Source organism: Terriglobia bacterium (genome assembly GCA_020072845.1).
Lineage (GTDB): Bacteria > Acidobacteriota > Terriglobia > Terriglobales > Acidobacteriaceae > JAIQGF01.
Genome location: JAIQGF010000004.1, coordinates 47,957 through 105,315 on the forward strand (window position 1 = coordinate 47,957; position 57,359 = coordinate 105,315).

52 protein-coding genes (1 of these 52 cut by a window edge) are annotated in these 57,359 nt (G+C 63.9%); 13 read left to right on the top strand and 39 right to left on the bottom strand.

Going from position 1 to position 57,359, the window contains the following annotated elements:
- Positions 1-195: 195 nt before the first annotated feature.
- The gene (msrB, locus tag LAN70_03540) at positions 196-609 is read right to left on the bottom strand and encodes a peptide-methionine (R)-S-oxide reductase MsrB (protein ID MBZ5510220.1); all 414 of its coding nucleotides are present in this window, start codon (positions 607-609) and stop codon (positions 196-198) included.
- A gap of 10 nt (positions 610-619) precedes the next feature.
- Complete coding sequence (locus tag LAN70_03545; GenBank protein ID MBZ5510221.1) at positions 620-1,837, bottom strand: multicopper oxidase domain-containing protein; 1,218 nt, start codon at positions 1,835-1,837, stop codon at positions 620-622.
- 161 nt (positions 1,838-1,998) lie between these two features.
- Between LAN70_03545 and LAN70_03550 the strand changes: the two genes are divergently transcribed.
- The 3 genes from LAN70_03550 to LAN70_03560 all read left to right on the top strand — a co-directional run bounded on the left by LAN70_03550 (position 1,999) and on the right by LAN70_03560 (position 3,119).
- Positions 1,999-2,544 carry a hypothetical protein gene (locus LAN70_03550; GenBank protein MBZ5510222.1) on the top strand — a complete coding sequence of 182 codons (546 nt, stop codon included), beginning with the start codon at positions 1,999-2,001 and terminating at the stop codon, positions 2,542-2,544.
- A gap of 95 nt (positions 2,545-2,639) precedes the next feature.
- Positions 2,640-2,843, top strand: coding sequence for a hypothetical protein (locus LAN70_03555; protein ID MBZ5510223.1), 204 nt, complete (start codon positions 2,640-2,642; stop codon positions 2,841-2,843).
- Positions 2,844-3,119, top strand: coding sequence for an OsmC family protein (locus LAN70_03560; protein ID MBZ5510224.1), 276 nt, complete (start codon positions 2,844-2,846; stop codon positions 3,117-3,119). It begins immediately after the preceding gene.
- A gap of 37 nt (positions 3,120-3,156) precedes the next feature.
- On the opposite strand, the gene LAN70_03565 is transcribed toward LAN70_03560, so the two are convergent.
- The 12 genes from LAN70_03565 to LAN70_03620 form a co-directional block, all read right to left on the bottom strand.
- On the bottom strand, positions 3,157-4,599 hold the full coding sequence (locus LAN70_03565; protein ID MBZ5510225.1) for an APC family permease: 1,443 nt from the start codon (positions 4,597-4,599) through the stop codon (positions 3,157-3,159).
- Positions 4,589-7,300, bottom strand: a complete 2,712-nt coding sequence (locus LAN70_03570; GenBank protein MBZ5510226.1) for a PIG-L family deacetylase — start codon at positions 7,298-7,300, stop codon at positions 4,589-4,591. The genes LAN70_03565 and LAN70_03570 overlap by 11 nt, the downstream gene beginning before the upstream one ends.
- Before the next feature lie 99 nt (positions 7,301-7,399).
- A complete protein-coding gene (locus LAN70_03575) occupies positions 7,400-8,074 on the bottom strand; it encodes a 1-(5-phosphoribosyl)-5-[(5-phosphoribosylamino)methylideneamino] imidazole-4-carboxamide isomerase (protein MBZ5510227.1) in 675 nt (224 codons plus the stop codon).
- Positions 8,068-8,832, bottom strand: coding sequence for an imidazole glycerol phosphate synthase subunit HisF (hisF, locus tag LAN70_03580; GenBank protein MBZ5510228.1), 765 nt, complete (start codon positions 8,830-8,832; stop codon positions 8,068-8,070). Before hisF ends, LAN70_03575 begins: the two co-directional genes overlap by 7 nt.
- Positions 8,826-9,416 (bottom strand): imidazole glycerol phosphate synthase subunit HisH, encoded by a 591-nt coding sequence (gene hisH / locus LAN70_03585; protein ID MBZ5510229.1) that lies wholly within the window; start codon positions 9,414-9,416, stop codon positions 8,826-8,828. The genes hisF and hisH overlap by 7 nt, the downstream gene beginning before the upstream one ends.
- Positions 9,413-10,000 (bottom strand): imidazoleglycerol-phosphate dehydratase HisB, encoded by a 588-nt coding sequence (gene hisB / locus LAN70_03590; protein MBZ5510230.1) that lies wholly within the window; start codon positions 9,998-10,000, stop codon positions 9,413-9,415. The genes hisH and hisB overlap by 4 nt, the downstream gene beginning before the upstream one ends.
- Positions 9,997-11,073 carry a histidinol-phosphate transaminase gene (hisC, locus tag LAN70_03595; GenBank protein MBZ5510231.1) on the bottom strand — a complete coding sequence of 359 codons (1,077 nt, stop codon included), beginning with the start codon at positions 11,071-11,073 and terminating at the stop codon, positions 9,997-9,999. The genes hisB and hisC overlap by 4 nt, the downstream gene beginning before the upstream one ends.
- Positions 11,066-12,313 carry a histidinol dehydrogenase gene (gene hisD / locus LAN70_03600; protein ID MBZ5510232.1) on the bottom strand — a complete coding sequence of 416 codons (1,248 nt, stop codon included), beginning with the start codon at positions 12,311-12,313 and terminating at the stop codon, positions 11,066-11,068. Before hisD ends, hisC begins: the two co-directional genes overlap by 8 nt.
- The gene (hisG, locus tag LAN70_03605; protein ID MBZ5510233.1) at positions 12,313-13,182 is read right to left on the bottom strand and encodes an ATP phosphoribosyltransferase; all 870 of its coding nucleotides are present in this window, start codon (positions 13,180-13,182) and stop codon (positions 12,313-12,315) included. Before hisG ends, hisD begins: the two co-directional genes overlap by 1 nt.
- Positions 13,179-13,523, bottom strand: a complete 345-nt coding sequence (hisI, locus tag LAN70_03610) for a phosphoribosyl-AMP cyclohydrolase (GenBank protein MBZ5510234.1) — start codon at positions 13,521-13,523, stop codon at positions 13,179-13,181. The genes hisG and hisI overlap by 4 nt, the downstream gene beginning before the upstream one ends.
- Positions 13,524-13,762: 239 nt before the next feature.
- On the bottom strand, positions 13,763-15,091 hold the full coding sequence (locus tag LAN70_03615; GenBank protein MBZ5510235.1) for a zf-HC2 domain-containing protein: 1,329 nt from the start codon (positions 15,089-15,091) through the stop codon (positions 13,763-13,765).
- Positions 15,092-15,103: 12 nt separating this feature from the next.
- Positions 15,104-15,958, bottom strand: coding sequence for a sigma-70 family RNA polymerase sigma factor (locus LAN70_03620; protein MBZ5510236.1), 855 nt, complete (start codon positions 15,956-15,958; stop codon positions 15,104-15,106).
- A gap of 215 nt (positions 15,959-16,173) precedes the next feature.
- Here LAN70_03620 and LAN70_03625 point away from each other — a divergent pair, with 215 nt between their 5' ends.
- Together LAN70_03625 and LAN70_03630 are read left to right on the top strand one after the other, a co-directional pair.
- The gene (locus tag LAN70_03625) at positions 16,174-17,232 is read left to right on the top strand and encodes a hypothetical protein (protein ID MBZ5510237.1); all 1,059 of its coding nucleotides are present in this window, start codon (positions 16,174-16,176) and stop codon (positions 17,230-17,232) included.
- A gap of 197 nt (positions 17,233-17,429) precedes the next feature.
- Positions 17,430-17,756: a 4a-hydroxytetrahydrobiopterin dehydratase gene (locus LAN70_03630; GenBank protein MBZ5510238.1), complete on the top strand. Its 327-nt coding sequence runs from the start codon at positions 17,430-17,432 to the stop codon at positions 17,754-17,756.
- Positions 17,757-17,780: 24 nt separating this feature from the next.
- On the opposite strand, the gene LAN70_03635 is transcribed toward LAN70_03630, so the two are convergent.
- Positions 17,781-18,386 (bottom strand): LON peptidase substrate-binding domain-containing protein, encoded by a 606-nt coding sequence (locus tag LAN70_03635; protein ID MBZ5510239.1) that lies wholly within the window; start codon positions 18,384-18,386, stop codon positions 17,781-17,783.
- A gap of 93 nt (positions 18,387-18,479) precedes the next feature.
- On the opposite strand from LAN70_03635, the gene LAN70_03640 reads away from it, so the two are divergent.
- The 3 genes from LAN70_03640 (at position 18,480) to LAN70_03650 (ending at position 21,710) form a co-directional block, all read left to right on the top strand.
- Positions 18,480-19,868 carry a radical SAM protein gene (locus LAN70_03640; protein MBZ5510240.1) on the top strand — a complete coding sequence of 463 codons (1,389 nt, stop codon included), beginning with the start codon at positions 18,480-18,482 and terminating at the stop codon, positions 19,866-19,868.
- 189 nt (positions 19,869-20,057) lie between these two features.
- Positions 20,058-20,999, top strand: coding sequence for a protein-methionine-sulfoxide reductase catalytic subunit MsrP (gene msrP / locus LAN70_03645; GenBank protein ID MBZ5510241.1), 942 nt, complete (start codon positions 20,058-20,060; stop codon positions 20,997-20,999).
- Between the two features lie 159 nt (positions 21,000-21,158).
- Complete coding sequence (locus LAN70_03650; GenBank protein ID MBZ5510242.1) at positions 21,159-21,710, top strand: sulfoxide reductase heme-binding subunit YedZ; 552 nt, start codon at positions 21,159-21,161, stop codon at positions 21,708-21,710.
- A 31-nt stretch (positions 21,711-21,741) separates the two neighbouring features.
- Here the strand turns inward: LAN70_03650 and LAN70_03655 are convergent, their stop codons facing one another.
- The 4 genes from LAN70_03655 to LAN70_03670 form a co-directional block, all read right to left on the bottom strand.
- A complete protein-coding gene (locus tag LAN70_03655; protein ID MBZ5510243.1) occupies positions 21,742-22,233 on the bottom strand; it encodes a hypothetical protein in 492 nt (163 codons plus the stop codon).
- A 92-nt stretch (positions 22,234-22,325) separates the two neighbouring features.
- Complete coding sequence (locus LAN70_03660) at positions 22,326-23,696, bottom strand: ABC transporter permease (GenBank protein MBZ5510244.1); 1,371 nt, start codon at positions 23,694-23,696, stop codon at positions 22,326-22,328.
- A complete protein-coding gene (locus LAN70_03665) occupies positions 23,693-24,430 on the bottom strand; it encodes an ABC transporter ATP-binding protein (protein ID MBZ5510245.1) in 738 nt (245 codons plus the stop codon). Before LAN70_03665 ends, LAN70_03660 begins: the two co-directional genes overlap by 4 nt.
- 160 nt (positions 24,431-24,590) lie before the next feature.
- Positions 24,591-25,724, bottom strand: coding sequence for a potassium channel family protein (locus LAN70_03670; protein MBZ5510246.1), 1,134 nt, complete (start codon positions 25,722-25,724; stop codon positions 24,591-24,593).
- A gap of 130 nt (positions 25,725-25,854) precedes the next feature.
- On the opposite strand from LAN70_03670, the gene LAN70_03675 reads away from it, so the two are divergent.
- Positions 25,855-27,069: an MFS transporter gene (locus LAN70_03675; GenBank protein ID MBZ5510247.1), complete on the top strand. Its 1,215-nt coding sequence runs from the start codon at positions 25,855-25,857 to the stop codon at positions 27,067-27,069.
- Positions 27,070-27,192: 123 nt separating this feature from the next.
- Here LAN70_03675 and LAN70_03680 read toward each other — a convergent pair whose 3' ends face one another.
- The 9 genes from LAN70_03680 to LAN70_03720 all read right to left on the bottom strand — a co-directional run bounded on the left by LAN70_03680 (position 27,193) and on the right by LAN70_03720 (position 37,736).
- Complete coding sequence (locus tag LAN70_03680; protein ID MBZ5510248.1) at positions 27,193-28,758, bottom strand: benzoate-CoA ligase family protein; 1,566 nt, start codon at positions 28,756-28,758, stop codon at positions 27,193-27,195.
- Positions 28,758-29,222 carry a carbon monoxide dehydrogenase subunit G gene (locus LAN70_03685; GenBank protein ID MBZ5510249.1) on the bottom strand — a complete coding sequence of 155 codons (465 nt, stop codon included), beginning with the start codon at positions 29,220-29,222 and terminating at the stop codon, positions 28,758-28,760. The genes LAN70_03680 and LAN70_03685 overlap by 1 nt, the downstream gene beginning before the upstream one ends.
- Before the next feature lie 150 nt (positions 29,223-29,372).
- The gene (locus tag LAN70_03690) at positions 29,373-30,224 is read right to left on the bottom strand and encodes a xanthine dehydrogenase family protein subunit M (GenBank protein MBZ5510250.1); all 852 of its coding nucleotides are present in this window, start codon (positions 30,222-30,224) and stop codon (positions 29,373-29,375) included.
- A complete protein-coding gene (locus LAN70_03695; GenBank protein ID MBZ5510251.1) occupies positions 30,221-32,686 on the bottom strand; it encodes a molybdopterin-dependent oxidoreductase in 2,466 nt (821 codons plus the stop codon). Before LAN70_03695 ends, LAN70_03690 begins: the two co-directional genes overlap by 4 nt.
- Positions 32,687-32,703: 17 nt before the next feature.
- Positions 32,704-33,198: a (2Fe-2S)-binding protein gene (locus tag LAN70_03700; GenBank protein ID MBZ5510252.1), complete on the bottom strand. Its 495-nt coding sequence runs from the start codon at positions 33,196-33,198 to the stop codon at positions 32,704-32,706.
- 176 nt (positions 33,199-33,374) lie between these two features.
- Positions 33,375-33,989, bottom strand: a complete 615-nt coding sequence (gene leuD / locus LAN70_03705) for a 3-isopropylmalate dehydratase small subunit (protein ID MBZ5510253.1) — start codon at positions 33,987-33,989, stop codon at positions 33,375-33,377.
- A gap of 2 nt (positions 33,990-33,991) precedes the next feature.
- Positions 33,992-35,425, bottom strand: coding sequence for a 3-isopropylmalate dehydratase large subunit (gene leuC / locus LAN70_03710; protein ID MBZ5510254.1), 1,434 nt, complete (start codon positions 35,423-35,425; stop codon positions 33,992-33,994).
- A gap of 2 nt (positions 35,426-35,427) precedes the next feature.
- Positions 35,428-36,534, bottom strand: a complete 1,107-nt coding sequence (gene leuB / locus LAN70_03715) for a 3-isopropylmalate dehydrogenase (protein ID MBZ5510255.1) — start codon at positions 36,532-36,534, stop codon at positions 35,428-35,430.
- A complete protein-coding gene (locus LAN70_03720; GenBank protein ID MBZ5510256.1) occupies positions 36,534-37,736 on the bottom strand; it encodes a 2-isopropylmalate synthase in 1,203 nt (400 codons plus the stop codon). Before LAN70_03720 ends, leuB begins: the two co-directional genes overlap by 1 nt.
- Before the next feature lie 207 nt (positions 37,737-37,943).
- On the opposite strand from LAN70_03720, the gene LAN70_03725 reads away from it, so the two are divergent.
- Positions 37,944-38,855, top strand: coding sequence for a LysR family transcriptional regulator (locus LAN70_03725; GenBank protein ID MBZ5510257.1), 912 nt, complete (start codon positions 37,944-37,946; stop codon positions 38,853-38,855).
- A 1-nt stretch (position 38,856) separates the two neighbouring features.
- Here the strand turns inward: LAN70_03725 and LAN70_03730 are convergent, their stop codons facing one another.
- The 5 genes from LAN70_03730 to LAN70_03750 form a co-directional block, all read right to left on the bottom strand.
- Positions 38,857-41,910: a glycosyl hydrolase gene (locus tag LAN70_03730; GenBank protein ID MBZ5510258.1), complete on the bottom strand. Its 3,054-nt coding sequence runs from the start codon at positions 41,908-41,910 to the stop codon at positions 38,857-38,859.
- Positions 41,911-42,107: 197 nt separating this feature from the next.
- The gene (locus tag LAN70_03735; protein MBZ5510259.1) at positions 42,108-43,442 is read right to left on the bottom strand and encodes a cytochrome c3 family protein; all 1,335 of its coding nucleotides are present in this window, start codon (positions 43,440-43,442) and stop codon (positions 42,108-42,110) included.
- A gap of 20 nt (positions 43,443-43,462) precedes the next feature.
- Positions 43,463-44,548 carry a cytochrome bc complex cytochrome b subunit gene (locus LAN70_03740; protein MBZ5510260.1) on the bottom strand — a complete coding sequence of 362 codons (1,086 nt, stop codon included), beginning with the start codon at positions 44,546-44,548 and terminating at the stop codon, positions 43,463-43,465.
- A 1-nt stretch (position 44,549) separates the two neighbouring features.
- Positions 44,550-45,044 carry a Rieske 2Fe-2S domain-containing protein gene (locus tag LAN70_03745; GenBank protein ID MBZ5510261.1) on the bottom strand — a complete coding sequence of 165 codons (495 nt, stop codon included), beginning with the start codon at positions 45,042-45,044 and terminating at the stop codon, positions 44,550-44,552.
- Between the two features lie 31 nt (positions 45,045-45,075).
- Positions 45,076-45,684: a cytochrome c gene (locus tag LAN70_03750; GenBank protein ID MBZ5510262.1), complete on the bottom strand. Its 609-nt coding sequence runs from the start codon at positions 45,682-45,684 to the stop codon at positions 45,076-45,078.
- Positions 45,685-46,043: 359 nt separating this feature from the next.
- Here LAN70_03750 and LAN70_03755 point away from each other — a divergent pair, with 359 nt between their 5' ends.
- Positions 46,044-46,781, top strand: coding sequence for a hypothetical protein (locus LAN70_03755; protein MBZ5510263.1), 738 nt, complete (start codon positions 46,044-46,046; stop codon positions 46,779-46,781).
- Between the two features lies 1 nt (position 46,782).
- Here LAN70_03755 and LAN70_03760 read toward each other — a convergent pair whose 3' ends face one another.
- The 5 genes from LAN70_03760 to LAN70_03780 all read right to left on the bottom strand — a co-directional run bounded on the left by LAN70_03760 (position 46,783) and on the right by LAN70_03780 (position 55,670).
- A complete protein-coding gene (locus LAN70_03760; protein ID MBZ5510264.1) occupies positions 46,783-48,036 on the bottom strand; it encodes a cytochrome c in 1,254 nt (417 codons plus the stop codon).
- Positions 48,033-49,418 carry a sigma-54 dependent transcriptional regulator gene (locus LAN70_03765; GenBank protein MBZ5510265.1) on the bottom strand — a complete coding sequence of 462 codons (1,386 nt, stop codon included), beginning with the start codon at positions 49,416-49,418 and terminating at the stop codon, positions 48,033-48,035. Before LAN70_03765 ends, LAN70_03760 begins: the two co-directional genes overlap by 4 nt.
- Positions 49,415-50,746, bottom strand: a complete 1,332-nt coding sequence (locus tag LAN70_03770) for a PAS domain S-box protein (protein ID MBZ5510266.1) — start codon at positions 50,744-50,746, stop codon at positions 49,415-49,417. The genes LAN70_03765 and LAN70_03770 overlap by 4 nt, the downstream gene beginning before the upstream one ends.
- 178 nt (positions 50,747-50,924) lie before the next feature.
- Positions 50,925-54,374: a hypothetical protein gene (locus LAN70_03775; protein ID MBZ5510267.1), complete on the bottom strand. Its 3,450-nt coding sequence runs from the start codon at positions 54,372-54,374 to the stop codon at positions 50,925-50,927.
- A gap of 141 nt (positions 54,375-54,515) precedes the next feature.
- Entirely contained in the window at positions 54,516-55,670 is a 1,155-nt protein-coding gene (locus tag LAN70_03780; protein ID MBZ5510268.1) for a Fic family protein, read from the bottom strand.
- Positions 55,671-55,778: 108 nt separating this feature from the next.
- Here LAN70_03780 and LAN70_03785 point away from each other — a divergent pair, with 108 nt between their 5' ends.
- The gene (locus LAN70_03785) at positions 55,779-56,015 is read left to right on the top strand and encodes an HNH endonuclease (protein MBZ5510269.1); all 237 of its coding nucleotides are present in this window, start codon (positions 55,779-55,781) and stop codon (positions 56,013-56,015) included.
- Here LAN70_03785 and LAN70_03790 read toward each other — a convergent pair.
- Positions 56,012-56,356, bottom strand: a complete 345-nt coding sequence (locus tag LAN70_03790) for a hypothetical protein (protein ID MBZ5510270.1) — start codon at positions 56,354-56,356, stop codon at positions 56,012-56,014. The two genes, LAN70_03785 and LAN70_03790, sit on opposite strands and share 4 nt — an antisense overlap.
- A gap of 207 nt (positions 56,357-56,563) precedes the next feature.
- Between LAN70_03790 and LAN70_03795 the strand changes: the two genes are divergently transcribed.
- A protein-coding gene (locus LAN70_03795; protein ID MBZ5510271.1) for a M20/M25/M40 family metallo-hydrolase crosses the window boundary here: on the top strand, positions 56,564-57,359 show its 5' portion. It continues 647 nt past the right edge of the window; only the first 796 of its 1,443 coding nucleotides appear in the window; its start codon is at positions 56,564-56,566; the stop codon falls past the right edge of the window.

Genomic DNA, 57,359 nt, shown 5'->3' on the forward strand with positions numbered 1-57,359 from the left:
GCGGCGGCTGGGGTGGTTTTTTTTTATCGCACGCATCGAAAATTTGCGTTCACGGTGAGAGCGGCGCGCCCGCGAAGCGCCGCTGTTCGAGCACGCTGCGGCTGAAAGCAGGCCGGAGCTGTGACTGGATAAGTCCCTCGCTGCGCTCGGGATTTCGGCAGCGGGCTCCCGCTTCGCTCACGCCCGCTAAGCGCCTCAACTTATCTTCTTTTCCGGCGGGGGTATGAACTTCAGGGCGGCGGAGTTGATGCAGTGACGCATGCCGGTAGGCGCCGGCCCGTCCGGAAAAACATGACCCAGGTGGGCCTCGCAGCGGGCACAGCGCACTTCGGTCCGCGCCATGCCAAAACTGCGGTCGGTCACCGTCCCAATGCTCTCTTCCTTCACCGGCGCGTAGAAGCTCGGCCATCCCGTGCCCGAGTCGAACTTGGTCTCGGAGCTGTAGAGCGGCTCGCCGCAGCAGACGCAGGCGTACACCCCCGGGTCCTTGCGGTTCCAGTACTCGCCGGTAAAAGCCCGCTCGGTGCCATGTTCGCGGGTCACGTGGTACTGCTCGGGCGAAAGCTGCTTGCGCCATTCCGCGTCGGGTTTCTCTAGTTTGTCGGCCATGCTGCGGACCTCACGGCAATACCTGGTAATGCGTGGTCATGCCGCCGGTCATGTGGTCGGAGACGTGACAGTGAAACATCCAAATGCCGGGATTATCCGGCACCATGTCGGCGGTGACGAACGTAGCCGGCGATAGCGGCAGGATGTCGGTGCGCTGCCCGTTCACCGTGACCACGTTCCCGTGCCAGTGCGGCGTGTGGAAGTTGAAGCCATCACCCATCGCGAGCAGGTACCAGCGCACGTGTTCGCCGACTTTCATGGTCATCATCGGCCCGTTGCCGTACAAATACCCGTTGATCGTGAACTTGTGATTCACCAAGGCAAAGCCCTTGCCCAGCACCAGGTGCGCGTTGCCATCGGGGTCGGCGGGAACAAGCTCCAGCTTTTCGACTGACTTGGGATCGCCGGCGTACGTATCTATGTTGTGTTGCTCGTACTGCGACTGGTTCTCGTCAATGATCATGAATAGCACAGCAAACTCGCGGTCCACGTCCTTGGGGCTGCCGTCGGCGCGCGCCATGCCCTTGCGCGTAATCACTAACGCACCTATCAGCCCGGCATTCACGTCCTTGGGCTCGTAGTTGTGCGAGTGATACAACCACACGATCGAGCTGGGATCATTCGGGCCCGGACCGGCGCGCTCCGGCACCTCCCAGGTGTAGGTGTGGGTCTCGTGAGGCGGCACCAGACCGCTCTGCTGCATGGTCAACCCCGGATACGGCGCCCCCTCCGAGTCTTTCTTGTAGGACACGCCATGCGGGTGCATGCCGTAGGGGTTCGACGTGTTATTGCGGAAGAGAATTTTGATCGTGTCGCCAACCTCGGCGCGGATCAGCGGCCCCATCAGGCCCAGGTGTTCCCACTCCGGAGGACGTTTCTTCAGGGTTGCGAACGTGCCGTCGGTGTACTCGCGATACACGGCTTTGAGGTAGACCTTGCCGATGCGATTCTTGCCTTGTTCGACAAAGATCTTTCCGTAGGCGTCAAACTTTCCGCCGTCGTTCATGTGGTCTTGGTTGCTGGGCGCATAGTCCCACTCCACCTCGTCGGCGGCGATGTAGTAGGTGCGGACCTTGCCCGCTGCGGCGCGGTGCACGGTGCTCATCTTCTTGACTGGTACTGCCTTTGCAGGTTTCGGTGGGTCTTGCGCCGAGGCACTGAGAGCGGCGGCCCAGAGCAGCAGGCCACACCAGAGCAGCCACACGCGCGCGCGGGGATTCCTTGCCATTTTGCCATCCTCCTGACAAATGTGCGGGTGGTGAATTCTGCTCCGGGAAGCTCCCGGAAGGCAAGCAAGCTTTTCGGCCCAAGGCGGCGAGCCGGCGCTCATTTTTTGTGAGTTCCTCTGCGGGCATTTAGGTTCATAATGACGGCCCCGGAGGTAGAACCATGGCCACTGCCCTGTTCATCCTGGCGCTGCTGCTGCAGGCCCCGCCGGCGGCGCCCGGTCCGGTAACGATCTTGGCCGAATTGAAAAAGGAAATCACGTCCCGCCGCTCCCACGCCGGCCAGGATGTACGGCTGGTCGTGACTGAGGACATCCTCGCCGCCGACGGCTCGGTGTTGATTCCGTCCGGCGCCAAGCTTTCCGGCAAGATTGCCGTCGCACACAAGCGTAGCGGCAACGAGCCGGCGGCGCTCGGCTTCGTCGTGGACAAGGCTGAGTGGAAGGACGTCAGCATTCCCCTGAACGCCACCCTCGAGCGATTACAGGCGCTGGGCAGCACCGATTCGTCCGCCTGCGGGCCCAACCTCAACCGCGGCGGCCTATCCGCGTGCGGAGGCTCGTCAACCAATTTCGTGCCCGTGCCTTCGGATTGCAGCGTGGAGAAGGTGGACGACCCTGGGCAGATGGCGGTCGTCTGCAAGAAGCGCGAGGTCGAGTTGGGACGGGGCTCCATCTTTATGCTCAAGAACAGCCCGCCGAAGACATAATCGGCCGGTCCGCTCGCGTGCTGTGAGGCCCAACGCCGCACCGATGGCGTGTGCGGCCGAGTCACAGCGCGCGTTGATACGTTGCGAGGTGAACCATGGGCGAAGTGGTCTATGTATCGAATGTGAAGATTGAGCGGAAGTCGGGGCCCTTGCGCGTGGCGGAACTCCCGGGCGAATCGCAGCCGGTCAGCTTCAGCGTGCACGGCGCCATTGCCAAGCACTATGGACTCGACCCCGCCCGGCTGAAGGAATCGCATGCCGCGACCATCGACTACGTGGTCGCCGGGCTGGGCGGTTGAATGCTCGGCACATTTGCCGGTGCGCTGGATGCGCGCCAAATCGATGCCAAGCATGGCCGCCTGATTGCCGAAGTCAGGGGCGAAATCGAGGAGTCCGATGACAAAGTGCTGGTCATCCGCCGCGTGCACGTGCGCTTCCTGCTCAAGGCCGCCGAGGACGTGCGTGACACCGTGGAGCGCGTGCACTCGGTTTACAAAGACAAGTGCCCGGTGTACCGCAGCCTGCGTCCGGCATTCGAGATCACATCCGCTTACGAACTTGTGGCCGAAGCCTGAAATTAGGAAGTAGGCGTTGGGCGTTGGGCGTTGGGCTTTAGGTCCCCTGCTTGCCAAAGGGCCATTCCTTCCGCCGCAGCGAGCGCACCATGTACACCACGATACCGGCGATCAAGAGAACCACCGCGTACCGGATTTCCTTCAGGAAATTTTTTCTTTCCACCAGCACAAACAGGAATCCCATCGTCGCCAGCAGCGCGGGCACCGGATAGAGCCACATGCGGAACGGCCGCGGCAGGTCGGGACGCCGCACGCGCAGCACGATTACGCCCACGGTCTGGAACAAGAACTGGATCATGATGCGGATGACCACCAGGGCGGCAATGATGTCGGCCAACCGCAGAAAGCAGGCGGCAATCGCAACCGCCCCCAGCGCCAGCATCGAAATGTGGGGAAATTTTCCCTTGGGATGCAGGCGCGCGAACGCCCGGAAGTAGTTGCCGTCGAGCGCCGCCGCGTAAGGAACACGCGAGTAGCCAAGCAGCAGCGAAAACACCGACGCGAACGCCGTCCACATGATCAGCACCGTCACCAACCGCGCCGCCCACGGGCCGTAAATCCTCTCCATGAACGTGGACGCCACGTAGAAGCGCGTTCCCGAATGTGCCGCCGACTGCAATTCCTGCCAGGGCAGCACGCCCACAATGCTGATGTTCATCACCACGTAAAGGCAGGCGACCAGGGCGATGGAAAGCAGAAGCGCGCGCGGAATCGTGCGCCCCGGGTCCTTCACTTCCCCGCCGAGAAAGCAAATGTTGTAGTAGCCCCAATAGTCGTAGGTCGCGACCAGCATGGCGGAGCCGAGTCCCAGGAAAAATTCCGGCGACAGGTGGAACGCACCCGCCGGGAAGCTGAAGGCGCGCGCGGCGTCGAAGTGGGTCAGACCGGCGAAGATGATCCAAAGAACGGTGCCGATGACGCCAACCCAAAGCAGGCGCGAGATCCACCCGACAACGGTGATTTTGCGGTACAGCAACAGGACGGCGGCGATGACGCCGGCGATGGCGACCAACGTTCCGGCAGTGACCACCACGCGCGCCTCCAGCGGGCCCAGCAGCGGCAGTACCAGGCGGAAATCGTGGCCGGCAAGCGTGCGCTCCAGCGCCGGCCAGTAATAGCTGCCGTACTGCGCCAGGCCGATGCACCCCGACGCAATGGAGAGCGGCGCGCTGAACGAGAGCTGCCAGATAAACAGGAAGGAGAGCAGCCGCCCGAGACGTTGCGGCCCGTAGATTTCCTTCAGGTAGCGGTACGAACCGCCCGAGCCCGGCAGCGCGGCGCCGAGTTCGGCCCAGACCAGGCCGTCACACATGGCGAAGAAGGCGCCCAGAATCCAGCCCAGCATCGCCTGCGGGCCGCCCATCGCGCTGACGATCAGCGGCATGGTGATGAACGGCCCCACCCCGATCATGTCAATCATGTTCAGGGCCGTGGCGTTGACCAGGCCGACCCCGCGAATCAGCTCGCGGTCATTTTCCATGTCCGCTGGCGTCACCGCCGATGGTGCCGCCGCTCACTTTCTGCTGTGCGGCGCTCGCGCTCAGCAGGTTGACGAACAGTCGCACCGCCCCCGGCACTCCCGCCGGCAGTTGCCGGAAGAACGCGTAACCGGTGTAGATGTACAGTCCCTTGCCGTAGGGCGCGACCAGCAAGCCGCCCTCGCGCGGCGGCTCGCCGGGATCGTGCGAGGCCAGCAGCGGCTTGAATTGCGGGTCCCACGAGCTCATGAAATATAAGCCGCGCTCTTGTACCCACCCGGCGAAGTCGCTCGCCGCAATGGGGTTGGGAGAGTGGAAGATGGGGTTCGCGGTATCGAGAATCTGCACCGGCGCTTCCTCCACCGTCACGCGCTCGTTGCTCAGCGATGCGGGATAGGGCGTGAAGTGGCCGGAGTTAAACACGCCGATGGAGGCGTTGTACTGCACGATCAGCGTTCCCCCGTTGTGGACGTAATCGAGCAGGCGCCGGTTGTACTCGCGAACATCAGTGCGCACGTCGTAGGCGCGGATGCCGAGCACCACAGTGTGGAAGCGGCTGAGATTGCCCGCAGCCAGTTCGGCGGGCGTGATGATCTCGACGCGCACCCCCAGTTGCTGCAGCACGGTCGGGATTTCGTCGCCCGCGCCCATCACGTAGCCGACACGCAGGTCCGCAGGCACCACCACATTGACGGCGCTGATCTTCTGCACCGCTGGGCGGTAATAGTAGAAATCGCCGATGTCGTGCCGGCCGATGATCTCATAGCCTTCCTTGTACTGCTTGCCCTCGTGGTCGAGCACGGCCTGCAGTGTGACCACACCCTCGCGCAACTCGCCCGGCGTGACATCAAAAGCAAAATTCTTAGAGCCGCCCGCGGCCGTGAAATCCGCCGGCTGCGATTGCGGCGTGACGCGCCATCCCACCGGCGCCTGCAAGCGCACCGTGCCGCGCGCCGCGCCATTCACGTCGTTGCGCACGCCGACCGTCACCGAGATCGGACCGCTGCGGTGGGTGGATGTGACCTGCACCGGCGGATCCACTTCGACCGAAAGCGGTGGGCCCACTGCGAGCGGCCGCTGGGACTGGCCGTAGGTCGGATCAACGTACTTCACCAGCACCGGCGCAGCGATCTCGCTCTGTGCGCCGGCGATCTCGTACACCGCCCGCGCGCGCAGCGGCGGCGGCGGCAGCGGCAGGGTTGCGTCTGTGGGATCGTCGATCGTGTAGACCGCCTGCTGCGGGTTTTCGCGGTGCCAGTACGGCCGCGTGTAACGCGCATCACTCGGCACGGTGACGCGAAATTGCGCCCAAGCCTGATCGTTGGAAACCAGCGTGCGCAGGTCGGATTTCAGCTTCGCCGCCTGCCATCCCGCCGGCACCTCCAACTCGATGTCCTTCGCCGTCACCGTCTGCCGGCCTCGATTGTAGAGCCGCGCCGTGACCGTGAACGTCTGCCCCGGCACCGCCATCAGGAACGTCTCTTCCTGCTGCTCTTCCTTCTCTTCATGCCGGAAAAATCCCAGGAACGATTGCTGCCGCTCGGGGTCAACCGAGGCATCCAGTTCCATGCCGAGTGCGAAGTTGACCGCCTCCTGAAATTGATTTCGCTTGGTCCGCAGCTCGGTCAATACGCTGGCCTTGGTAGCGGGCGAAAGTTGCGCCCCGTTGACCTGCGGGATCAGTGTCTCAAGTTGCTGGAGCCCGTTCAGCAGCGGCGGCGCCGAGGTCGACGGATCGTTCACCTTGAACACCGCCACGGCGTCGTCCACCTTCTTAGCGATCGCTGCCAGTGCAGGACGCAGGAATGGCGCCTTCGCTTCCTCACTTCCCAGCCGCGAAGCAAGCCCGGGCAGCGTGGTGTCAACGCCGTCGAAGAAGCTGCTTTCGGTTCCGGTGGCCGCAGGAAGCACCGAATCCACCAGCTTGTAGGTGCGGAAAAGATTGCCCGGCGCATTGTAGAAACCGCCGACTCCCTGCGACATCTGGTGCCTCAATCCCTCGGTGGCAAACTGCGCGTACGACATGCCCAGGAGCGGGTCGTAGGTGCCGACGTTCAACCGCAGGTTCGGGTTGTCTTCCCCGCGCACGTTTCCGATGTACAGCTTCTTCGCCTGCCACGGCCGCAGGCCTTCCCGGATCTGCTCGGGAAACCGGTTGGGATCGGCGGCAGCGCGAAATGCTTCGCGCGACAGAATGCCCGCGGCCTGGTGATTACCGTGGCCGTCGCGCCCGCTGCCGTCAAATCGCGAGACGATTACGTCCGGCCTGAAGGTGCGGATCACGCGCACCACGTCGGCCAGCGCCGTGTCGTGCCCGCCCCATTTCTCGAAAGTCTCTTCCGATGACTTGGAAAAACCGAAATCCGCAACCCGCGTGAAGCGCTGCTCGACACCGTAGAACCGGTCGGCTTCGAGCAGCTCGAGCGTGCGCAGGATGCCGAGTTCGTCCAGCAGCGCGGCGCCGAACTTGTTCTGTCCGCCCTCGCCGCGGTTCAGGGTCAGCATCACCGTCTCGGTGCCCTGGCCGCGCGATTCGTATACCAGCATGCTGCCGTCGTCGTCGTCCGGATGTGCGGTGGTGTGCAGCAGGCGTGCGGTGCTGCGCAGGCGCGCGAACATCTGCGCCAGCGCGTCAGAACCGCGGTCCTGGGGAGGAATTTCTTGCGCAGCCGCCAAGCCGCAGGCGAGCGACAACAACAACACAAGACTAATCAGACTGGACCGCAAGCCGTGGACCATCCTCTCTCCTCGGAACACACGAGTATAAAGAAGATGAGCCCGCGGCTACGAGCGCTTCACAAATCAGGCCTTCATCCGGCCGGTGTAGATGGCCATGCCGACCACGGCATCCACCCGCATCGCGTCCAGCACATCCACTTCTTCCTGCGAACAAATGCCGCCGGCGACGATCAACTGGCGCGAGGTGGCGCGGCGCAATTCGCGTACCACGTCGAGCGGGATGCCCTGCATCAGCCCCTCGGTCTCGATGTGGGTGTACAGAAACCCGCCGCAGTAAGGTTCCACTTCACGCAACATCGTGACCGGTGTCATGGCCGCGAGTTCACGCCACCCGTGCACCGCGACTTTGCCGCCCCGGGAATCGAGCGCCGCGATAACCCGGTCGGCGCCGACGGCTTGCGCCAGTTCCGCGGCGAACGCGGTGTTCACGTCGTTGCCCCGCACCAGGGCCGAGCCGACGATGATCTTTCGCGCCCCGGCAGCCAGGGCCTCCTGCGCTGCTTCCACGCTGCGAATACCTCCGCCGACCTGGCATGGCAGGCGCGACGTGAACCGCGTCAGCAGATCGCGGTTGCTGCCGGTTCCGATTGCCGCGTCCAGGTCGATCAACTGCACCATCGGATAGCCGGCGAAGCGCTCGATCCAGGCATCGAAATCGGAGAACTCCAGCGCCTTCCGCTCTCCCTGGACCAACTGGACGATCTTCCCACCCATCAGGTCAATCGAAGGGATCAGCACGGAAACCTCACCGGGATCGAGGCGGCTTGCAACTCCTGCTTGAGCTGGCGAATGTCGTGGATGCCAAAGTGGAAAATCGAGGCGGCTAAAGCGGCGTCGGCGCGGCCCGCCTGGAACACTTCGACAAAATGCGCCACGCACCCCGCTCCGCCGGAGGCGATCACCGGAATCGACACCGCCGATTCGATGCCAGCCGTGAGTTCGCAATCGAACCCGGCGCGCGTGCCGTCGCGGTCCATGGACGTGAGCAGGATCTCGCCCGCCCCGCGCTGTTCCGCCTCGCGCGCCCAATCCACCGCCGTGCGGTTGACCGGCGTCCGTCCGCCAGAGACATGGACCTGGTGATGGCCGTCACCGTGCGCCTTGGCATCGATGGCGACGACCACGGCTTGCGACCCGAACCGGCCGGCAATTTCCGTGATCAGCTCCGGCCGGCGCACGGCGGCGGAGTTGATGGCGATCTTGTCGGCGCCGGAATCGAACACGGCCGAGGCTTCGTCCAGCGAACCGATACCGCCGCCAACCGTAAAAGGAACGAACAGTTCGCGCGCCGTCCGGCGGACGGTTTCCAGCAGCGTGCCCCGGCGCTGGTGCGTGGCGGTGATGTCGAGCAGAACAATTTCATCCGCGCCCCCGGCGGCATGCGCGGCCGCCAACTCGGCCGGATCGCCGGCATCGCGCAGATCGAGAAACTGCGTGCCCTTCACCACGCGGCCGGCGTCCACGTCGAGGCATGCGATGATTCTCTTGGTCAGCATTGCAGGAAGTTCCCCAGCAGCCGCAGTCCCGCTTCCGCCGATTTCTCCGGGTGGAACTGCACGCCGAAAATATTGTCCTGCTCGACGACCGCTGCAAACTCGCCGCCGTATTCGGTGCAGCCCACGGTGCCCTTGCCGGCTGGCGCGCGATACGAGTGCGTGTAGTAAACGAAGAATTCGGCATCACTGCCCCGCAGCAAGCGTGAATCGGCCGCGCAACGCACCGTATTCCAGCCCACATGCGGCGCCTTCACACCCGCCGGAAAGCGCGCGCATGCGCCCGGAAAAGCTCCGAGACCGCAGACTCCAGGCGCTTCCTCGCTGCCCGCAAACAGCCATTGCATGCCGACGCAGATGCCCAGGAACGGCACGCCGCGGGCAATCGCGTCCTCGATGGCCCGGCGAACTCCCGACTCCGCCAGGACCGACGTGGCCGAAAAATTCCCGACTCCGGGCAACACCAGCCGCGAGGCGCGCGCCACCACCTCCGGATCGCTGGTGATCTCGGTCACACACCCGAGGTAGGCGAACGCTTTCTGCACCGATGCCAGATTGCCGGCCTTGTAATCGATGATGGTTATCACAACAGTCCCTTGGTGCTGGGCAGCATGCGCCGCAGCCGCCGGTCGCGCGAACAGGCCACGCGCAGCGCCCGCGCGAACGCCTTGAATAGCGCCTCGATCTTGTGGTGGCTGGAGCGGCCATACATCACTTTCAGGTGGACATTGGCGCGTGCCCCGCGAGCGAATCCTTCAAAGAAGTCGTGGACCAGCTCCGCTTGCAGGTCGCCGACCAGCCGCGTCCGCACCTTCGTCTCCACCACCGCGTGCGAGCGCCCACCGAAGTCCACGGCAGCCAGCCCCAGCGTCTCGTCCATCGGCATCAGGAAATATCCGGCGCGCAAAATGCCGCGCTTGTCTCCCAGTGCGGTGTTGAAGGCCTCCCCCAGCGCGATCCCTGCGTCCTCAACGGTGTGGTGCTGGTCCACATCGAGGTCACCGACGGCGGTGAGCTCCAGGTCGAAACCGCCGTGCCGCGCGAACAGCTCCAGCATGTGATCGAGAAAGCGGATTCCTGTGGAAACGCGGTAGCGGCCGCCGCCGTCCAGCCGCAGGACCACGCGGATGTCGGTTTCGTTGGTCTTGCGATGCAGCCTCGCTATTCTCATGCCGGTACCTCCGCCGCCCGACTGCCCTGCCGGGCATAGTCGCGCAACGCTGCGATCAGTTCATCGGTGTGCGCATCCGTGCCGACGGTAATGCGCACGCATCCCGCACAGCCCGGATCGTGATGGCGGTCGCGCACGAGAATGCCGCGGCGCCGCATGGCGGAGACGAACTTCTCGTGCGCTGCGCCGAATTGCGCGAGCACGAAGTTGGCCTGGCTCGGCCAGAATGGGATCTCGAGCGCGCGCAGTTCAGCTTCCAGCCGCGCACGTCCCCGGCGGACGCTTTCCACGTACGCGCGCACATACACGTGATCCTCCAGCGCCGCCGGCAAACACGCCAGCGCGACGCCATTCACGTTGTACGGCGACGCAATTCGCCGCACCTCAGCCATCTGCGCCGCCGGCCCGGCCAGCACCCCGATCCGCAACCCTGCCATGCCATACGCCTTAGAAAACGTTCGCGCGACGAACAAATTCTTGCGCCTGCTCACTTCCGAAATCAGGCCCTGACCGTAGAAATCGAAGTACGCTTCATCGACCAGCACGGCGGCATCGGCGGCGCGTTCCACGATCGCGAGCAGATCCTCCGCCTGCGCGACGGCGCCCGTGGGGTTATTGGGATTGGCGATGGCGATCAGGCGCGTGCGCGGCGCAATGTGCGCCAGCACGCCGGCGGCAGGAAAGTTGAACGCTGCGCCTGCGGCCACCGTGGCGACCGTCGCTCCCGTCGCTGACGCGTACACTTCGTACATGCCGAACGTGGGCACGGCAACGATGGCTTCGTCGCCCGCTTGCAAATACGTCTCGCACAGCAGATGAATGGCTTCATCCACGCCGTTGGTCAGCAACACCTCGGCCGGCGGCAGCCCCAGCCAGTCGGCCACGACCTGCTCCACCGGCTCCCGCTCCGGATAACGCGTCAGTTGCTCAGCCGTGATGTTGTGGAGCCGCTCCATGACGCGCGGCGAGCAACCTGCGGTGTTCTCGTTGAAATCCAGGCGCAGGCCGGTGCGTCCGCCGAGCGGCGGATGGTACTGCTTGACGCGAGTAATGGAATCAGCCGGCTTAAGCATGGGCGCACCTCACGCGCACAGATTGCGCGTGCGCGACCAGGCCCTCGGCGGCCGCCAGCCTTTCAATGGCGGATGCGGCGCGCTCCAGTCCGGGCCGCGTCACCTCCTGCACGGTGATGAGCTTTACAAAATCCATGACGCTCAGCCCGCCGCGAAACCGGGCCGAGCCGCCGGTCGGCAGCACATGGTTCGGACCGCAGCCGTAATCCCCGAACGCCTGCGGCGAGTAATCGCCGACGAACACCGAACCGGCGTTGGTGATCGCGGCCACATCCTCGCGTGACACCGTGATGTGCTCGGGAGCGACCTGGTTGGCGATCGCCAGCGCTTCCGCATCCGATGCGGCAACCACAATCAGGCCATTCCGCCGCAACGATTCCTGGGCGGTGCGGTTGCCGCGCGCGGCGCGCCGAGTTTCCTTTTGCACCGCGCGCGCCAGCGTCGCGGATGGCGTAATGAAAATCGGGACCGCCTCCGCATCGTGCTCCGCCTGCGCCACCAGGTCAGCGGCGATGAATTCCGGATTGCCGTCGCCGCTGACGATGACGACTTCCGTCGGACCCGCGAGCATGTCGATGGCGCAATCGAATGCCACCTGCTTTTTCGCCTCGGTCACGAAACGGTTTCCCGGCCCGACAATCTTGCTGACGCGCGGCACGCTCTCGGTTCCGTACGCCAGCGCCGCAATCGCCTGCGCCCCTCCGATGCGAAAGAAATTTTCGACTCCCAGCAGAGCCGCCGCCGCCAAGGTTTCCTGGGCCGGCCGCGGCGATGCGACTACGATGCGCGGCACGCCCGCGACCTGCGCCGGGATCACCGTCATCAACAACGAGGACGGCAGCGGGTACCGCCCGCCCGGGACGTAGCATCCGACCGAATCCACCGGGCGGATCAGTTGCCCGACCGAGACTCCTGGCTGGATTTCGCGCATGAAATTCCGCGGCATCTGCCACCGGCAAAACCGGCGGATGTTGCGCGCCGCTGTCTCCAGAGCCGCGCGAAATTCCGGCGCTACCGAACGCAGCGCCTGCTTCATTTCTTCGCCTGTCACTTGCAGGTCCGCACCGTCGCTCAGACTGTCCCAGCGCTCGGCGTAGCCGCGCACGGCGACGTCACCGCGGCGGCGGACCTCGGTCACAATGCGCTGTACTTTCCTTGCGAGGGACCTATCCGCCGAAAGCGCGCGTCCGGCAAGCCGCTCCACTTGCGCCCTGACACCGCGTCCACGCACCATCCGCATCACACCACCACCTTGTTGAGCGGATACTCGACGATGCCCTGCGCGTTGGCCGCTTTGAGCTTTGGAATCACGTCGCGGACCACCGCTTCTTCGATGATGGTGTTCACCGCAACCCACTCGTCATCGGAGAGCGCGGAAATGGTAGGGCGCTTGAGCGCGGGCAGCACGGCCAGCACGCCGGCAAGATCCGCCTTCTGCACGTTGAGCATCAATCCGACGCGGCCCTGCGCTGCGATGGCGCCGCACAGCATCAGCGCGACGTTCTGGATCTTCTGCCGCTTGGCATCGTCCTGCCAGGCGCGCGTGTTGGCGATGAGCTGCGTATTCGATTCCAGCACCGTGTCCAGGATCCTCAAGCGGTTCGCCCGCAACGAGCTGCCGGTCTCGGTCACCTCGACGATCGCGTCGGCCAGCATCGGCGGCTTCACCTCCGTCGCGCCCCAGGAGAACTCGACCTTCACCGGAATGCCGCGCGCCTCAAAATAGCTGCGCGTCACATTCACCAATTCGGTGGCGATGATGCAGTTCGCCAGGTCCTCCGGGCGCCGGTACGGCGAGTCCTCCGGCGCGGCCAGCACCCAGCGCACTTTCCCGCGGCTCTGCTTGGCGTACACCAGGTCGGCGACGGTCATTACCTCCAGGCCGCTTTCGATCACCCAATCGCGGCCGGTCAGCCCGGCATCCAGCGCGCCATGCTCGACGTACCGCGCCATCTCTTGCGCGCGAATCAGCATGCATTCGATCTCCGGATCGTCGGTGCCGGCGCAATACGAGCGCCCGTTGGCGTAAATCTTGAAGCCGGCGCGGTCGAACAACTGGATGGTTGCCTCCTGCAGGCTGCCTTTGGGAATTCCCAGTTGGATTTTCATCGTGCGCCGCCTTCGCTCGCCAGCGGCAAGGGCCGCGTAAAGCACGACCGCGTGCCTTCGTGGCAGACGTTGCCCTCACCCTCCACCTGCACGCGCACCAGCACCGAGTCCTGGTCACAGTCGGTGGTGAGGGCGGTCACCTTCAGGCGGTTGCCGGAGGTTTCGCCCTTCCTCCACAGCTTGCCGCGGGTGCGGCTGAAAAAGGTCGCGTAACCGGAATCCAGCGTCATCCGCAGCGCCTCCCGGTTCATGAACCCGAGCATCAGGACCTCGCCGCTGGCCTCATCCTGCACGATCGCCGGCGCCAGGCCCTGCATTTTGTCGAAATCAATTTCCACCATGGTCTCCCTCGCAAAAACAAAAAGCCCGCGGGCTCTGTGCCAGCGGGCTTGATCTTCTTAGGATTGCTTACTGCTTAAGCGCAAACCTCCGCTGACACGTTGTCGCCGTGGTGATGGTGATGATGGCGATGGGTCAGCGAGGTCATATTCGTCACAATAATACGTGACATCGCGTGCTTGTCAAATGGAAAACCGCCGCTGCGGGCAGAGTTGCGTGATCGGCGTCACAATTCCTGGGGTCACCGCCTTACCGACCAGGTCAGGCCGGCGTCGCTGGTCATCCACGTCTCACCCGAGACCGTCATCAGCGCCCCGTGCTGCGCGTCGGTGAACTCGACGCGAACGATGTCGGAATCAAGTACCCTGTCGCCGGCTTTCACCGTCACCCGCGCCCATGTCCGGCCATAGTCGGCGGAACGATAGAGCGCGCCACCGCTGCCGCCTGCCCAGATGTCGCGGCCGAGTGAGGAGAAAGAGCGCAAGATTGTAGGTGTCGCGGCCACGCGCACCAACTGCCACGTCCGTCCGGCATCGGTGGAACGTTCGAGAGCCCCTTCCGAGGAGAGCCGCCAGTGCGGCGGAATGCTGATTGCGGCTTTCATCAACGGTCCGCCGGTCACCGTCGCGGTGGAGGGAGCAATGGCGTCCCGAGCCACTCCACTTGGCGCGCCCGCTTTTGTCCGTGCCTCGGCTGCTCGCGGCGCAGCCGAGCCGCTCACGCGGCCGAACTGGACTCGCTCATTGTCCTGTGATTTCGCTTTCTGTACTGCAGCCACATCCGCTTGCTGTACCGCCGCCGCATCCGGGACAACCTCGACCGTTTGGCTTGCGCTCGGCGCCGGTGCAGCCGCCTGCTGCTGCTGCTTCTGCTCCATCGCTACCGCACCGGCAGCCCCCGCACCAGCTACCGTAGAGCCACGTTGCTGCACTCTCGCCGGCTGCGCCGCGGCGTACGATCCCGTCGCCGCCTGCAACTGCACCGGCTCATTGATTTCCGCGAGCTTGTTTGCCAGCGCCGGAGCAGGAGCGGAGTTCGAATTCGCAAACTGGCCGGCAGCTGCATCCTTCTTCTTGTCTGTCCTGCTTTCTGCCTTCGCCCGCATGTCCCGCTCCGCGACGACCTCTTTTCTCGGCGTGCGGTCAGCCAAAACCGGCGCAACCTCATTGGCCACTGCGGGTTTTGCGGGCTCCTTCGCCTGCTCTGGTTTCGCTGCCGGTGCTGCCAGGCTCGGTCGCTGAACCTCCGCCGAGCGCCGCGAACTTTGGATTACTACCGCTGCCGCGACCACCACAACGGCAGCGCCGACTCCGGCCCAGCGCAACATCGGCCAGCGCAACCATCGCGTGCCCGACGGCGCCGCAGCCGGCTGCACAGCGCTAACCTCGGGGATCGCGACCGCCAGCGTTTCGCGACACGTGGCGCATTTTCCCAGGTGCGACAGCACCTGTTCACGCTCGCGCCCGGTCAGCCCGCCCTCGGCAAACGCTGCCAGCAGGTTTGCCTCCGGATGATCTCCGCCCACCGGCTGCACCATCCTCTGCCGCACGAATTTCGGTACGTCCTTCATCTCACTCCAATCCTATTCGTTTCTCCCGGCGCGCTCGTTCCCACCGGAGAACGCCGGCGGAGGCGATTCTTGCGCCAGCCGCGCGCGCACATCCACCCGGACATCGCGGACGTCCGCCTCCAGCGCCTCTTCCGCCTGTCGCTTGCTCATGCCGCGCGCCGTCAACCCGCTGCGGATCCGCTTGCGCAACGCCGCCGTGATTTTCTCCAGCTTTCGGCTGACCGTGGACTCATGCACGCCCAGCATGCGTCCGATCTCGGCCAGCGTCCGACCATCGAGAAAATATGCCGACAACACAAATCTCTCTTCCGCGCTCAACAGCGCCAGCGCCTCATCGGTCGCCGCCTCCACGCGCGCATCGACAGCAACCATCGCAGCCGGCTCCGCCGCCGCGAACTGCACGCCGGCTTCGTCCTTCTCCTCCAGGCTGACCAGGCGGCGCTGCCGGCGATACCGGTTCACGAATTCCTGTGCCAGCACGGTGCGCAGCCATCCTTCCAGGGAACCGCGCCCGGTGTACGACTCCAGCTTCGACACGCGCCGCCCATCGCGCGCCGTCGTGCCATAAAGGTCGGCATAGAGCGAGTCGGCCAGCTCGCGGCCGGTCGCGTCATCCTTGGTGATGGCCAGCGCCGCGTCATACAGCTTCTCGCGAAATTTCGTCAGGAAGTCCTGCCACGCGCGCTCGTCCCCCGCAGCACAGGCTCGCGCCAACGCCAGCTCTTCCACGCGCAGCGTGACCAACAATTCGCGCGTCTCTTCCAGCGCGGCTTCGGCCGGCAGGTACTTGGCGGCGATCGCGTTCAGCACGCGCTCGAATTCCGGCGGCGATATTCCGTAGCGCGCGGCGCCGCTTCGTTCAAACAATTCCGCGACCAGCGGCTCCAGGCCTGCAAGTCGCGCACGCGCCGGGGCGGATTGGGGACTCCCGCTCATCAGAATGGCTGATGGTAGCAAATCATTGCCTGCCGCGTTGTGCGCCCGCGTGCTCATTTTTTCTGCAAGGTCCGCGTACCCTGCCGTTCTTCGTTCGAGCAGGAGCGAAAAGCTCACCAGCTCCGCTCCAGCTAAGGAGAACGGTCATGGCTCGCAAACTTGCGATCTTTATTTTTGCCGTCGTGTCGCTGGCCACCACCTTTGCCGGCGAAGTTCGCTCCGGCTACCGGGTCCTGGCGCCGATCAGCCACGGTAACCTCACCATCTTTCCCGTCGTCGCCTCCTACACGCACGACACCTCGGAATTCCTCACCCTCGACGAAGGCCTCCGCTCCGGCGACGTCATCGTCACCGAAGCCGGCCGCATTCAGCCTCTCGTACGCCGCGGTGGGCGCCCGATTCCCGTCGGCGGTGGCGAAGTCAACCGCCTCGTGCTGGTCAACAACTCGAATCGGCCGCTGCTGTTGCTTGCCGGCGAGATCGTCACCGGCGGCAAGCAGGACCGCGTCATCGGGAAGGACCGCCTCGTGCCCGCGCACAGCGATCCCATCGATCTCAGCGTTTTTTGCGTCGAGCACGGCCGTTGGACCGAGGTGAGCAGCAATTTCAAGGGCATGTCGTCGCAGATGGCACAGCCCAGCGTGCGTCGTAAAGCGATGGCCGACAAGAACCAGCAGGCGGTATGGGATTCAGTACGTTCCGCACAGGAAACAGTCGCCGTGACCGGCGGAGCGCCAGTTGCTGCCGGGATCGCCGGTACCACCTCCTACGCCCGCGTGATGGACAATTCCGAGGTTAAGCGGCAAGTGGACGAGATCGCCGCGCCGGTGCAGCGCGATTACCAGGGGCTGATCCGCGAGCTGCGCGCGCGCAACGCGGTGGGCGTGGTGGCGGCGGTGAATGGACGCATCATCTGGGCCGACGTCTTCGCCAGCACTCACCTGCTGGAGAAATATTGGCCCAAGCTGGTGCGCTCCTACGCCGCCGAAGCGTACATCGTGCGCACCGCGTCATTCGCCAATCCCGACACGCGCGCCGCGCAGGACTTTCTCGATAACCTCGAAGGCCGCCGGCAGGTGTCGGAAGTCGAGCCCGGCGTCTTTCGCCAGACGGAAATAACCGGCGACGGCTTCAAGGTCTTCGAACTGACCTCGCTGCTGCCGAAAACCGGCTTTGACCTGCACCTCGCCAAGGCCGCGGAATAATCGAGCCAGCGCGTTGTTATGGTGACACCCTGGCGTTCGAAATCGTTCTCGGTTGTCGGTTCCCGGTTATCGGTGCCCGTCGCAAACGATTGCGAAAGGCTCGAACCGCAAACCGCCAACCGAAAACCGAAAACCGAGAACGGTTTTGCAACCTTTCGCTCGCCCGACCCTCTAAACCGGATGTCAGGAGGAGAGCCATGTCGGAACTCGCGAGCCTTACCTGCGTGCCCTGCCGCGGCGGCGTCCCCGCACTGAAGGGAAAAAATCTGGAAGCGATCAAGCGCAAGCTGCCCGGTTGGGAGGTGGTCAACGAGCACCACCTTCACAAGGCATTCACCTTTCCCGATTTCGTGCAAGCGCTCGCCTTGGTGAACCGCATCGGCGACCTCGCCGAGCAGCAAGGCCATCATCCCGACATCCTGCTCAAATGGGGCAAGGTCGAGATCACCATCTGGACGCACAAGATTGACGGCCTGACGGAGAGCGATTTCATCCTGGCCGCCAAGATCGACCAGCTGGTCTAGAAACTGGCAACTGGAAACTGTTATTCACACATGCCCGTTGCCCCCGGACTTCCGCCGCGCTTTCACCGCGCGACGCAGGCTGGGCAGGATGGTTTCGTAGTACTCCAGCACCGCCTCGACGCGCTTCGCTTCCGAGCGCATCGCCAGCAGCGTCTGCTTGAAATCCAGATCGAACGGCATGGCGCCTGCGATCATGAACGAAAGTTCTTTTGCGTCCGCCGGCGGCGCTTCGGCTGTCGCTCCCAGCAGGGTGAGGGCCTCAGCGTGAATCTCGATGAGCCGGGCATTCTTGTCCTGGGCCGGCGGCTCCGGCTCATCCACGAAGTACAGCACTTCCCCGCGATAGAAATTCCGCTCGGTGTTGATGTCCATCACCTCGAAGCGATCGCGCCCTTCGGTGACGATGTCCATGCGCCCGTCCTCATACTGCTTGGTGACGGCGACAATGTCCGCCGTGCAGCCCACACTGGCCACGCCCTGCTCGGTGGCGCGCACCACCCCGAACTTCTCTTTCGACTGCAGCAGCTCGCCGATCATTTCCTTGTAGCGCGGCTCGAAAATATGCAGCGGCATCGCCACGTTGGGGAACAACACCAGGTCGAGCGGGAACAATGGGAGCAGGCGGCTCACCGCTGCATTGTATCGAATCGCCCCACTGCCAGGCGGGTCGCTCCGGCCCAAAACGCGCGTTGCGTTACCATGGACACAGGCGTAGGGGTTCGCATGTCAGGCGTCAAAGTTCTCCTCATCTCGACCTACGAACTCGGCCGCCAGCCCTTCGGCCTCGCCTCCCCGGCCGCCTGGCTGCGCGCCGAAGGCGGCGAGGTCTTCTGCCTCGACCTCTCGCAACAGGACCTCAATGAGGAGCACGTCCGCGCTGCCGACCTGATCGCCTTCTATCTCCCGATGCACACCGCGACCCGCATCGCGCTCAGCGCGATCAGGAAAGTGCGCGCCTTCAACCCGTCAGCGCAGCTCTGCGCTTACGGCCTCTACGCGCCGCTCAATGCCGCGCACCTGCGCGCGGCGGGGGTCGGCGCGATTTTCGGCGGCGAATTTGAGCCCGGCCTCGCGGCTGCCGCGCGCGCCATCGCCGGCAATGGCCGCCGGCTGCCGCCGCAGGCGCAACCCGACGTCTCGCTCGATCGCCTGCAATTCCGCGTTCCCGACCGCACCGGCTTGCCCCCGCTCCAGGATTACGCCCGGCTGGTCATGCCCAACGGCGCCCTCCGCACTGTCGGCTACACCGAGGCGAGCCGCGGCTGCAAGCACCTGTGCCGCCACTGCCCCATCGTGCCCGTGTACGAAGGCAAATTTCGTATCGTGCAACGAGATATCGTTCTCGAGGACATCCGCCAGCAGATCGCCTCCGGCGCCGAACACATCACCTTCGGCGATCCCGACTTCTTCAACGGCGTCACCCACGGGCTGGAACTGGTGCGCGCGCTGCATCGTGAATTTCCGCGCGTTACCTACGACGTGACCATCAAGGTGGAGCACCTGCTCAAGCACGCCGAACATCTTCCCGTGTTGCGCGACACCGGCTGCGGCTTCGTGACCACCGCCGTCGAGTCGCTCGACGACCACGCGCTCGCCCTCCTCGACAAAGGGCACACGCGCGCCGACTTCGTCCGGCTCGTCTCGCTGTTCCGCGACATCGGCCTTGCCCTCGCCCCGACGTTTGTTGCCTTCACACCGTGGATCACGCTCGAGGGCTACAGCGATCTGCTCGTGACCATCGCGGACCTCGGCCTGGTTGAGAACGTCAGCCCGGTGCAACTCGCCATCCGCCTGCTGATTCCCGCCGGTTCGCGCTTGCTGGAACTGCCCGAGGTTCGCGGCATGGTGGGTCCATTCGACGCGGTCGCGCTCAGCTACCGCTGGGACCATCCTGATCCGCGGGTTGACGCGCTGCAGCGCGAGATCGAACGCCGCGTGCAGGCGCTCACTGCCGCCGGTCACGGCCGCCGCAGCATCTTCGAAAGCGTTCGCCACATGGTTGGAGCGCACTCGGCCTCGAGCGCGAACAGCGAGGCGTCGCGGCTTCCGAATCTCCCTCCCATCGCGTCACGCGCCACTGTGCCCTATCTCACCGAACCCTGGTACTGTTGAGCCGAGCCCACGACGGGGCAGTTGGCCCCGTTCTGAGCGTTCCGGAGCCATAGGGGTCGAGTTTTCAATCGACAATCGACAATCGGAAATGGTTGTGCTTTCGTACGAATCCGCTGCCTGTAACTTCCCTCTCCGCACTTCATCTCATAGCGTGAAGGTGCTAGGATTTATGAAAGGTGTGGGGCAGTCATGCTGATCAAGAAGGCGGAAGAGATCCGCTCCTCGGAAATCACCGGTCAGAAACTCTACCTCGATCGCCGCAAGTTCCTGGCAGGCGCTGCAACGCTGGCCGGCGCGGCTGCGATCGGGGCGGCCTTCCCTCTGCGCGCCGAAGCGGGTGAAAAGCTTCCCGGCGTCGTCAAGGGCCAGTTCAGCACCGACGAGAAGCAGACTCCCTACAAGGACATCACCAACTACAACAACTTCTACGAATTCTCCACCGATAAGTACGAGCCCGCGGGACTGGCCAAGAATTTCCGTACGCGCCCGTGGACGGTGAAGGTCGAAGGCATGGTGCAGAAGCCCAGGACCTTCGATATTGATTCCTTGCTCAAGCTGGCCACGCTGGAAGACCGCGTCTATCGCCATCGTTGCGTTGAAGGCTGGTCCATGGTGATTCCCTGGGTTGGCTATTCCTTCAGCAAGCTGGTCAGCCAGGTGCAGCCGCTGGGCAGCGCCAAGTACGTCGAGTTCACCACGCTCGACGATCCCGCACAAATGCCGGGCGTACGCCGCAGCGTGCTCGACTGGCCCTACACCGAAGGCCTGCGGCTCGACGAAGCCAATCACCCGCTGGCGCTGCTCACCTTCGGCCTCTACGGCGAGGTGCTGCCCAACCAAGACGGCGCGCCGGTGCGCATCGTGCTGCCGTGGAAGTACGGATTCAAGAGCTGCAAGTCCATCGTGCGCATCCGCTTCACCGACAAGCAGCCCGCGACCGCGTGGAACAAGGCCGCGTCCAACGAGTACGGCTTCTACTCGAATGTGAATCCGAACGTGGACCATCCGCGCTGGAGCCAGGCGAAAGAGCGCCGCATCGGCGAGTTCTTCAAGCGCTCGACGCTGATGTTCAACGGCTACGACCAGGTTGCATCGCTGTACGCGGGAATGGATCTAAAGAAGTATTACTGAAACGTTCCGCGTTTCGAAGTTTCACGTTTCACGTTGTCGTGCGTGGCGTGAAACGTGAAACGTGAAACCTGAAAAGTGAAACTGAAACTCTTCAAAGCCGCTGTATTCCTCGCCGCCCTTATCCCGCTGGCGCGCCTGGCGTGGAAAGGCTACCAGCAGATGCTGGGCGCCAATCCCATCGAGGTCATTACCCACTCGACCGGCGACTGGACCTTGATCTTCCTGATGCTGACGCTCAGCATCACGCCGCTGCGCAAGCTCACCGGCCAGCACTGGCTCATCCGCTTCCGCCGCATGCTCGGCCTGTTCGCCTTCTTCTACGCCGCGCTACACTTCACCACCTACATCTTCCTGGACAAATTTTTCGACGTGCACGAGATGGTGAAGGACATCGGCAAGCGGAAGTTCATCACCATCGGCTTCACTGCCTTCGTGTTGCTGATCCCGCTGGCTGCAACCTCCACCGCCGGCATGATCCGACGCCTGGGCAAGCGCTGGCAGATGCTGCACCGCCTGATCTATGTCAGCGCCATCGCCGGCGTGATCCACTACTGGTGGCTGGTGAAAGCCGACGTCCGCAAGCCGCAGTACTATGCCATCGCGCTGATCCTGCTGCTCGGCTACCGCCTGCTGGCCGCGCACCGGAAGAAGACCGCCACGCCCATGCGCGTTCCTGCACCCCCGCGCACCCAGACTGCAACCGGCGATTAACCGATTGCAACGTCAGTCTTGAGGATTGCCCTCACTCCGCCTTGACCTTGGGCGCGTCGCCCGTCTGGTGGTCCGCGATCTGGAATTTCAGAAACTCGTGGATGGCCGCAACCGCCGCCGCATCCTTGCTGCTGATGCGCAATCTGCCGCCGCGCTCGATCTCTTCGCACTTGTAGGTGATCGAGGATTTCAGCGTCTGCATCTGCGGCGTGCCCGGAAGAACGCGATCATGGGTCATTTCAGACAAGCTGAAATCGCCGGCGGCAAACCTCTTCGCCTGCTCCTGCAAGTGCATGCGGATGTGGTCGCGGTCCATAGCGTCATCGGCCGAGTTCGCCTGCACCTGGATGTAGCCGCCATCGGGCAGCAGCGTGAAATGGTGCGTGGTGGCGGTTTGCGAGAAGCCCATCGCCTTTTCGCCGCGGGCATTCACGGCGTCGTGATGGTGCATGTGTTCGCTTTCCTGGGCGAACGCGAGCAACGAGAAGACAACAATCGAAAGGGTCAGTTGTGAGAGTCGCATCACGCAATAAGATTGGCTGGTGAAGCGAGTGGACGCAGTTTTTTGTGCGACGTTGCGATCCGTGTGAATCGGTGGCGATCCGTGGCTAGGAATCATTCGTAGCGCAGCGCCTGCACCGGATCTAGTTTCGCGGCGCGCGATGCCGGATAAATTCCTGACCCGAGGCTCACGACCACGGCAAACGCCAGCGCGGCCGCGACCAGCCACCACGGCACCGACCAGAAGGTTTCCGGCGTCATGTCCAGGCGCTTGAGATAAATGTTGGTGCCGGCATTGATGGCGCGGCCGATGGCCCAGCCCAGACTGACGCCGACCAATCCGCCGAGAAAGCCCATCACGCCGGCCTCGGCGAAGAACAGCGCCTTGATATCGCCATCGCCCGCGCCAATCGCCTTCATGATGCCGATTTCGCGGCGGCGTTCCAGGATAGCCATGACCAGCGTGTTGACGATGCCGAGCAGCGCCACCGCCAGCGCCAGGCTGCCGAAGATGCCGAGGAACATGTCGAGGATGGTGAAGAAGCGGCGCAGGCTGCGGGTGGCGTCCAGCAGCGAGAAGGTGGAGAAGCCCATGTTCTTGATGGCGTTTTCGGCGGGCTCCACTTGCGACGGCTTGTCCACGCGCACGGCCAGCGCCATGTAAGCGCGCCCGCGATAGGAGGTGCGCACCATCTCGCGCAGGTCGCTGCCGAGCATGACGTTCAGCTTGTTGGCGAGCGCGGTGGGCACGAACACGCGCCCGCGCCCCATCGCTCCGAAACCCGCGCCGGGCTCGTGCTCGACGATGCCGACCACACGCAGCGCCTTCTCGCGGCGATTCACAGAAAATCCCGAGGCGATCAGCTCGCCGACCGTGTTCGATTCGTCGCCGCTATTGCTGGGCGGCGCGGCGCTTCCCTTCTGCTGCGGAGATCCGCCGCGCTCGGCGTATTGCAGGATGATTTCCTTGCCGACCAGCGATTTGGGATCGGGCGCAAGGTCCTTGGCGAAATCCGATTCGAGAATGACTTCTTCGGCGTCCGGCCCGGAGAAAAACTTCCCGGTCATTCCATCGAAGGCCTCGCGATCGCGCGCCGACGGCGGCAGCGCGGCCACCATGATGAACCGGGACTTGTCGGCGTAACGGGCTTCGGCCATGAATCGCATCTCGGGATTGACTTCGGCGACGTGGGCCACGCGGCCGATGTCGGCAACCGCGGCATCGTCGAGCGGGCGCGCGGGCGTATTGGGCTGGTTACGGCGCGAGGGCCCGCGGTCCACGTCGCGCGGCATGACGTAGATGGTGTTGAACAGCCCGGAGCGGGTGAGGCGGCGATTGGCGAGCTGCTGCAAGCCGATGCCGAGCGAAAGCATGGCTACCAGCGAAGCCACGCCGACGGCGATTCCGACGGTGGTGAGCGAATTGCGCAGCACCGATTCGCGCAGGTTGCGCGCCGCCAGTTCGACGACGTCGTGGGCTTTCATCGCTCACCTCGCTGGGCCTGCGCGGCTATGGTTTCGACGCGAGTGTCATCCACCAACCGTCCATCGGCGAGGGTGAGGACGCGCTGCGCGTAGCGGTCGGCGAGCGCGCGCTCGTGCGTGACCAGCAGGACCGTGAGCCGCTGCGAGTCGTGACATTCGCGCAGGTAATTCATGATCTCTTCGCCGGTGCGGCTGTCGAGGTTTCCCGTGGGCTCGTCGGCCAGCAGGAGCGTCGGGCGGTTGACCAGCGCGCGCGCGATGGAGGCGCGCTGTTGCTCGCCGCCGGAAAGCTCGACCGGCCGGTGCGTGACCCGGGCGGAAAGTCCGACCCGTTGCAAGGCTTCGCGGGCGCGCACGGCGCGCTCGGCGCGGTCTACTTCGGCGAAGCGCATGGGTAGTTCGACGTTTTCCAGCAGCGTCATGCTGGGAATCAGGTTGAATGCCTGGAAGACCATGCCGACGGTGAAGCGGCGATAACGCGCCAGTTCCTCGGCGGACATTTGCGCGACGTCGCGGCCGTTCACGGTCATGGAGCCGGAGGTCGGGCGGTCGAGGCCGGCAATCAGGTTGAGCAGCGTGGATTTTCCCGAGCCCGAGGCGCCGAGCAGCGCAACAAACTCGCCGCTCTCGATGTGCAGCGAGATGCCGTTGACGGCGCGGATGAGCGTCTCGCCCATGCGGTATTCGCGAGTGAGATCGCGGGCGGAAACGGCCGTGGAGTTGGACGAGGACATTGTTCTGATATTACTGGAAACCAAAACCGCACACATGACAGCCGGCGGAAACCTGAAAAGAAGAAACCCAGATTCCTCGCGGGCTGAAGCCCGCTCGGAATGACAAATATCCTGAAATGCCCTGCCGGCAGGGCTGAAGCCGCGCCCCTTCAAAACGGTCTCACACCGTAAATGCACCGCCCCAGCGGCTGGTGCGCCAATTGTCGCGCGCTTGCGGCGGGCGGAACCATGGCGGCAAAGGAACCAGCAAATACTCCGCCAGGGCCGTGACGTAGGGCTCATACATGCTACGCAGTTTGGCGAGCCGTTGTTCCGTCTCCGGGGTCAGCGACAACTGGACGCCGGCCTCGGCCAACTGGGAGCGCAACACCTCCAACGAATCGCGGGTCAAACGCGGCTCCGGCGGATCGTGCGGCGGGGTGTTGAACACCTGCGCCAGGTCCACGACGGCGTGGCGGGCCATGGCGAAGGTGAGCTGTGCCTGGCGGGCGGGAGCGCCGTCAATGCCGGCCTGGCAGAGCGCGGTGGCGTCGAGGATGGCGGTGAGCGCTGAGATCCAGGACTGGTTGTCGTGCTGCGAGCGGAAGTATCCGAGCACGGGATAGGAGATGTGGCTCTCCAGCATCTCGGCCGCCGAGTGTTCCCACTCGTGTAGGATTTCGCGGAGGTTCCCGTCCTGCGGATCGCTGTTGCGGCGGAGCAGTTCGGCCGCGGTGGGCGGCGTGCCCGCGCGCCCGTCGAGCAGCGACACGTTAAGCTCGCGGCGCGAGAACCCTTGATAGAGTACAGGCAGATAGCTGATGACCATGGCGAGAAAGCCGAAGCCCATGCCGGCCTCGACCACGGCGAGGAGGCGTGACACGGAAGCATGCGGCGTCACGTCGCCCATGCCGAGAGTGAAAAAGGTGCTGCCGCTGAAGTAGAGATCGGTGGTGAAGCTGCGGCCCAAGCCCGAGCCTTCCAGGGTGGAGCCCGCGGCCCACTGCAAGAGCGCGAAGCCGAAAACCATGCCGACGGCCCAGAGTGCAATCAGCAGCAGCAGCGACATGGGACCGTAGAGGGCGAGCAGGCCCTCGCGGCGTTTTACCTTCTGGATGCGGCGTGCGACGGCGGAAAATGGCGCCCACGTGTAACGATAGAACGCTCTGGTCAGGCGGAAGCGGCGGGTGACGCGGCGAGGCAGAACGACGGTTTCGAAGGCCTCAACCAGAACCCCGACCACGATCACCGTCCCCAAGATCGCGGCCAAAGCAACCATGCTGGCATGGTAATTGTTGCAGCCGTGGCGCGCCAAGGCAGATCAAAAGGAAAGTTTCAGTTTCGGTTGCCGGGGGTTCGCAAGCTGGGCAGGCGTTGCATGGAACCTGTAACAAGTTCGGTCGCGGGCAGCAAGGCAACGTGGGTGGCGCGCATTGGCCGCTGAGATGACAGACCGCCGCGACCTGTTGCTGATCTACGCCGCGGCATCCTTGCGCTCTGCCGGGGTCGGCGTGATGGGCGTTTTGCTAGGCGTTTATCTGGCGCGCGCGGGACTGTCGACCTCCAGCATCGGCGTCGTCATCGCGGCGGGATTGGTCGGGACCAGCGCGGCGACGGCGCTGATCGGCTGGAAGGGCGACCGCCTGGGACGGCGGATCATACTGATCATCTTTGCGCTGTTCACCGCCATGGGCGGCGTGGCGCTGGCGCTGACCACGCGAGCCGCGATCCTGCTGCCCCTGGCGGTGCTGGGGATGATCAACGGCACCGGCACGGACCGCAGCGCCGCGTTCGCGCTGGAGCAGGCGGTGATTCCCGGGTTGACGACGGCGAAGTCGCGGACGTGGTCGCTGTCCTGGTACAACGTTGTGCTCGACGGCAGCGGCGCGATGGGCGCGCTGGCGGCGGGCGCGCCGGCGATGTTTCATGCGCGGATGGGCATCGCGATCGGAGACGCTTACCGCCTGGCGTTCGCCGCCTTTGCCGTCGCCAACCTGGCCGCGGCGGTGCTGTATGCGTGCTTGTCGGAGCGAGTCGAAGCCGCGCGACCACGCGCGGAAACAGCGCCGGTTTCGGAGCGGACGCGGCGGATCGTGCGCAACCTGGCCGCATTATTCGCGATTGACGCTTTCGGCGGCGGCTTCCTGACCGACGCGCTGGTGGCGTACTGGTTTTTTCAGCGCTTCGGCGTGTCGGTGCAGGTGCTGGGCGTGGTGTTCGCGGTGGTGCACGTGCTGAACGCGCTGTCGCACCTGGGCGCGGCGTGGCTGGCGCAGAGAATCGGGCTGCTGAACACGATGGTTTTCACCCATCTGCCGTCAAGTGTATTCCTGATCCTGGTTCCGTTGGCGCCGAATTTCCACCTGGCGGCAGCGTTGTTTTTCCTGCGCGAGGCGCTGGTGGAGATGGATGTGCCGTCGCGGCAATCCTACGTCGCCGCAGTGGTGGAGCCGCAGGAGCGCACGTTTGCCAGCGGTGTCACCAATTTGACGCGGAACTTGATGTGGGCGGCGGGATCGTCGGTGGCCGGCGTGTTCATGCAGAGTGTCGCGTTCTCGGCGCCGCTGATCGCAGGAGGGTCGATCAAGATTATGTACGACGCGCTGCTGTATAGAGCGTTTCGCAAGGTCAAGCCGCCGGAAGAGCAGAAACATTTGTGATTTAGTGATTTGTGATTTAGTGATTTGCGGGCTCAGACGCCCGCTAAGCGCAAGATCCTTCGGCTCCGCCTCAGGATTTCCCTTCGACTTCGCTCAGGGCAGGCTCCGCAGGCTCCCGTTCCGCTACGCGTCGCTCACGCCTGCTATGCGCCTCAACTTGAAACGCTGAACTTTGCCGGTCGCGGTCTTCGGCAATGCGGGCAGGAATTCCACCCAGCGCGGGCGCTTGTAGGACGCCAGGCGAGTGGCGACAAATTCCTGGAGTTGCCCGGCGAGGTCAGGCGCGGGCACGTGCTCCTCGCGCAGGACGACAAAGGCAACGGGCTTGACGAGCGCGTCTTTGTCTTTGCGGCCGACCACCGCGGCTTCCAGCACTGCGGGATGATCCAGCAACGTGCATTCGATCTCGATGGGACTCACCCACACGCCGCTGACCTTCAGCATGTCGTCGCTGCGGCCGGCGTACCAGAAATAGCCCTCGGCATCCAGGCGATACTTGTCGCCAGTGCGCAGCCATTGGCCGTCAATCGTGTCTTTCGTCTTCTCGTGCTGGTTCCAGTAGCCGGCGCAGACGGCGTCGCTCCTTATATACAGGTTGCCGATGTCGCCCGTGGGGACGGGACGGCCATCGTCGTCAACGATGCGGGCGTCCATGCCGGGAACGATCTGGCCGCTGGAGCCGGGGCGGGCGAATCCCGGGCGGTTGGCGATGAACATGTGCAAGGCTTCGGTGGAGCCGATGGCGTCGAGGATTTCGATGCCGAAGCGCGACTTGAAGCGCTCGAAGATGGCGGCGGGGAGAGCCTCGCCGGCCGAGACGCCGTGGCGGATGCTGGAGAGATCGAAGTCGCCGCCGGGACGCGTGTGCGCCAAGAGCGCAGCGTAGTTGGAAGGGACGGAGAAGAACAGCGTGGGCCGGTGACGCTCGATGATGTCGAACACGTGCGCCGGATGCGGCGGTCCGGGCAACAGGATGCTGGTGCCGCCGACGGCGAGAGGAAAATAGAGACCGTTACCGAGGCCGTAGGCGAAGAACAGTTTCGCGACACTGAAGAAGCGGTCGCTCTCGGCGACGTGGAGAATTTGCCTGGCGTACAGCTCGGAGGTGACCACCATGTCGTGCTGCAAATGCACGCAGGCCTTGGGCGGGCCGGTGCTGCCGGAGGAGTAGAGCCAGAAGGCGGCATCGTCCTTGTGAGTGGGCGCGGGATCGAGCTCGGCCGGCGCGGCGTTGACCAGCTCGGAAAAGGAATGTGTTCCGTGGGCGGGATCGCCGACGACGACAACGTGCTCGAGGAACGGCAGGTTGTTACGCGGGATGGCTTCCACCTGCGGCAGAAGCGCCTGGCTGACGATCGCCACACGCGCGCGGCTGTCGTTGAGCAGGTACTGGTAGTCGTTCGGCCGCAGCAGGGTGTTGACGGGCACGGGGACGGCGCCGATTTTGATAGCGCCGAAAAAGCACGGGGCAAAATCGGGCGTGTCGAGCAGGAGCAGCAGGACGCGCTCTTCCATGCGGACACCGAGCGCGCCGCGCAAGGCATTGCCGACGCGATGGACGCGGGCGACGAGCTCGCCGTAGGTGACGCGCTCATCGCCACATTCGATGGCAACTCGGTCCGGGCGCAAGCGCGCGTGCGGATCTATGAAATGAGCGGCGGCGTTGAAGCGGTCGGGAATGGACAACATTATGCAAAACGCGCTGCGTCGGCGGCGGCATTCAACTCGCGCGCGAGGTTGGCAAAGGTGTCGCGGATGTTTTTCTGTGCGGCGGCCTCGACCAGGCGTCCACCAACAGAGGCGAGCATGCCGCCGACTTTCGCCTCGCAGCTGAAGCGAACGACGGTCGTCCCGTCGCCGTTTCCTTCGAGTTCGACGCGCCCGATACCCTCGACGAAACCGGCAGTGGAATTGGCGCGCGAGGTCAGGGTGTAGCTTTTCTCCGGCACGATGTCGGCAATGTTAATGTCGCCGTGAAACGTGCCCTTGACCGGGCCCACGCCCGCCTTGAGCACGGCGCGGTATTGATTGGGCGCTTTCTCTTCCAGCTTTTGGCAGCCCGGCATGGCACGTTGCAGCACGGCCGGATCCATCAGGTTGCGCCAGACGGCGTCGAGCGGAGCGGCGATGGTGTAAGTGCCTTCGAGTTTCATGGTTTCAGTTTCAGTTTCAGTTTCAGTTTCGGGTTGCGAGTACCGAGTACCTAGTACCGAGTACCGAGCAAAAGCAGATTCCTCGCTCCGCTCGGAATGACAAAACGGCTGGAACCGAGCCTCGCCGCGTCACCTTGGATGCTTCGGTTACTACTTTCGACTCGCAGCGCACTCCTGCACTGCCCGGCGGGTGTAAACGCGCGCCAGATGACTGCGATATTCAACGGACGCGAAGTAATCACCGAGCACTTCGACTCCGTCGGCGGCGAAGTCACAAGCGGCAGCAATCCCACTCGCTGACTTGCCGGCGAGGGCCTTCTCCACGGCGGTGGCGCGGTAGGCGAACTGCGCCACGCCGGTAATGCCGATGGCGGCGCTCCCGATGGTGGCGGCGCGCATCTTCACAACCACGGCAACGCCGACGACAGCCATGCCGGATGCGGGGTGGGCGAACTTCTTGTACGCGGTCGCCGCCGGCGCCGTGACCGGCACCCGCACCTCGGTGATGACCTCATCCGGCGCAAGCGCGGTGGTGAAGAGGCCGGTGAAGAAATCGCGAGCCGGAATGATACGCTCGCCGCGCGTGCTCATGGCGACCACGTCGGCATCGAGAGCGAGGGCGGCTGCCGGATAATCCGCCGAGGGATCGGCATGCGCCAAGCTGCCACCGATGGTGCCGCGGTTGCGCACCTGCACGTCGCCGATTTCTCGCGCTGCCTGCGACAGCAGCGGCGACGATTTGTACAGCAGCGAGGAAGCGGCAATCTCGGCGTGCGTGGTCATGGCGCCGATGCGCATGATGCCGCCGGCTTCGCGAATGTAGTTGAGACCGGCGACGCGCGAGAGGTCCACCAGCAAGGCGGGCGAGGCCAGGCGCAGTTTCATCGCGGGCAGCAGGCTGTGGCCGCCGGCGAGCAGCTTGGCGTCTTCGCGGGAGGCGAGCAGCGCCAGGATTTCGTTGAGTTCGCGAGGTGATTCGTATTCGAACTGGGCGGGAATCATGCGCGCCTTCCGTGTTTCCTGGCGCCTTTTGCGGCGGCGGCCTTGAGCACCGCGGTCGCTTTGGTCTCGTTGTGACTGGGCTTGATGTGGGCGTCGTGCACGGCCCGCCAGACGCGCTCCGGCTTCAGCGGCATGTCGATGTGGCGAATCCCGAGGGGCGTGAGCGCGTCGCACACGGCGTTGACCACGGCGGGCGTACAACCGATGGTGCCGGCTTCGCCAACGCCCTTCACGCCCATGGGGTTCACCGGCGAGGGCGTGCAGGTGCGCGCGAGGTGAAGCTCCGGAATATCGGGCGCGCGCGGCAGTGCGTAGTCCATCAGCGTGCCGGTCACGAGCTGGCCGTCGCTGTTGTAGATGACTTCCTCGTACAGCGCCTGCGCCATGCCCTGCACGATGCCGCCGTGCACCTGGCCTTCCACCAGCATCGGGTTGATGACGTTGCCGCAGTCGTCTACGGCGATGTACTTGTCGAACTTGATCTCGCCGGTTTCGATGTCCACCTCGCAGGAGATGAGGTGCGCGCCGAAGGGGAAGGTGAAATTCGAAGGCTCGAAGAAGTGCGTCGCCTCAAGGCCGGGCTCAACTCCCGCGGGAAGCGACCTGGCGGAGTAGGCGGCGCCGACGACTTCGCCGAAGGCAAGCGATTTCCGGCTGCCCTTCTGGCCGATGCGGCCGTCATAGAATTCCATCTGCTCGGGCTTGGCGCCCAGCAGGTGCGCCGCGATGGCCGCCATCTTGGTTGTCAGCTTGCCGGTCGCAATGTAGAGCGCACTGCCGCCGACAGCGGTGCCGCGGCTGCCAAAGGTGCCGATGCCGTAGGGAACCACCGCGGTGTCGCCATGAACGACGTTCACATCTTCGGGATTGATGCCGAGCAGGTCGGCGATCATCTGCGCGAACGTGGTCTCCTGGCCTTGACCGTGCGGCGACGCGCCGGTGAGCGCGGTCACCTTGCCGGTGGGCTCAATGCGGACCGTGCCGCTCTCCCAGCCGCCCGCCGGCATCGCGGCCGAAGGACCCATGGCGCAAATTTCGACATACGTGGAGAGCCCGATGCCGTAGTACTTGCCCTGCTTCCAGCCGGCTTTCTGGCGGGCGCGCAGCTTGTCGTAGCCGGCGAGATCGAGCGCGCGCTTGAGGCTGCGCTGGTAGTTGCCCGAGTCGTAGATCACGCCAGTGGCGGCGGTGTAGGGAAATTCCGTGGGCTTGGGGAAATTGCGGCGGCGGATTTCCGCGGTATCCAGATTCAGATCGCGGGCCGCAACGTCAATGATGCGCTCGATCAGGTAGGTGGCCTCGGGACGCCCGGCGCCGCGGTAGGCGTCGGTGGACATCTTGTTGGTGAAGACGCCGAGAACTTCAAATTCGATCGCCGGAATTTTGTAGCAGCCGGTACTCATGAGTCCGGTGAGGGTGGCGATGATCGGCGTCAGCAACTGGTGGTAGGCGCCGAGATCGGCGAAAACGCGGGTGCGCATGCCGAGGATGACGCCGTCTTTCCTGAGCGCAAGTTCGACGTCGTTGATCTGGTCGCGGCCGTGAATGGTGGCGGAGATATTTTCGCGGCGCGTTTCCACCCACTTCACCGGACGGCCGAGCTTCATGGCCAGCCAGGGCACGACGGCCTCTTCGCCGTACACGTTCAGCTTGCTGCCAAAGCCGCCGCCGACTTCGGGGGTGATGACGCGCACCGACGTTTCCGGCAACCCGAGCATGACGGAAATCTGGGTGCGCAGAAGGTGGGGAATCTGGGTGGAGGACCACACGGTGAGTTGCTTTTCGCCCGCGAGATACTGCGCCACCACGCCGCGCGTCTCCATGGCAATGGGCGCCAGCCGCTGGTTGACAAGCCGCTGCTTGACGACGCGGTCGGCGCGCTTGAAGGCGGCCGCGACATCGCCGTTCTTGATGACATGGGTGAAGGCCAGATTGGTTTTGAATTCTTCATGGACCAGCGCGCTGCTGAGGGCCACGGCCTTTTCCATGTCCACGACGGCGGGCAGAGGATCGTAATCGATCTCCACCAGGTCGGCGGCATCGCGGGCGGCGTAGGGATTGTCCGCGACAATGGCGACCACGGGCTCACCGACGTAGCGCACCTGGTCTTTGGCGAGCACATAGTGATGGGGGATTTTCAGTCCGGGCAGGCTGCCGGCGCAGGGAACGCAGCCGATGCCGGCGACCTCGGCATGCGTGACCACCATCACCACCCCGGGTGCGGTGCGCGCCGCTTCCACGTCCACCGAGAGGATCAGCGCATTGGCGTGCGGGGAACGCACAAAGACACAGTGCAGCAGGTCGGGCAGGCGCAGGTCGCCGACATAATGGCTGATGCCCTGGATGAGGCGCGGGTCTTCTTTGCGCTTGAGGCGTTGGCCGACCCAGCGGCGGTGGGGGACCGCAGTACCGCTTCCGCCACTCGCGCCTGATTTTCCCTTCGACCTGGATTTGCTTGCCATAAATGATCCTCGGCGGATTACTGCTTCCCCGCACCGGCAGCCGCCCGGCGCGTCAACTTGCGAGAGGCCGACTTCACTGCGCTCACGATGTTCTGGTAACCGGTGCAGCGGCACAGATTGCCGCTGATGCCATCGCGGATTTCGGCGTCACTGGGGGCGGCGTTGTGGGCGAGCAGGTCGGTGGCGCACATGATCATGCCGGGTGTGCAGAAGCCGCACTGCAGGGCATGTTCTTCCCAGAAACTTTCCTGCAAAGGATGCAGCTTTTCCGCAGCGGCGAGCGCTTCGATAGTGGTGACGGAATGGCCGTCCGCCTGCACGGCAAGCACGGTGCACGATTTCACCGCGCGGCCGTCGAGCATCACGGTGCAAGCGCCGCAGAGAGACGTCTCGCAGCCGATGTGGGTGCCGGTGAGCCCGGCCGTGTCGCGCAGGAAATGCACCAGCAACATGCGCGGCTCCACCTGGGCGCGGCGCTCCACGCCGTTGACAACGATTTCGACCGATTTCATGAGGCCCCCCACGGGCGGTTCGAGCGACCTCACCCCAGGACGCGCTCAAGCGGCGCTGTCCTTGGACCCTGCCGCAGTCTTCGCTCGATGGGCGGGAACGATAGCAAACTTTCGCGTTGCAGCACAAGGCGCGCGGGGACACAGGCCTGGCGAGAATACCGGTGTTGGCGAGGAGTCTATACCGCGGGCCGGGCCCAGGGCGGTTGGGAGTGGCGCGCTTCGTAGGCGGCGATTTCGGCTTCGCGCTGCAGCGTGAGGCCGATCTCATCCAGACCTTCCAGCAGACAGTGCCGGCGGAAATCGTCGATGGGAAACGCAGCCGAAAAACCATGCTCGTCGGAGACCGTGCGCGATTCCAGATCGATGGTGAGGCTGTAGGAAGCGTGCTTCTGCGCGCGCCGCAGGAGTTGGGCGACGGCGTTTTCCGGCAGAACGACCGTGAGCAGGCCGTTCTTAAAACAATTGGTGGTAAAGATGTCGGCGAACGACGGCGCGACGACGGCGCGAAAGCCATGGTCCATCAGCGCCCAGGGCGCGTGTTCGCGTGAGGAGCCACAGCCGAAATTGGCGCCCGCGATCAGAATGCTGGCGCGCTGGTAACGGGTGTCGTTGAGGACGAAGTCCGGATTGGGGCGGCCGTCGGGAAGAAGGCGCCAGTCATGAAACAGAAACTCGCCGAAGCCGGTGCGCTCGATACGCTTGAGGAATTGCTTGGGGATGATCTGGTCGGTGTCGACGTTAAGGCGATCGAGCGGCGCGGCGACTCCGGTATGTTTGCGGAACGGTTCCATGACTATTTGGCCTTGGCGCCTGAGTTGCGGAACTTCCATCCGCGGACGTCGACAAAATGCCCGGCGATGGCGGCCGCCGCCGCCATTTCGGGGCTGACCAGGTGGGTGCGCCCGCCGCGGCCCTGGCGCCCTTCAAAATTGCGATTGCTGGTGGAAGCGCAGCGCTGGCCGGGTTCAAGCACGTCGGGGTTCATGCCGAGGCACATGGAGCAGCCCGCTTCGCGCCACTCGAAGCCGGCGGCGCGGAAAACGGCGTCGAGTCCTTCGGCTTCGGCCGCCGCTTTCACGGCTTGCGAACCGGGCACGACCAGCGCCTGCACCTTGGGGTGAATGTGGTAGCCGCGGATGACGCGGGCTGCAGCGCGCAGATCCTCCAGGCGCGAATTGGTGCAGGAACCGATGAACACGCGATCGATGAGGATGTCCTGGATGAGCGTGCCGGGCTCAAGCGCCATGTACTCCAGCGCCCGCTCCCAAGCGCGGCGTTCGGCCTCATTCCTGGCGGCCGACAAAGCGGGCACCCGGTCGGTGACGGAGGTCACCATGCCGGGGTTGGTGCCCCAGGTGACGCAGGGCGGCAGCGCAGCGGCGTCAATGTCGGCGGTGGTGTCGAACTCCGCGCCGTCGTCGCTGGGCAGAGTGCGCCAGTAGTCAATGGCGCGGGCCAGGTCGGGTCCCGGCGGGGCAAAGCGGCGGCCGCGAATCCAGGCAAACGTGGTGTCGTCGGGGGCGACCATGCCGGCGCGCGCGCCGGACTCGATGCTCATGTTGCACAGCGTCATGCGCTCCGGCATGGAAAGCGCGGCGACGGCTTTACCGGCGTACTCGATGACGTGCCCGGTGGCGCCGCTGGTGCCGATCTGGCCAATGATGCCCAGCGCCAGGTCCTTGGCCGTGACGCCCGGCCCCAGCAGGCCGTGAACCCGGACCTGCATGGTGCGCGGCTTGCGCTGTGGCAAGGTTTGGGTGGCGAGCACGTGCTCGACTTCCGAAGTTCCGATGCCGAAGGCGAGCGCGCCGAAGGCGCCGTGCGTGCTGGTATGACTGTCGCCGCACACGATGGTCATGCCGGGCTGCGTGACGCCAAGCTCCGGGCCGATGACGTGCACGATGCCCTGCTCCGGCGAGTCGATGTCGAAGAGACGAATGCCGAATTCGCCGCAGTTCTTGCGCAGCGCTTCCACCTGCCGCGCCGCCACCGGATCCGAGATCACAGTCCGCGGCGATGTTGTGGGGACGTTGTGGTCCACGGTGGCAAGGGTGCGTTCGGGACAGCGGACGCGGCGTCCGGCAGCGCGCAGGCCGTCGAATGCCTGCGGCGTGGTGACCTCGTGTACCAGGTGGAGGTCAATGTAGAGCAGCGCGGGCTCGCCGGGCGGTTCGCAGACCAAGTGCCCAGTCCAGAGTTTGTCAAACATGGTCCGCGGTGTCGGCATCCTTACACCGCGTGGTAGGCGTGGCGGCGGTCGCCGATGCCGGCGAGCGCGTCCTCGACGGCAGCGCCCATCTGTTCGGTGGTCGCGGGCGGCGTGCGCCGGTCGCGAATCAGATCCGCGGTGCGATAACCGCGGTCCAGCACCTCGGCAATGGCAGCTTCTACGTCGCGCGCTTCCTGCTCCATTCCGCCGGCAAAGCGCAGCAGCAGCGCCGCGGTGGCAATCGCGCCGAGCGGATTGGCAATGCCGCGGCCCGCAATGTCAGGCGCGGAACCGTGGACGGGCTCGAACAAGCCGACTTTTCCGCCGATGCTTGCCGAAGCCAGCATGCCGAGCGAGCCGCTGATCACCGCCGATTCGTCGGAAAGAATGTCGCCAAACAAGTTTTCCGTGAGGATGACATCGAAGCGGCACGGGTTCGAGACCAGGTGCATGGCGCAGGCGTCCACGTACATGTGATCGAGCGCGACGTCGGGGAATTCGTGCGCCACACCGCTGACGACCTTGCGCCACAGTTGCGAGGTCTCCAGCACGTTCGCCTTGTCCACCGAGGTCACCTTGTGCCGGCGCGTCCGCGCCTGCTGGAAGGCAATGCGCGCGATGCGTTCGATTTCTTCGCTGGAATAACGCATGGTGTTGAACGCGGCGGAATCGGACCTGAAACCGCGCGGCTGGCCGAAGTAGAGCCCGCCGAGCAATTCGCGGACGACCAGAATATCGGCGCCGCGCACCACCTCGGAGCGGAGCGGCGAGCAGTCCTCGATGGCGCGGTGAGAGGACGCGGGGCGCAGGTTGGCAAACGCGCCGAGCCGGCTGCGCAGCGCCAGCAGCCCGGATTCCGGCTTGCGGTCGGAAGGCAGCGAATCGAATTCCGGCCCGCCGACCGCGCCCAGCAGCACCGCATCGCTGCCCAGGCACGCGTCCAGGGTTGAAGGGGGGAGGGGAAAGCCGGTTTCGCGAATCGCTGCTCCGCCGATCGGTTCGGAACGGAAGTGGAAGTCGTAGCCCTGGATTTCGGCGACGGCACGCAGCACGCGTACCGCTTCGCGCGTCACTTCGACGCCAATGCCGTCGCCAGGAAGAACGGTAATGCTCAGCCCGGTCCCCATCAGTCTCCGTAGGCCTGCGCGGCGCCCGCAATCGGCGGCGATGGAGGCACACCGCGTCGCGGCAGCAGCGCGATCAAATCCCGATCATAGATGTTTTTCTTGCGGTCCGCGAGTTCGGTGAAGCGCTGGTACACCGAATTGAGTTCGTCGCCGGCGAGCGGATGTCCGAGCTCGGCGTAGCGGCGCGCGAGCGCGTGGCGGCCGGAATGTTTGCCGAGGACGATGCGGTTGGACGACAGGCCGACGGATTCGGGCGTCATGATCTCGTAACACAGCGGATTGCTGAGCACGCCATGCTGGTGAATGCCGGCTTCATGCGCGAACGCGTTGCAGCCGACGATGGCCTTGTTAGGCTGCACCGGAAACCCGAGAATGGCAGAGAGCGCCTGGCTGGCGGGCGAGATGTGCTCGGTGCGAATGCCGGTGGTGAACGGGAGGCGGTCGGCGCGGACCCGCATCGCCATCACGATTTCCTCCAGCGCAGCGTTGCCGGCGCGTTCGCCGATGCCATTGACGGTGCACTCCACCTGCCGGGCGCCGGCTTCAATCGCGGCCAGGCTGTTGGCGACGGCGAGCCCGAGATCGTTGTGGCAGTGCACGGAGATGGTTGCCTTCTCGATGCCGCGCACGCGCTCGCGGATGTTCGCGATCAGGCGCGTGAACTCCGACGGGACGGTGTAGCCGACGGTGTCGGGAATGTTGAGCGTGGTGGCGCCGGCCTCGATCACACCCTCGAGGACCGAGTTAAGGAATTCCGGGTCGGAGCGGGTGGCGTCCTCGGGGGAGAACTCGACGTCGTCACACAGGGTACGGGCATAGGTCACAGCATCGCGTGACTGCGCCAGGGCGTCGTGGCGGGAGATCTTGAGTTTGTACTGGAGGTGGATGTCGGAGGTGGCGAGGAAGATGTGGATGCGGGGGCGCTCGGCGCCGCGAATGGCCTCCCAGGCGCGATCGATGTCCTTGCGGGTACAGCGCGCCAGGGCGGCGATCTTGGGCCGCCGAATGCAGGCGGCGACCGCTTGGACGCCACGGAAATCACCATCGGAGGCGATGGGGAACCCGGCCTCGATGACGTCTACCCCAAGCCGGTCGAGATGACCGGCTATCAGCACCTTTTCGTCCAGGTTCATGCTGCACCCGGGCGACTGCTCGCCGTCGCGCAGCGTGGTATCGAAGATCGTAATGCGATTGTCGCTCACTGCGCCTCCCGTCAAAGTGGATCACACGACTATGTGCGGAGGGCCCCAGGCAAATGTGAGGCGTCCCGGTATCCTCGGTAACTGCCATAATCGTAAGCCGCCGGAGGCCCGATACTCCAAGTTATAATTCTTTTGGTTATCATTAGGTTTTTTGATGGCATAATCGCGGGGCACCCCCGGGCAAACATCCTTGAATAGAGGGCACGGATGGACCTGTTCCAACTGGAAGTGTTCGTCATGGTGGCGCGCGAGGGCAGCTTCTCGCGGGCGGCGGAAAAACTGTACCGCACGCAGCCGGCGGTGAGCCAGGCGATCCGCAAGCTGGAAGACGAACTCAGCGAACCGCTGTTCGACCGCTCGTCGCGCGACGGCCATCTCACCGACGCCGGGCGCGTCCTGCACGAGTACGCGCAAAAGTTGCTCAACCTGCGGGGAGAGGCCACCGAGGCGCTGGTGGAAATGCGCGAGATGCGGAAAGGCAAGCTGAACGTCGCCGCCAACGAGTACACCTGCCTTTACCTGCTGCCGGTGCTGGCGGAATTCCGGCGGCTGTACCCGCTGGTGAAGACGACGGTGGAGCGTTCGCTGGCCAGCCGCATTCCCCAGGAAATCCTGGAACACAACGTGGAGTGCGGCGTGCTCTCCTTCAATCCCGAGGACCCGTTGCTGCGCAGCATCGTGGTGTACCGGGACGAGCTGGCGTTTGTCGTGTACCCGCGGCACACGCTGGCCAAGGCCCGCCAAGTGAGCATCAAGCAGCTCGGGGTGGAATCGTTCGTGGCGCACCACGTGCCCTCGCCGTACCGCGACAAGGTCATCCAGTCATTCAAGCGCCACAAGACGCCGCTCAACATGGACACCGAGTTGCCGACGATCGAGGCGATCAAGAAGTTCGTGATGATGGAGAACGGCGTGGCGCTGGTGCCGGGGATCTGCGTGCAAGACGAACTGCAGCGTGGCGACCTGGTTCGCGTGCCCATCGCCGACCTCAAGCTGGAACGACGGCTGCGCCTCGTGTACCGCAAGCATGCGAACCTGTCGCACGCTGCGCGCGCATTCATGAAGGTGGCGGAGGCGATGGCGGACGGCCAGAGATATCTTTTCCAGCCGGAGCGGTAATTTACGAGCCAGCAGGCGTGCCCGAGGGCACAGTCAGCACCGGCACACCGGTCTTGCGCATGAGATCGTTGAGCGCCGGCAGATCGCGATCCAGCAGCTCGCGCAGGGCCTTCAGTTGCTCCTGAAGTTTGCCGTTGAGAACGTCATACACGGCGTACTGCGGCCGGGTCGGCGCGGCATCGGCGTACTCAATGGTGTGGCTGAGGGAGTCGAACTGCTCGTTGAGCTGGTTGGGATAACGCAGGTTGCCCTCCGAGCTCTTCATCTGCACCTGCATCAATTTTTCTTCGATGGGAGTCATTTTCTTGTTGAGCTCGTCGGCCGCGGCCACTACCTGTTTCGCCGGGGTGCTCTCGCCCGCCCATTTCTTCAACGTGTCGAGTTCGCCGCGGAGCTGGCGAATCTGATTCACCGCGAGGTGCAGTTCCCGGTTGCTGCGGTCGATCTTCACGGCCAGATCGAATTCCTTCTGCAAGTCCGCCTGGGTAACGTTTTTCAACCGCGGATCGATGAGCAGTTCCAGCGGCACGGTTTGGGTGAAGGACCCGGCGGTCAGCTTCACCTGGTATGTGCCGGGAAGCGCGAGCGGTCCCACCGGTCCCAACCCCGAATAAAACGCGCCCGGAATCTTGACCGGCGATTCGTAGCGCAGGTCCCAGGGGTAGCGGTTCATGCCGGCCTCGGCAGGAATCGTAGGATTGGGAATTTCCTGGTCGGGCCACTCCGGCGGCTGTTCGTAGGTTTTCTTTTCCTTGCTGGAGAGGTGGCGCACGAGTTTTCCCTGCGCGTCGGTGATGTCGAGCGTCACTTCTTCTTTCGGCTTGGCCGCAAAGTAATAATCAATGACGGCGCCCTTGGGCGGGTTTTCGCCCACCGGACGACGGCGGTCCACCTGGTCCGGATAGTGGAAACGCACCGCAGGCTGCGGCTTGTAAAGGATCGCGGGCGCAGAGGCGCTTGCCGCCGTGAGCTGGCGCAACGGCGTGATGTCGTCCAGGATCCAGAACGAGCGGCCGTGGGTTGCGACCACGAGATCGTTGTCGTGCACGACAAGGTCGTGAATCGGCGAAACCGGCAGGTTAAGTTGCAGCGACTGCCAGTGCGCGCCGTCGTCGAAGGATGCGTACACGCCGCGCTCCGTGCCGGCAAACAGCAGGCCCTTGCGTCCGGGGTCTTCCCGCACCGAGCGCACGTAAAAGTTTTGCGGGATTCCGTTCACCACCAGCGTCCAGGTCTTGCCGAAATCGGAGGTCTTGTAGATGTACGGCTTCTGATCGTCCGACTTGTGGCGGTCCACGGCAATGTAGGCGCTGCCGGCGTCGTGCGGCGACGGATCGATGATGCTCACCAGGCTCCACTCCGGCATCGCCTTGGGCGTGACGTTGGTCCAGGTGGTGCCGCCGTCGCGGGTGAGCCAGACGAGGCCGTCGTCAGTGCCCGCCCAAAGCTCGCCCTGCTGCACGGGCGACTCGGCGAGCGTGAAGACGGTGTCGTAGTACTCGACGCTGGTGATGTCGAGCGTGATCGGGCCGCCGGAGGGCAACTGCTTGGATTTGTCGTTGCGCGTCAGATCCTTGCTGATGGCGGTCCAGGTCATGCCGGCGTCGGCGCTCTTGTACACCTTGTCGCCGGCGGTATAAAGGGTCGTTTTATCGTGAGCCGATATAAACAACGGGGACGTCCAGTTGAAGCGCAGCACGTCGAGATCGACGGCGCCGTGGCCGGCCACGTCCAGCGGCCACACGGAAACGTCCTGCGTCTGCTGGTTCGCCTTGTTGAAGCGGAAAATGGTGGCCTCGTTGTTGCCGTAGATGGTGTTGGTGTCGCGCGGGTCGGGCGCGATGAAGCCGGTCTCGCCGCCGAATTCGAACCAGTTCTGCATCGTAATCACGCCCTCGTCGGCATAGCTGGCAATACCCACGCTGCTGTTGTCCTGCTGCGCACCGTAGACGAAGTACGGAAATTGCTGGTCGGCAATGACGTGGTAGAACTGCGCGGTCGGCTGGTTCAGCAGCGTGCTCCAGGTCTGCCCGCCGTCCAGGCTGATGGTGGCGCCGCCGTCGTTGCCGTTGATGATGCTTTTGGGATTGGTGGGATCGATCCACAGACCGTGATGATCGCCGTGGGGCGCGGGGAGCAGCGTAAAGGTCTTGCCGCCGTCCACCGAGCGGAACAGGCCGGTGTTCTCGACGTACACGGTGTCCACCGTCTTCGGGTCGGCGAAGATGTGGGTGAAATACCAGGCGCGCTGGCGGTAGCGCTCGTCGTCGTTGACGCGAACCCAGGTGTCGCCGCCATCGTCGGAGCGGAATAGCCCGCCCTCTTTCGCCTCGATGAGCGCGTACACGCGGTTGGAATCCGCGCCGGAGACGGATACGCCGATGCGCCCGAGCACGCCGTCGGGAAGGCCGTGTGCTTCGAGCCGCTTCCAGGTGTTGCCGCCGTCGGTGGAGCGGAACAGGCCGCTGCCCGGCCCGCCGCTGGACAGGCTCCACGGCGTGCGGTTCACTTCCCACATGGCGGCAAACAAAGTGTTCGGGTTCTGCGGGTCGAAGACGACGTCAATACCGCCGGTCTTGTCATTGACGAACAGAACTTTTTGCCAGGAGGCGCCGCCGTCGGTGGTGCGGTAAATGCCGCGCTCGGCGCTGGGTGCGTACACATGTCCCAGGGCCGCGACGTAAACGATATTGGGATTGGAGGGGTGAACGATGACGGCGCCGATCTGCCGCGAATCCGGCAGGCCAACATGGGTCCAGTTCTTACCGCCATCCACGGACTTGTACACGCCATCGCCGTAGGTAATGTTGCCGCGGATGCACGCCTCGCCGGTGCCGGCATACAGCAGGTTGTGATCGGAGTCGGCCACGGCCAGCGCACCGATGGAGGTGAAGGGCTGCTTGTCCGTCAACGGCCGCCAAGTGGCGCCGGCATCGGTGGTCTTCCATATGCCGCCGGCGACGCCTCCGAAATAAAACGTATTGGGCTCGCCCGGCACGCCGCTGACGGCTATGACGCGTCCGCCGCGATAGGGACCGATGCCTCTCCACTTCATCCCGCTGAAGAGCGCCTGGTTGTAGGTTTGGGCAAACAGCACGGAAGCGAGACACACAAACAGCAGGATGGCGACACGCCTGAACATGCTTACGATCCTCCCCACGACGAAACCGAGCATCGTAGCACGAGGCATGGGGACAAAAAAATCCCGGCCCGCAGACCGGGCCGGGTTCAGGAGGTCATGATGACCAAGACTTATTTCCGTGACTCGATTCTGCTGATGTACAGCTTCAGTCCGATCAGCATCGCCACGATGGTGAGCAGCGAAATGCCGAGTCCGGCGCGGCGGTAGTCGCGTTCGCGCAGGGCCTTCTCGCCAGCCTGGCGGGTCTTCTCCGCGGTCTCCTGGCCCACTTTGACGTCGGCGTCGATTTTCGCCAGGGTGAAGCTGTGCAGGGTGACGCGCGCTTTGGTGAGCTGGTCGCGCGCGGAAGTCAAATCGAGTTGCGCCTGGCTCACCTCCATGCCCGATTGCTCGGCGCGCGTCAGAACCTCGTCGGATTTCACGATCGCATTTTGTAACGCGGCGAACTGCTGCTGGATTTTACCGGCGACGGCGAATCCGGCATCGCCCTGGGAGTGACACTGTGTGCACACGGCCTGCGGGCCGGTGCCCACCATGGCGTCGCTGGGATGGGTGATGCGGTGGTTGCTGTGACAGGTGACGCAACCGGGCAGCCCGGCGGCCGCGAATGCCGCCTTATGCGGGCTGGTGTCGAATAACTGCGCCTGGAAGACGTGGCAGGTGGAGCAGACATTGGTCACGCTGGCGACGCCCGGTGGCGCCGCTCCGTGATTGCCGTGGCACGTGGTGCAGGTGGGCGCGCTCAGGTCGCCGCGCACCGCCAGCGCGTCGTGATGCACGCTGCTGCTGTAGCCGGCGAACTGGTCGTGCTTGATGGGATACGCCTGCATGTACTTGCCGTCGGCATGGCAGCGCGCACAAGTGTCCGCCACGTTCAGCGGATACACCTTCGACCGCGGATCCTTCACCGCGCGGATGCCGTGCACGCCGTGGCAATCAATGCAGACCGCGACCTTGGAATCGCCGCCCGCCAGCCGCTTGCCGTGCACGCTGGTCTTGTACTGCGCCAACTGGTCGGTGCGCAGCGACGGGTTGTACTGCCGCATGTAAGCGCCGTCGGCGTGGCACTTGGCGCACAGTTCTGGGATCGCCTTGCGGTCAATGTGCCCCTTAAAGCCCTTCTTCTTGTCCATGGCCTCCATGCTGGTGGGATCGCCGCCGTGACACGCGGCACAGGTGAGGCCCTTTTGCGCGTGAATGTCCTGCGCGTACTGCTCGCCGGTGACTTTCAGGTTGGCGTCCAGCGCCGAGTGGCAGTCCACGCACGTGCTCTGCACCGCTGGCGGCAGCGCGGCGGCATGCGCCCGCGACGCGGCGAACAGCGCGACCACGATCCAGATTGCCACCGCCAGCAGGAACATCCACTGCGATGCGCGCGCGGGGGCAGTCCCCCTCGCTTGCCCCCCATCGCGCGCTTGCATGATTTGGTTATCAATGGCGCTCATGAATTCTTCTCCCGCCCGGCTCACTTGGCCACGTATCCGTACATCGTCATGGTGACGATGTACGCCAGCGCGAACACGCCGAACCCGGTCACGAACGCGCGCGCCAGCCTCCATTTGCATCCCTCGACAAATGGGAGCAGCACCCAAACCGCGCCGGCTAGTCCGAAACCGAGCACGCCCAACAACTCGCCGTCAATGAACCAGATCTTGGCAGGAATCAGTTTCAGCGTCTGGAACATGAACAGGAAGTACCACTCGGGCTTGATGCCGGCGGGCGCCGAAGCAAAAGGATCGGCCTTCGCACCCAGACCCCAGGGCGACAACGCGGCCAGTGCGCCCAAAACTCCCAGCGCGATGTACCAGGCGAACATTTCGCGCAGGGCGAAGTTGGGAAAAAACTTCATTTCGCGCGCGGCCGAAGGATCGCGCTGCCACTGCTCTTCCACCGACGGCGGCACGCTGATGCCGAATTTCTGCACCAGCAGGATATGGATCGCGAGCAGCAGGGTGGTAATCCCCGGCAGCACCGCGACGTGGAAGCCAAAGAAGCGCGTCAGGGTGGCGCCCGTGACGTCCTCGCCGCCGCGCAGGAAAATGACGATCCATTTGCCGATCACCGGCACTTGCCCGGCGACTTCGGTTCCGACTTTGGTGGCGAAGAAGGCCAGCGTATTCCACGGCAGCAGGTAGCCGCTAAACCCAAAGCCCATGGCCAGCAACAGCAGCACCGCACCCGTGACCCACGTCAATTCGCGGGGCTTGCGGTACGACTTCAGGAACAGGACGCTGAACATGTGGGCGAACACCGTCAGGATCATCAGGTTCGCCGACCAGGAATGAATCGACCGCACCAGCCAGCCGAACTGCACTTGGGTGGTGATGTACTGCACGCTTTCGAAGGCCTCATTGGCGCTGGCGCGGTAATACAGCAGGAGGAGAATGCCGGTACAAACCTGAATCATGAAAAGGAACAGCGTGATCCCGCCCAGGAAGTACCAGTACGAAAGCCGGTGCATGGGGACGGTCTTCTTGCGCAGCGGCTTGGTGAGTTCGGCCCAGCCGAAGCGCTCGTCGAGCCAGTTCTTGACGAGAACGAATGGGCTCATCTCACGCCTCCCGTTTCCGGCGCACGACGATCTCCTCGCCCTGCACGTGCACGTCGAACAGTTCCAGCGGACGCGGCGGCGGACCCGAGACGTTGCGTCCCGCCAGATCGTAGGTGCCGTTGTGGCAGGCGCACCACACCTGCTTCAGGTCGCTGCGGTATTGCACGGTACAACTCAGGTGGGTACAGGTGGCGGACATGGCGCGGTATTCACCGCTGCTGTCGAGAATCAGTAGCCCAAGCCGGCTGCCGAAGCGAAAGATTTTGGCGCTATTCGGTTTCAGTTCGCCGACGTGCGCGGCCACCACCGTGTCGCCGCCCATGTCGGTGGCGGCCGGCGGGACCAGGTAACGCAGGACGGGATAAATGAAGGACGCGGCGGATGCGAGCAATCCTCCGCCCAGAAGAATCTGCACGAAACGCCGACGGGCGGGACTGTCCGGACCGGCGTGTCCACCCGCGCCGCGGGGTGCAGTTGTAGCCTCAAACGCTTGCATCATGGCCTCCCGAAATGTGCCGCTGGCTGCGCTACTTCTTGGCCAAGCCCTTGACGTAGGCGGCCAGTTGCGCAATCTCGTCCTTGGTCAGCTTGCCATCATACGCCTGCATTTTGTTTTTGCCCTTGGCGATGGTCTGGGAAAGCTCGGCGACGGACTGCTTCTGCACTTCGGGTGAGGTCAGGCTCTTGAGGTTGAATTTGGCGCCCATCGGCGTCTTGCCTTGCCCGTCGGCGCCGTGACACATGACGCACTTGCTGGTGAAAACGGCGGCGGCGGTATCGGCCGCGTAGGACTGCGCAATAAACAGCGATGAGAGCAGTATGAGAACTACCAACGTGCTGTAAACGGGTACCTTTCGCATTCTTGGCTCCAGGGGTATTTCGTAATCGTGTTCCAGGAAATTACTCACTTGGACGGGCTGCACCTCGGTTTCTTCCTGGCGCGCGGCCTCGGGAGCGGGCACGAACAGCCGCCACAGCATCCATGAGATCAGGACGGCGAAACCCAGGTACCAGAGCAGCGGACCCACCAGCCACACTACCCACAGAGGCAGGGCGCTGTACTTGCCCAGGAAGGTGCCGGCGCCGGCAAACAGCAGGAAAAGTCCTATGAAGGCAAGCACGTCCACGCGTCTCATGGCGAAGACTCCTTTAATCGGGGAGGGAGAAAGGGAATTTGTCGATGAGTTGACGTCCACCGGAGAGGCCGACCAAGGCTCACGGCTGTTATCAGGCATCGCTTCCCTTCCTCCTGTATCCCTCGATATACGAACGTACGTTCGCACGCGTGGGGCCGTCCGGGACGCCACTGTGCAAAAGCGCGTATGTGATTGGCAGAGTGACGCTTAGGAGAGTTCAACATAGCAGCACAGGGCAGCCGAACGGGGGTTTGTCTGTCCGAGAATCGGGCGGCGTCAGAAAATCGGACGATCGTTCGAATCAGGCGGGGGCAGATGCGCCACACGGCTCACCTGATTATCGGTTAGAGTGCTCTGTCATGAGCGGACTTAGAATCGCTATGGCCGTGCTCCTGGCCTCGGCAGCCAGCGCTTGTGCCCAGGAGATTCCATCCGGGACCGCATTGCCGGTAAGGCTGAACACCAAGCTTGATGAGAAGTCCGCCACGTCCGGCCAGCCGATTACCGCCAGCATTGCGCAGGACGTGCCCTTGCCGTCAGGAGGCATGATTCGCGCCGGCTCGCGCATGAGTGGACGCGTGCTGCAGGCCGGGAGGAAGGGCGATGGCAGCTCGTACGTGCGCCTGCGATTTGATTCCGTGCACAGCAATGGCCGAGACATTGCGATCAACACCAGCTTGCGCGCGCTCGCGCCGCCGCGGGACGTGCTGGACGCGCAAATGCCGGACCATAGCCCGGACCGTGGCGAATCGCCGGCGAACTGGACAACCACCCAGATCGGCGGTGACTCGGTGTATCGCGGAGGCGGCCATGTCATGCATGGAGACGTGGTCGTCGGCGACCCGGTCAACGATGGTGTGATGGCCGTGCTACTGGCAGTACCATATCCCGGATGTGACGCGGGCAGCAACGGTCGCCGGCTGGCGCTATGGGTGTTTTCGTCATCCGCCTGCGGCGCTTATGGCTTCGGTCGCTTCGACATTGCGCATGCCGGGGACACAAACCCGATTGGCGAGATCGTTCTGCAATCAAGAAAAAACGTGCGTGTCTACGCTGGCAGCGGAATGCTGCTGATTACGGTGAGCTCGATCCAATAGGCTATTTACGCGTCTCGATCGGCGTATTCAAAAACGACAGCAGGTCTCCCACATCGCTCTCCTGCAAGACCGGCCACGATTGCCCCACCTTGCGGCTCTGCTCGTACATTTTTGCGCCGTGCCGCCAGAGATTGTTGGCCAGCCGTACCGCGGTGTAGGCTTGGCCGCGTCCGCGCAAAGCCGGGCCGCGTGCGGCGCCTTGCGCCCGCGTGCCGTGGCAGTCGGCGCATCCCCGCCACGCGAAGATGCTGGCCCCGACCTGCGGCGATCCGGATGGCTCCTGGTAATGCAGGCTATAAAGAAACACCGCCAGGTCGGCCATCTCCTGCGACTCAAACGTTGGCGGCGCCTGCCCCACGGAGCGCATGGCGCGATGCATGTCGGGAAAATGATTCAGCATCGTCTCCCCGAATTGCGAAAACGTGGGCGGCAGCTTGCCGTCGGCCCCTAGCACCGGCCCGACCGGCCGCGGAGGCGGACCGCCGACAGGCACCACTGCCGGCGTGGGAGGGTTGCGAAGCGCGTGGCAGTTGATGCAATACTTCGTCTGGAAGACCTGCCATCCGCGGTCGGGGTCCGCCGCCGGGACGGACGGTTCGGCGGCCGCGTTCCCGCTTTGTTGCCGCAGGTAGGCAAACAGGTCGCGCAGTTCGTTCACCTGAAAATGAGGCCACGCAATGCCCAGGGCGCGCATGCTGCTTTCCATCGCCGCGGCGTGGTTCCAAAGGACCTGCGTCCAGGTGATCGGCGAATCGGCCCGCGCCAGCTCCTGCACCGTGGGCGCGGCTCCGGCCTTGCCCTCCGAGCTGTGGCAACGGGCACAATTCTTGGTGACGAACAACTGCTGCCCGCGCGCCGCGTCTCCCGGCTCGTCGGAATAACCGGTCAGGTAGAGGTAGGCGACCAGTTGTCCCGTCTCGTCATAGGACAGCGTGGGATAGGGAAGCTTGGCCTGTTGCATGGCCTCGTACATACGGGGGGCATGGTTCCACATGGCCGTGACCAACTGGGGCAGCGTGGCGGCGCGTTGCCGCAGCGGCGGCCCCAACTGACCTCCACCGGCCCGGCCGTCGTGGCAGTTGGCGCATCCTTTGTCGCGGAAGACGGCGCTGCCCTGGGCGGGCTTGGGCGCGACCGTAATCGCCCAGCGGTTCTGGGTGTTGCTGTACTGAACGCGGAGGATCACCGCGAAGACCAGCAGCGCCGCGGTCGCGATTGCCATCCAGAGCACGAATTCCCGCCGCGGCTGCGTCATTTCGCCTGCTCCGCTTCATCGCGGACTTTCAAATCGCGCATCTTGCGGTACAGCGTGTCGCGCGAAATGCCGAGCAGCGCCGCCGCCTTGGTGCGGTTGCCTTGGCACATGCGCAACGAGCGCTCGATGGCAATTCGTTCCATCTCGTCCAGCGCCAGCGGATGTTCCTCGAAGCGCGCGGCCGCGGCCGGCGTGGCCACCAGCGTCTTCACGTCCTTATCGGTAATCGTCTGCGGATCCGCTTGCGAGAGCGCGGCCACGCTCTCCAGCACGTTTTGCAACTCGCGGACATTGCCGGCAAAGCTGTGGTTCAGCAGCAACTCGGTGGCGGCGCGCGCCAGCGTGATGTGACGCCCGTAACGGTCCGACAACTGCGCGGCAAAATGCTGCGCCAGGACGAGGATGTCCTCGCGGCGCGCGCGCAGGGGCGGGATTTCGATGACCACAGTCGCGATTCGGAAATACAAATCGTCGCGCAGGAATTCCGACCGCAACTGCGCCAGCGGCCGGTTGGTGGCGGCGACGATGCGCACATCCACCTGCACCGGGCGCGTGCTTCCCACCGGCCGCAGCTCTTTCTCCTGCAGCACGCGCAAGAGTTTGACCTGCGCGTCCTTGGGCATTTCGCCGATCTCGTCGAGAAACACGGTGCCGCGGCCCGCCGAGACGAAGACGCCGGGCGCATCGTTGTAGGCGCCGGTAAAGGCGCCGCGACGGAAGCCGAACAGCTCGCTTTCCACCAGGTCGCGCGGCAACGCCCCGCAATTGATGGCCACGAAGGGCTCTCCCGCCCTGCGGCTGGCACCGTGCATGGCGCGGGCCAGCATTTCCTTGCCGGTTCCGGTTTCGCCGACGATCAGCACCGCCGCATCGCTGGCCGCCGCCGCCCGCGCGCGTTCCACCACGCGTTGCATTTGCGGCGAGACGAACACCAGGTTCTCGAACGGGTCGTGGATTTCCTTCAGGTTGGCTTCCAGTTGCGCCACCCGCTGCCGCAGCCGGTGCACTTCCATGAGGCGCCCGATTTTCTTCTTCACCGCCTGCCGGTCGAAGGGCTTGGTGAGATAGTCCTCGGCGCCGCGCTTGATCGCCTCCACCGCCGTCTCCACCGTCGCGTATCCGGTCATGATCACGACCGGCAGATCGGGATTGCGCTGGTGAATCTGCTCCATCAGCGTCAAACCATCGGTGAGCGGCATGACCAGGTCAACCAGCGCGACCGCGAGCCCGGGATTCTCCTCGGTGGCGGCCATCGCCTCCGCGCCTGACAGCGCGACCACCACGGTGTATCCCTGCTCCACCAGGAAATCGCGCAGCGTGCCCGCCAGGCCGGCATCGTCGTCAATAATCAGGATTTCCGCGCTGCTCTGGTCCGGGCTCATGCTCCCGCCTCCTGCGCGAACGCCGCGGCATTCATCCGGCTGCCCAGCCACAACGGCAACTGCACCGTGGCGACAGCGCCTCCAGCGGGGGCGGCATGCAGGCCAATCGTGCCGCCGTGTTCCGCCACGATATTGCGCGCAATCGCCAGTCCCAGCCCGGTACCCTTGCCCGGCGGCTTGGTGGTGAAGAAGGGCTCGAAGACGCGCGCGAAGTCAGCGTCGGAAATGCCGCAGCCGTTGTCGGCAATTTCGATGGCGAGTTTCCCGTCTGTCTGGCGGCAGGTGATGCGGATTTCACCGCCGGTGGAAACCGCGTCCAGCGCGTTGCTCAGCAGGGTCAGCAGCAGAGTTTCGATCTGGTTGCGATCGGCCAGCACCTTGGCGCCCACGATCTCCGCCAGATCGGCGCTCGCCCGCACCTTTTTGGCGCTGAACGATGGCGCCATGAATCCGAGCACCGCCTCGACCAGCGGCCCCACTTCTTCCGGCTGCTTCTGCGGAGCGGGCTTGCGCGAGAAATCGAGCAGCCGTCTCACAAACTGCTGGCAGAAGCCGATGGTGTTCTCCAGTTGTTCCAGGTCCGAGGCGCACCCGTTCTTGTGCTCCGCCCGCGCGCGCATCATCTGCACCCGCAGCAGCATGGATGCCATGGGCGTGTTGAGGTGATGCGCCGTGCCCGCCGCCATCTTGCCCATGGTGGTGAGCTTTTCCAGCTCGAGCAAGGTCTGGCGCAACCGTACCCGCTCACGGATGTCATAGGTGACTTCCATGACGTACTGGCGGCCGCCCTCGCGGAACGGCAAAAGGCTGAGCTGGACCTCGATGGCATCGCCTCTGTGATTGCGGCGCTGCGTCTCCTGGTCGAATACCGCATCGCCGGCGTCCACCGAATGCAAGAACGAGTGCAGCTCTTGGTCCTTGTCCAGCGGCACCGTGGGCAGCGCGTTCCCGATGACCTCCGCCTTGGTGAACCCGTAAAGCTGCTCCGCCGCCGCGTTCCATTCCCAAACCCGCAGCGCGCCGTCATACAGCGCCACCGCGCCCGGCGACGATTCCAGCAGGCCGCGGTAGCGCTCACGCGAGCGGCGCAACTCCTCTTCCGCGATGCGCCGCTGCCGCAGCACGAACCACGCCGCCCACGAGGCCAGCAGCAGCGACGACGCGATCCCCCGGCTGATGTAGAGGTAGTGCAGCGAGACGTAATTCAAATCGCGGAAATAGTGGTTCTCCACCAGCTCCCAGAATGCGAACACCAGCGCGATGATGCTGATGCTGGAGAGCACCAGGGTCGCCCAAAACCATCGCCGTCCGTGTTCGCTTTCCCGCACAAAACCTCGCCTGGCAGGGATGCCGGAGCCGTGAAGCGGTAGACGGATAGACCTTCACCGCCGCACTGATGTTGCTTTGGACAGCGCACACCGGTCAGTGACAGAGGTCACGAGCGCCTGTGAGGGCCGCACGCGGGTCGAACGGCCACGGGCCAACGACCATCGACCAACGACTGCTTTATTGTCCCGAGGACGTCGCCGCCCCTGCCTTCAACTCGATCGGACCGCCGGCAAACAGGGTGTTCGCTCCCTTCTCCAGCGCCAGCTTGTTGAAGGCGGCCACGTCGGTCCGCAACAGCTCGTTAAAAGCGGCGAGGTACGCGTCGAGTTCCCGTTTAACCGCCGTCACATCTTCCATCACCAAGGGAGTCGGCGCCTGGTTATAGGGCTGTGAGACCGCGCGGTACGCGCTCTGCAGGCGATCGTGGGGGCGTGCCAGGTTATGCAGGCGCGCGAGCGGATCGCCCACCGCGGCCACATTGAACACCGTCTCCTCCACCGTGTTCAGCTTGCGCCGCAAGGCCCGCGCCTGCGCCAGCACCGGCTGATAGGCGACGTTTTCCACGCCGCTGTTCTCCGCCTCCGGCCCGAGCAGCCGCTGCACGGTCGCGATTTGCGCTTTCAAGCTGTCAATCCGGTTGATCGACTCGTTCATGGCATTCATCCAGTCGCGCAGTTCCAGGGCCTGCTGCAACTGCGCCCGCCCGGCCTCCATGTCGAACGGCATGCGCGGATCGGCCTCCACCGCGGCCTCGGTGTTCTCCGTTTTTCCTGCCGCCGTGACCGCGACCTTGTATTTGCCCGGCAGCGCCGCCGGTCCGCCAGGATTGAAGAACTCGTTCTCTTCATCCGGACGGCGCGCGGAATTGAGCCGCTTGGCGTCGTCGTAGCGCATGTTCCACGTGACTCGATTCAGGCCCTGCTTCCCCGGCCCGTACAGCGTGCGCACCACCTGCCCGCCGGCATCGGTGACCACGATCTTCACCGGCCCGCGACGCTCGCGACCCTCGCCCGCCGGCTCAGCGCGCTCTCCGGCAGGCTGCTCCTCTCGCTCCGTCCCCGCCTCCTCCGCGCGCGCCGATTCCGCGCTTCCCTGTGCCGGCGCGGGCGCTTGCGGTTGCCCCACCCTTGTCTCGCCCGGTGGAGCCTGCCCCGAAGCGGAGCGAGGTGGCGAGACAGGGTGGGGGTTTTCCGTCCCGCGTCCTTGCTGCTCCGCCCGCGCGGCTGGTTCCAGCGCTTTCGCCAGGTAATAGGAAATCACCACGCCATTCGGAGGATTGGGGGTGGAGAAATCCCCGCGCGCGCTGAACCCATGCTTCTCACCCGGCCACAAGCGCCACTTCACACCCGGCTGCGACGAGTACAGGTGGAAGTCCTGCGCCAGCACCTGCGCCGAGGTCTCCTCCAGCGGCGTGATGTCGTCGAGCACGAACAGCCCGCGCCCGTGGGTCGCCACGATCAGGTCGTGGTTCGCCTTGTGGAACTTGAGGTCGTAGATCGGCGCCGTCGGGAAATTGCTCTTCAGCGGCGTCCAGCGCTCGCCTTCGTCATGGGAATAGAACAAGCCGGCATCGGTGCCGAGCACCAGCATGCCTTTCTGGTTGGGGTTTTCGCGCGCCACGCGCGCCGGATCGTTCCCCGGCAGACCGCTCGTGATCGACGTCCACGTCTTGCCGTAATCGTGCGTCTTGAAAACGTACGGCTTGTTGTTCTCGACCTCGTGATAATCCAGCGCCACGTACGCTGTCCCCGGCGCGAACGGCGACACCTCGATCTGCTGCAAGCGGCCCCACTCCGGCACCTTGGCCGGGGTGACGTTGGCCCAGCTCTTGCCGCCGTCGCGCGTCACCTGCACCAGGCCGTCGTCGGTGCCGACCCAGATCACATTCGGATCGCTCGCCGACAGCGCCATGGACAGGATGGCGTCGAAGGTCTCCGCTCCGCTCATGTCCAGTTCCACCGGCCCGCCGCTGGGCAGTTGCTTGGATTTGTCGTTGCGCGTCAGGTCGGGGCTGATCGGCGTCCAGGTCTTACCGGCGTCGGTGGACTTGAACAGCACGTTGCCGCCGAGATAAACGGTCTTCCAGTCGTTCGGCGCCACCGCGATGGGCGACGTCCAGTTAAACCGGTACTTCAGATCCTTGGGCGCCAGGTCGGTCACGCCCTGCAGGTACGGACGCATGTAATCCGCCACGCCCGTCGCCCTATCCATACGCGAGATGGACCCATTCTGCGAGTCGGCATAGATGATGTTCGACTTGTTTCCCGCCGGCACGATGTACTCGCCATCGCCTCCGGTAGCGGTCCACCAGTCCGCGCCCACGATCCCGCCGCGCGACAGGCTGTTCGACGGACCGCACCACCCGTTGTTGTCCTGCAACCCTCCGCACAGCAGGTACGGACTACGGTCATCGAAGGCCACCATGTAGAACTGCTCGATGGGAATGTTGTCCAGGTAGCGCCAACTCTTGCCGGCATCGGTGGAGACGTAGGCGCCGCCATCGTTGCCGTTGATCATGCGGCTGGGATCCTTGGGATCAATCCAGAGCCAATGATGGTCCACGTGCACCGCCCGCCCGATCACCTGCGCCGACTTGCCGCCGTCGTGCGACTCCAACATCTGGTACGACAGGAAATAAATGTGGGTTTCGCTGTCGGGCGACACATACAGGGTGGTGAAGTAGAAGCCGCGATAGACGTATCGCGGATCGGAGCTGACCAGCTTCCAGTGCTCGCCCATGTCGGTGGAGTCCCACAGCGTGCCCTTCTTGGCCTCGATCAGGGCGTAGACGTGATTGCCGTTGGTCGGCGCGACGGAGAGTCCAATCCGCCCCAGCGGGCCCTTGGGCAATCCCTCGCTTAATTTTTTCCAGGTGGCGCCGGCATCGGTGGAGCGATAGATTCCGGTGTTACTGCCGCCGCTCACCAACATCCAGGGTTGACGCGTGAACTCCCACATTCCGGCGAACAGCACCATCGGGTTCGACGGGTCCATGACCAGGTCGCTGGCGCCCGTGGTGTCGCCCACGTACAGCACCTTCTGCCACGTCTTGCCGCCATCCAGAGTGCGAAAAACGCCGCGGTCCACATTCGGCCCCCAAACGTGCCCGAGCACGCCGACATACACTATGTCGGAATTCGTCGGGTGCACCACGATCTGCGAAATCTGCCCGGCATTTTCGAGGCCCATGAATTTCCAGCTCGCGCCCGCATCCGGCGAAAAGTACACTCCCTTGCCCGTGACCACGTCATTGCGCGGATTCGATTCGCCCGTACCGACCCACACGAGGTTGGGATTGGAAGGCGCCAGCGCGATCGCCCCGATGGACGCCGTGGGCTGCTTCTCGAAAATCGCTTTCCAGGTCAAGCCCGCGTCCGTGGTCTTCCACACGCCGCCCGCCGCCGCGCCGACGTAGTACACGTTGGCATTGCCGGGAATTCCCGCCACCGCGGCAACGCGTCCGCCCCCGGCCGCGGGACCCAGATTGCGAAACTTCATGTTCTCGAGAATGTCGGGTGGCTTGTTGTCAGGCGCGGCAGTGTTGGCCTGCGCCATGGCAACGCCGGCGCAAATCAGGGTTGCCAAGGCAAGGATGAACGCGTGCTTCGCGAATGAGGTGGATGGCATGGTGTGCTCCTGCGGGAATTCCATCGGGCTGCAAACCGATTAGGCTAACGCAAAACTTGGAGGGCGTCATCCTGAGCGCATGGCCGGTAGTGGTTCAACGGCATCGGGCGAGCAATTGAGACTGAGTTGCTGCACGTATCGTCAGACAGCAACTCCGTTCTTGGGAAATGGCAATGCCCCTTGTGTGAACGGATCAACATCGGTTCGACGCTCGTAATTCTTGAGGTAGATTCCCCGGAGCATTTCAGAAGCTGCGTAAGCTCTCCCCCTCGTCTCGCCCTCTGGGATCAGAAAGCCACTCTCGACTAGGATTCTCAGATCGCGGCTTGCCACTTGTTCGGAAACATCAGCGGACGTGATGTAGTGAGATCTGCGAATTGCATAACCGAACGCGGCGTCCACGAGGGTAGGCGTCGCTCTATCGTTGATGCCGCGTTGGTTGACAAGCTCTTCAACCTCATTCCATACACGTTGAGTCATTCTGCTGCGCTGGAGCAACCAGTACCCCTGCCGATAATGCGCAACGAGGTTAAAGTGAATCCACTTTCGGCAGTCGTTCTCTGGATGAAATTTCCCCTGACCGACTTCCCCTAGGACATCGTAGTACTCTTGAGAGTACCTGCCCAAGTATTCCTCAATACTGCAGAATGTCGGTTCGATGATCTGCTCACGGCCCAGTATCAACGTTTGCAGACATCGTGCCATTCTTCCGTTTCCGTCTGAGAATGGGTGAATCATTACCAAATTCAGGTGCCCCAGGGCCGCTCTGATGATCACCGGCAAATCGGATTTCTCATTCAATGAATTGACCAACTCGCTTACCAGCTTTGGAACAAGATCAGCGTCTGGGCCCTCATAGACGTTCTGTTGTTTCTTTTCATCCCTGACGTAAACGATGCCGGGGCGATAACGTCCTGGGTGTTTCTGCAGTTCGTGCTGCATCATCATGAAGTGCAGCCCACGAACTAGTCCTTCGCTGTAAGAAAAGTGCGGGTCATTCGCGAGTTGCAGCACGTATGTCATGGCATTCCGATAGCCGACTGTCGCTTGCCACGTTGGCCGTTCAGCGGTCATCGGTTCATCATTCTCCACGGCGGCCATCGCGTCATCTTTTGTGACGTTGATTCCCTCAATGCTGTTAGAGTGACGGATATTGCGGGCCAATGTGGCACGACGAAGCACGCCAAACCAACGCCCTGGAGTGCTGATGGAATACTTCAAGGATTGCCGCATAGCGTTGATCTTTTCGATCACTTCCAGCGTGCTTGGCAGTAACTCTGGACTTTGAAACAGCATCTTGTCTCCTATTTTCAACAATATACTAATACATAATAATTATGCTGTCAAGACATAATTATTGTGTTATAGTGTCCTCGTATTGCACTAACCGAAAGGAGTGTGGACGTGGCTTTCAGTGAAGCAACAAAACAGGCGGCATTCACTCGCGCTGGTGGGCAGTGCGAATGTCGCCGCCTCTCATGTACCGCTCACAACACAGTGCGTTGCCAGACAAAGCTTACAACCGGACGCTGGCACGCGCACCACAAAACCGCAGTTTCCTCTGGTGGCGATGACTCACTGAGCAACTGTGAGGCGCTGTGCATCCCTTGCCACGAGCAAACCGAAACCTACGGAGCTTAACACAACACTTCGTTCAGGGCGGAGACTACCATGCCTGTAGCTTCCGCCTTGAAGCTCAGTTTGGCCATTGGCGCATCCGCTGAAGTTGCCTCTACGTTCAAAGTCACATCTTCTTCCAAGCGGCTCTTGAGGACAGGACCTACTTTTTGAAATACCAACTGGCAGATTTCGCGCCACCCGCCGCACGTAAAATACACATATCCGTTTCGGCCACCCACATCGCCTTCGCAGCTCTGAAGCGTTTCCAGGCCACCAACGGAATTGAGCAGCGAGACGATCTCCGCTACTCCGGCATCTACTGGAGCATTCACTTTGATCCAGACCTGTTCGTGAGCGGCCACGTTGCAGACAAATTGCCTCTGTCGCGGGTCTGCTGCCAGTAATTCTGCGGGTACCCTCAATAATTGCCGCTTCCCTGGACGCTTATTGGAAACTGCACCCCTACCCGCGCGGGCCAGCATTGCGGCGTGCTCAGGATCAGTGCATTCTTCTCAGACGCTACTCAGGTTGTAAACTGTTGGTCGCCAAATCCATTTTCAAGGTTTGAAATGTCACGATTCGTTTCCGTCGTCTTCATCCTCCTGAGCTTCATTCCCCTTTTTGCCCAGCGCCCGCGCGAGGCCGCCGCCAATCCATTTCCGCCGCAGGCGATGGACGAGATGAAGCGGGTGCAGCAGGCGGCGTTGGCCAGCGACTACGCCTACCAGATTACGGCTCATCTCACGGACAACATCGGGCCGCGCCTTGCCGGGTCACCGCAGGCGCAGCAGGCGGTGGAGTACATCGCCGCCGAGATGCGCAAGCTCGGACTCGAGGTCAGGTTGGAGAAGTGCACCGTGCCGCACTGGGTGCGCGGCGCCGAATCGGGGGAACTGGTTGAATTTCCCGGCCAGACGCCGAACACCGACCAGAAGATCGTGCTCACCGCGCTGGGCGGCAGCGTCGCGACTCCACCACAAGGCGTGACCGCCGAGGTGGTGGTCGTCGGCAATTTCGACGAGCTCAATTCCCTGGGCCGCGAAAAAGTTCAGGGCAAGATCGTCCTGTTCAACGTCAAGTTTGATAAACAGCTCGCCGCCGCCGGCTTCGCGGGGCCGGCGTACGGCCAGGCTGTGGTGTATCGCGGGCGTGGCGCATCGGCGGCAGCACGGCTGGGCGCATCTGCATCCCTGATCCGGTCGGTCGGCGGCGCCGACTACCGCCTGCCGCACACCGGCGTCATGTCGTATGCGTCTGATGCCCCCAAGATTCCCGCCGGCGCGGTCACCGCCGAAGACGCCGACCTGATCGAGCATCTCGCGCGCCAGGGCCGCGTCCGCCTGCACCTGACGCTTACCCCGCAGG

Bases quoted from the DNA above. Each gene is read 5' to 3' on its own strand.
- msrB (MBZ5510220.1), bottom strand. From the start codon at position 609: ATGGCCGACAAACTAGAGAAACCCGACGCGGAATGGCGCAAGCAGCTT.
- LAN70_03545 (MBZ5510221.1), bottom strand. From the start codon at position 1,837: ATGGCAAGGAATCCCCGCGCGCGCGTGTGGCTGCTCTGGTGTGGCCTG.
- LAN70_03550 (MBZ5510222.1), top strand. From the start codon at position 1,999: ATGGCCACTGCCCTGTTCATCCTGGCGCTGCTGCTGCAGGCCCCGCCG.
- LAN70_03555 (MBZ5510223.1), top strand. From the start codon at position 2,640: ATGGGCGAAGTGGTCTATGTATCGAATGTGAAGATTGAGCGGAAGTCG.
- LAN70_03560 (MBZ5510224.1), top strand. From the start codon at position 2,844: ATGCTCGGCACATTTGCCGGTGCGCTGGATGCGCGCCAAATCGATGCC.
- LAN70_03565 (MBZ5510225.1), bottom strand. From the start codon at position 4,599: ATGGAAAATGACCGCGAGCTGATTCGCGGGGTCGGCCTGGTCAACGCC.
- hisF (MBZ5510228.1), bottom strand. From the start codon at position 8,832: ATGCTGACCAAGAGAATCATCGCATGCCTCGACGTGGACGCCGGCCGC.
- hisB (MBZ5510230.1), bottom strand. From the start codon at position 10,000: ATGAGAATAGCGAGGCTGCATCGCAAGACCAACGAAACCGACATCCGC.
- hisC (MBZ5510231.1), bottom strand. From the start codon at position 11,073: ATGCTTAAGCCGGCTGATTCCATTACTCGCGTCAAGCAGTACCATCCG.
- hisD (MBZ5510232.1), bottom strand. From the start codon at position 12,313: ATGCGGATGGTGCGTGGACGCGGTGTCAGGGCGCAAGTGGAGCGGCTT.
- hisG (MBZ5510233.1), bottom strand. From the start codon at position 13,182: ATGAAAATCCAACTGGGAATTCCCAAAGGCAGCCTGCAGGAGGCAACC.
- hisI (MBZ5510234.1), bottom strand. From the start codon at position 13,523: ATGGTGGAAATTGATTTCGACAAAATGCAGGGCCTGGCGCCGGCGATC.
- LAN70_03615 (MBZ5510235.1), bottom strand. From the start codon at position 15,091: ATGAAGGACGTACCGAAATTCGTGCGGCAGAGGATGGTGCAGCCGGTG.
- LAN70_03625 (MBZ5510237.1), top strand. From the start codon at position 16,174: ATGGCTCGCAAACTTGCGATCTTTATTTTTGCCGTCGTGTCGCTGGCC.
- LAN70_03630 (MBZ5510238.1), top strand. From the start codon at position 17,430: ATGTCGGAACTCGCGAGCCTTACCTGCGTGCCCTGCCGCGGCGGCGTC.
- LAN70_03640 (MBZ5510240.1), top strand. From the start codon at position 18,480: ATGTCAGGCGTCAAAGTTCTCCTCATCTCGACCTACGAACTCGGCCGC.
- msrP (MBZ5510241.1), top strand. From the start codon at position 20,058: ATGCTGATCAAGAAGGCGGAAGAGATCCGCTCCTCGGAAATCACCGGT.
- LAN70_03650 (MBZ5510242.1), top strand. From the start codon at position 21,159: ATGCTGGGCGCCAATCCCATCGAGGTCATTACCCACTCGACCGGCGAC.
- LAN70_03655 (MBZ5510243.1), bottom strand. From the start codon at position 22,233: ATGCGACTCTCACAACTGACCCTTTCGATTGTTGTCTTCTCGTTGCTC.
- LAN70_03660 (MBZ5510244.1), bottom strand. From the start codon at position 23,696: ATGAAAGCCCACGACGTCGTCGAACTGGCGGCGCGCAACCTGCGCGAA.
- LAN70_03665 (MBZ5510245.1), bottom strand. From the start codon at position 24,430: ATGTCCTCGTCCAACTCCACGGCCGTTTCCGCCCGCGATCTCACTCGC.
- LAN70_03675 (MBZ5510247.1), top strand. From the start codon at position 25,855: ATGACAGACCGCCGCGACCTGTTGCTGATCTACGCCGCGGCATCCTTG.
- LAN70_03680 (MBZ5510248.1), bottom strand. From the start codon at position 28,758: ATGTTGTCCATTCCCGACCGCTTCAACGCCGCCGCTCATTTCATAGAT.
- LAN70_03685 (MBZ5510249.1), bottom strand. From the start codon at position 29,222: ATGAAACTCGAAGGCACTTACACCATCGCCGCTCCGCTCGACGCCGTC.
- LAN70_03690 (MBZ5510250.1), bottom strand. From the start codon at position 30,224: ATGATTCCCGCCCAGTTCGAATACGAATCACCTCGCGAACTCAACGAA.
- LAN70_03695 (MBZ5510251.1), bottom strand. From the start codon at position 32,686: ATGGCAAGCAAATCCAGGTCGAAGGGAAAATCAGGCGCGAGTGGCGGA.
- LAN70_03700 (MBZ5510252.1), bottom strand. From the start codon at position 33,198: ATGAAATCGGTCGAAATCGTTGTCAACGGCGTGGAGCGCCGCGCCCAG.
- leuD (MBZ5510253.1), bottom strand. From the start codon at position 33,989: ATGGAACCGTTCCGCAAACATACCGGAGTCGCCGCGCCGCTCGATCGC.
- leuC (MBZ5510254.1), bottom strand. From the start codon at position 35,425: ATGCCGACACCGCGGACCATGTTTGACAAACTCTGGACTGGGCACTTG.
- leuB (MBZ5510255.1), bottom strand. From the start codon at position 36,534: ATGGGGACCGGGCTGAGCATTACCGTTCTTCCTGGCGACGGCATTGGC.
- LAN70_03725 (MBZ5510257.1), top strand. From the start codon at position 37,944: ATGGACCTGTTCCAACTGGAAGTGTTCGTCATGGTGGCGCGCGAGGGC.
- LAN70_03730 (MBZ5510258.1), bottom strand. From the start codon at position 41,910: ATGAAGTGGAGAGGCATCGGTCCCTATCGCGGCGGACGCGTCATAGCC.
- LAN70_03735 (MBZ5510259.1), bottom strand. From the start codon at position 43,442: ATGAGCGCCATTGATAACCAAATCATGCAAGCGCGCGATGGGGGGCAA.
- LAN70_03740 (MBZ5510260.1), bottom strand. From the start codon at position 44,548: ATGAGCCCATTCGTTCTCGTCAAGAACTGGCTCGACGAGCGCTTCGGC.
- LAN70_03745 (MBZ5510261.1), bottom strand. From the start codon at position 45,044: ATGCAAGCGTTTGAGGCTACAACTGCACCCCGCGGCGCGGGTGGACAC.
- LAN70_03750 (MBZ5510262.1), bottom strand. From the start codon at position 45,684: ATGAGACGCGTGGACGTGCTTGCCTTCATAGGACTTTTCCTGCTGTTT.
- LAN70_03755 (MBZ5510263.1), top strand. From the start codon at position 46,044: ATGAGCGGACTTAGAATCGCTATGGCCGTGCTCCTGGCCTCGGCAGCC.
- LAN70_03760 (MBZ5510264.1), bottom strand. From the start codon at position 48,036: ATGACGCAGCCGCGGCGGGAATTCGTGCTCTGGATGGCAATCGCGACC.
- LAN70_03765 (MBZ5510265.1), bottom strand. From the start codon at position 49,418: ATGAGCCCGGACCAGAGCAGCGCGGAAATCCTGATTATTGACGACGAT.
- LAN70_03775 (MBZ5510267.1), bottom strand. From the start codon at position 54,374: ATGCCATCCACCTCATTCGCGAAGCACGCGTTCATCCTTGCCTTGGCA.
- LAN70_03780 (MBZ5510268.1), bottom strand. From the start codon at position 55,670: ATGCTGTTTCAAAGTCCAGAGTTACTGCCAAGCACGCTGGAAGTGATC.